Here is a 55,264-nt window from a genome sequence, read left to right as displayed (position 1 = left end):
CCTTAGCAGAACAAATTGATTTGAGTGCTTTTGCTGCGGGAGTCTATACTCTCATTTATCGTGAGAAGTCATCGGATGCCGATCGTCAAGAGCGAATAATTATCCAGTAATCTAGATCTTAATTAAGCCTTATCAGGCGAAAGCCTAAAACTTCAAAAGTTAAGTCCTATGCGCATTCTTTTAATAGTTGTCCTTTTTTCATTTACCAATTCCTCTTCTGCTCAGGTAAATTTTAGTCCTAACTGGAAAGTCGGAGCTGAAAAACTTATTATACGAACCCAAACTCGCACGGATTATGCGAATGAGGAGGTACAAAAAGAAGAGGTAGAAGTAGATAGCCTGTTTATTAAGGTGGTGGATGAAAAGGAAACATATTATGAAGTAGAATATGCCTACGGTGCCGATTTGCTGGAGTTTATTTTGGAAACTCTACCTGATGCGAGTAATGACCTAAAAGAAAAAGCGCAGTTGGATATTCGATATGCTATTTCAAAAGATAATGGCAAAGTGGATATTTTAAATTGGGAGGAGATAGAAGAGTATACCGGTCCAAGGATGGAGGCAATAAAAAGCAAGTTATTGGAGGCCGATTCCGGTGTTGCCTTTTTTATTGGTTTGATATTAAAGCCATTAATGCTTCCTCTGAGCTCCAAAGAAAATGCGATTGCTTTTTTTGAATCTGATTTGGGATTATTACTGCTGCCTTATAAGAGTAGTTACCAACTTGGGGATACACTAACAACAGTTTCGATGGAAAGCAATCCCATGCAAGCAGGGCAAGATTTGGAATGTAAGGCTATAACATGCCTGAAGCAAAATAATGAACAAAAGAAGCAGGCGGTATTCTATCACAGTAAGGCATATGATATGACGGCTTTCCTAGAAATGTTAAAAGGAATGATGACTGATATGATCGAAAGTATGCCCGGTGATAAGGCAAAAAAGACTGAGGAATTGGCCAAGATTGAAGAAATGAAAATGGAGATAAGCAATTCAGAGCTTATTTACTACAATACTGAAACCACCTGGGTTGAAAAAATTGAGATTGATGGATTGGTAAAGGGCTACGATCCCAAACTTCAGGCTGATATGCGTACTGAAATTAAAATCAGCATTGAGGTTAAATAGATATGCCTGATATTCAAGATCAAATTTCGAAACAAGGTATCCTAGATCCGGCTTTTCGGAAAAAGAAATTGCGGATGTATCTCATTCGCACGGCCATTGCCATTGCTTTGTACTGGACTTTTTGGTCGGTAAGCTGGGTACCCTATACCCTGTGGTTTTATGTGCCTATTAATTTACTGGGCCTAGCCATGATTGTAGTTGTTCCCAGGTTTTTGGAATCCAAACTGCGTAAGGCAGAAGCGGCCATGGAAGAAGCCCAGGCCATTGAAGTAGAAGCTGAAATAATCGACGAAGACAAATGAATAAACTAATCAAAGGAACGCTAGGCTTATTGGGTTTGAGCCTAATTCTATTATCATGCACCACTGCACAGGAGGAAGTGCTACCTCAAGGTGCAGTGCGCGTGGGGAATCAGATTTGGATGGATCACAACCTCAATGAAAAAACTTTTCGCAATGGTGATGCCATCGAACTGTGCCAAGACCCAGAATGCTGGATTGAAGCCTTTCGCAATAAAAAGCCAGCCATGCTTTATTATAATTTCGATGAAACGGCCAATGCCCAATACGGTGCCCTTTATAATGTGTGGGCCCTTTTGGACGAGCGTGGATTAGCTCCAGAGGGCTGGCGAGTTCCTTTAAAGGAGGATATTGATAGTTTATTTAAGGATCAGAGCATTCCTTTTTTCTTGCGATCTAAGGGCTCAGTGCACGACGGTAGCGGCTTATGGAAGCATGTTTCCTATACTTTTACGGCACAACAAGATACCTTTGGTTTTAATGCCCAACCAGTCGGAGAAGTACCTGGTTATACTGAAGCTCTCAATGAGGTTAATTTTAATGCCTGGGGGGAGCGAGTTTCCTGGTGGACAGCCAGTCCTCTCGAAAATAATCCTGATGTTTTGAAATTCTGGACCCTGTATCAAGGAAGACATGGTAATTTTCTTGGTCATATGGCAGGAGCCCGTATTGATGCTGCGGCTGGACATTATGTGCGTTGTTTGAAATAAGCTCATTAGCCTCCAATTTGGTATTTGATTATTTTAGGAGGCAATTTTGCTTATGAAGAAACTAATATTCAGTGCCTTCTGCCTCTTGTTCTTAAGCGGGGCGAAGGCACCATCGCAATATCAGGAGGTAAGTATAGGCAGTCAGGTTTGGATGAATAAAAACCTGGTGGTGACTTCCTTTCGCAATGGAGATCCCTTGAAATATTGTTGGAACCAGGAAGAGTGGATTAAGGCTATCGAGAATAAACGCCCAGCTTATACCTATTATAATTTCGATCCCAAAGAAGGGGCCCACTACGGCTGTATCTACAATCAATTTGCAGTAGCCGATCGCAGACCCCTGGCTCCGGAGGGTTGGCGACTTCCGGTTCTTGAAGACTTAAATAAATTACAACAAAGCGACCCTCAACTGGCCTATACCTTGCGCAGTAAGGGCAACCAAAAGGATGGTGATGGCGCCTGGTTGCACAAGCACTATGCATTTACAGAACGGCAGGACCAATATGGATTTAGTGCTTTACCGGCAGGCGAGCTAGTTGTTTTCGGCTCTTCCAATCTGGTGCAATTTGTGGGTGAGGGTACCCTGGCCCGCTGGTGGACCCGCAGTAGCCCCGCTGCAACGCCCAATTTGCAAATCGTTTGGAGCATCAAACAGAATTTTGGCAGCATGCAATTGGACTTGGGTAAAACCAGTCCTAATTATGCTGGGCATTATGTGCGATGCATAAAGGAATAAGGTGAGGTTTCCACTGTCAAATTTTAAACTTCTAGGATTAGCTTGGCTAGTATTGGCGGGCGTTTTGGTCATTCTGTATTTTAATGCTGATACTGCCAGAACATTGGATATAAACTTTCATGAAAGGAGATATTCCTTTGCTGAGGAAAGTATTTGTGCTCTGCTAATTTCAGTTACCCTGTTCTTTAGTTTCTATTACAGCTTTTTTGCTTTTCGTTTAAGCTATATTCTGGGGGTGATTCACTTTTTAAGTTTTTCGACCTTATTAGTTTCAGTATGGCTTCCTTATAAGGGGATGAGTGGACTGCCTGATCGCTATTATGTAAATACTGTTCTGCCTGAATCCAGTTGGTCTTATTGGGCAGGCCTTTTTCTTATAGGACAATGTGCCTGGCTTCTGCATTTACTATTATATCTACTAAGGCGGAGAAAGCTCAATTCTTTATCTCAAAAGCCCTAAATACATAGTTTCGATACCAGTTCCATTCCCGCCAACTTTGGATGGCTTCTTTATATTGGATAGAGCCTTTCATGCGATTCAAGAATTCTCGGGTATAGCGATATTCTTCCGGTCCTTCCGGCATCTTTTGCATATTATCTGGCAGCTGCTTTCAATTTAAAAGAACTTAGTAAATCGACATCGTTTACAGCGTCATAGGAAATCACGTAAACCCTTACAATTTTTGGGCAACATTATACTGGTCTCTAAACAGGATATGGGTATAAAAATAGGCCACATGAAGATTTCTATAGATTAAGCTTGGCAAGCCATGAAAATTCCGAAATTTCCAATAATTATTATGTGTATCAGCTTCACGTGTTTTCTGGTTATGATTTTTTGGGTGCGATTATTAAACCCCTCTAGATCATTGTCTAGTTGGATATATGTTCTTTGCCATGCTTTTTAAATATGATTGGTATTGTGGGAATTAAAATTTTCGGACATATAAAATTTAGGAAAGCAGATCTATTAATAGGTCTGCTTTTGCTATTTAATGTCAGTAATGTGTATTCTCAAATTAACCCTGAAATAAAGGATCGTTTTAAGCTTGGAATAGGGTTAAGCACCTTTTCCCAATTTGAAGATGGTGGTGTTACTTTTTTAGAAAATATAAATTATTTAAATGGACCATCATTTACGCCCACCTTTAGCTTGAAAGTAGATTTTAATCCAAAATATTTTCTTGAATTAAATTTTGAGTATTCTTTCCTATACAGCGTTAATCTGGAGCGAGAACAATGGTTGGATAATTCAAAAACCTTGTTTCAAGTTGGAGTTGGAATGAATTTGGGAGCTTGGCAAATTAAAGTTCTAGGTACCGGAATTAATCATAGTATTTTAAATACTCTTCCCTTGCGCTCTGATGGGCCATTTAATCGAGCAGGGCCAGGATTGGCTGTTGGTTACTCAATCGCAGATTATTCAATTAGTCTCTCAAAAGATATTGTATTCGATTTTGTCCATTATGATATTTCAGATTTCAATAGTTACATTTCATTACGTTTGGTAAAGTTCATAAGAAGGGAAAAGAAAATGGATCCGTTAAATCTTCAAATGCAGCCATTTAAAATTTCGTTTGGAACGGAACTAACGGTAGATCATTATTCTGATGATCGAGTGCTAAGCCCTGGTGTTTATGGACTGGTTGAACTTGGTTGGAAAGAATGGGCAGTTTTTTACAAACGTAGTACTTGGTTAAGATTGAGGGCAGGTTTTACAGAGAGTTCTTATTACAATTTATCTTCGAATTTGGGTTTGATTTATAGTCCAAAGGATAAGCTTCATCAATTTGGGTTATCTTACTTACAGGATGGGGATTTGCTGCAAAGGAAAAGTCATTATAATTTTAATGGTAATCATATTAATAGAATTTATTTTATAAAAGGATTTTCGGCCCATTATTTCTATGCAATCTGTTCAAATATGAAACTATCTATACAATTGGATGCGGTGTTAGGTGGTTTAGCTAATCATGATATAGCTTTTAGTGATGCTCAACTTAGGTTCGGCTTGCAACGTTCGCTCTAGATATTAAGTGATTTAATATAATTAAAGTACCAGTTCCATTCCCGCCAACTTTGAATGGCTGCTTTATACTCTATTGATTCTTTCCTGCGATTCAAAAATTCTCGAGTGTAACGATACTCTTCAGGTCCTTCAGGCATCTTTTGCATATAAGCTTCCAATTCCACTAAATCCGGATGGGCTAAGTTTTGGATATAATAGAGGTCCTTGGCTTGGGCATAGCGAAGATTATAACGGCTAATCCACAAGTCATAGGGGATTAGCGCATAGATCATAATAAGTGCATAGCCTAAAACGCTTAATCGATTAAAGAAATACCAATTGCTGCGAGCATGGTTAATCTTGCGAATCATTAGGGCTAAGCCTAAACTTACCGCTAGTAGACAGGCAAAGACTCCGATACGTTTATAGGTAAGTCCGTAAACTTCTACATAGAGCATATTCTTGTAAGCGGTAATCAGAGCGAGCGCCAAGTTTTGGATTATCCAGAAACGAGCGATTTGTCGAATACGATGAATATGATCATGAAAGTTTAAGGCTCCTCTAAAGAAGATCACCATGAGCCCCAAGGCAAATGCCATGGAGAAGATTAAAGAGTAAAAGCCTTGGTGCACATATTCTGAATAGCTCATGCCACTGGGTAGTTTTCCACTGAAGATCACCACCAAATCAGTAAGGTTCATAATAAGCAGCATTCCTGAGACAATGAGAAGGCTCCATTTGGCAATTGGAAATTCAGGGTTTTCCTTGGAATAGTCTGCGGAGGCTAAGCTGTTTGGCAATTCATTAAGACGCTCAAAAACGCTCACTTTATAAAAACGTAGCAGACCATAAAGTAGGAGGTAAATACCCATGCTGCTCCAGACTAGATCTGCTTCAATTTCGGGCCATTGAATGTCTTCCAGAATATTACTGAAAATAGGATTGCTGAGGGCGTAGAGGAAAGCAAAGGTCACGGCAATAATGCTCACCAACAGAATGGCGGCCCAGCGATTAGTGTTTTGAACCCGCTTGGCTTCTTGTTCTTGCAGGGTCTCGGATTGGGGTGGACTGGGTTTAGGGGCCCAGTGCTTAAAAGGACTGCCTAACATGGAGGCGAGGCCCTGAAAAGGAAGGAGTAGGCTACTGTTAGAAACAGCAGCCATACTCCACATCAGCAGATAGCTCAGGTACCAGAAAAAGACACTAAGTGCTTGCGGGTACAGGCTCAGGTATAATGCGATACATAAATGGGGTAGAAGGGCCAATGCCTTTCTTTTTAAGGGAATTTCAGAGTATAGAAAGAGTAGCGCCAGAACCGAAAGGCTGCTAAAGATGCTGGCATTTAGGCCATAGCTAACATCATCAAAAAGGAGGGCGGCGCTAATGGCCAGGGTCCAGGTGAGGTAGGGGCGAATTTTAGTTTTCATTTTATTTGTTTTAAAAGTACTTTGAAATTCAAAGTGAATGGGTAAAAAAATATCAAGGCTTCAAGAGGCTTTCCAAAGCATTTAAATGTTCGGTAAAGGCTTTGCGGCCGAGGGCAGATACATCATAGGTGGTATGCGACTTTCGATCGAGGAAGGTTTTTTTCATTTCAACGTAATCCAATTTTTCCAAGGCGCGCAAATGGCTGGCTAAATTCCCGTCGGTTACCCCTAATAGTTCTTTAAGCCGATTAAAGCTCACCGCTTCATTTACCATCAAGACCGACATAATGCCCAGGCGCACTCGGTTTTCAAAAGCTTTATTAAGCTGATGGACCCATTCTTTCATGAGCGCTCAAACTTGAAGTACATGAAGAGTCCGTATACAATATGTAATAGCCCAAAACCAATGGCCCAGAATAACAAACCGTGCCCCCAAACGAAGGCTGCTATCAAGCCTAAGAGAATTTCCAGGATTCCAAGCTGGCGAATCATAGGGAAGGTATGGCGACTGGCATTAATTAAGGCTAATCCGTAAAATACTAAAGTGGCAGGTGCTACAAAGCCAATTGCTCCGGCACGTATCAAAGCAATGGCAAAAAGTCCTCCGGTGGCCAGAGGAATACTAAGATTGATGAAAGCTAAGCGAGCGGAATCATCCCAAAGCTTTAAACCCTTTTTACGAGCATTTTTACGGGTAAAGAAAAAGGCAGTACCAATGGCCAGGATTAAACAGCCCAATGCCAATGCCATTAAATAGATCAAAGTACCGCGGGCATCCGTTCTACCGGCACCTGATTCTAATTTCAGGTAGGCCAAATAGGCTGCCGCCAAAGCATAGATACCGGCAAAAATTCCAGACAAACCACTTAAGGAGAGAAAGCGCACTGAGCGCTGCATCATCTGACGGATGTCTTTGAGGGCTTCAATATGTTCTTTCTGATCCATAGGAAAGTACTTTGCGTTACAAAGTTGAATAAACTTTTGGAATACACAAGCAAGGATTTCAAAATTTTGAATTTGAAGTCAGATTGTCAATAGCCTTGTACTAGAAGACTCTAAATCATCGTTCAATAAACTCACCAATTAACAATTAATGATTTCATCTAAAAACCTATTTCGCTATTCGCTCTTAATGGTTTTGGCAGCATGTCAAAATGGACCGCAATCAGAAGAACCATCAATATCTCAAAAAACAGGGATAGCCAAGGACTCAGTCCCAGAGCAAAAGGAATTAGCTTTAATTATTGAAAAGCCTTTCCCAAATGTTGCTGTTCCTGCCAAGAGGCAAGCATTTAAAGCTGAGACCGGAGCTACTCTTAAATTTGAAAGTGGAACCCGCATTATTATTCCGGCCAATGCCATTCAAGATTCAAATGGCCAATTAATTCAAGGGGAGGTAGAAATTAGACTTCGCGAGTATAAAGATCCTATCGACTATTTCATTGCAGGCATTAATATGGCCTACGATTCAGCTGGAACTCAATATAGCTTGGAGTCTGCAGGAATGTGTGAAGTACGTGCTTTTCAAAATGGGAAGGAACTGTTCCTGACTGAGGGGGGAAGTATGACCATCGAATTGGTTTCTACAGCTGAGGGGAATAATTACAATTTATATGTTTATGACACAGTAAGTCAAGATTGGACCTATCTAAAGGATAAGCTTGTTCTTATAAAGCCGGATTTGGGTACTAGTTCATTAAATAAGCCTGAGCCTTTTAATAATCCTGATAATAGACCTATTGAGCCACCCAAGCCTAAAAAGCCTACACCGGGAAATGACATCATTGAAGTGGTAATTCCGGAATCACAACTCCTAGAAGAATTGAAAGTCTTTAAGAATGCCAAATTTGAAGTAGTTGATTTGGATACTGCTTATAAACCGGAATATGCTCAAGTGGAGTGGGATTGGGTTCAGCTAATTAATAGTCCATTTGATGGAAAGTATTTCCTTAAGTTTTCCCGATTCAAAGAAGAACGTTCCTTTTTGGTGCGACCAGTTTTTACTGGGGAAGACTTTAATGAAGCGATGCAAGTTTATGAGGATATACAAGCACAGAAGGAAAAGGCCAGGCAAGAATGGCGTCGCAAACAGGAACGGGCAGCTAAAATTGCTGAAAAACGAAGTAAATTAATGCGAAGCTTTCGAATCCAAAATTTTGGAGTCTATAATTGTGATCGAATTTTGAATGCCCCTTTTATTAGAGTTGAGCCTATTATGATCAATGCTGCTAATAGTGGGGATACTTTAGAATCAGGCAGCTTTGTGATGATGCAAAGCAATTCAATGATTAATTATAATGGTTTCGGTCCAGTACCTCTTCCAAAGGATCAACCATTTTTTGTTTTTTCCCTTGATGAGAATCATTTTTACTACTTGAAAAGTACTGGTGTTAAGGAGTTAAAATTTCAGGGAGCTAAGGCCGATATGATCCTCAAACAATATAGTGGTGGCTTTCCAGAAAGCTATGCTGAAGTTCGACAGTTATTAGAGATATAGCGATCCGGTTTTATACGAAACAAAAAAGCCGCTTCAATTAAGAAGCGGCTTTTTCTTATTTGGTAACGCCCATGCGTTCAAACTTCGCCATTCGCTTGGCGATGAGTTTGTCGGGCTCCGTATTCTTTAATTTGGCAATATGGCCTAGTAGTTCTTCCTTCAAAATTCCGAACATCTCCGTTGGATTCGTATGAGCTCCACCCATAGGTTCTTTAATGATCCCATCGATAAGCTTATTGCCTAACATATCCTTTGCTGTCAATTTTAAGGCTTCGGCAGCTTGCTCCTTATAATCCCAGGAACGCCAAAGAATAGTGGAACAGTTTTCCGGAGAAATCACCGAATACCAGGTGTTTTCTAACATCAATACCTGATCACCTACGCCAATACCTAAGGCTCCACCAGAAGCACCCTCACCGATAATTACACAGATAATGGGCACCTTAAGTTTCGACATCTCATAGATATTGCGAGCAATCGCTTCTCCTTGTCCGCGTTCCTCCGCTTCCAATCCTGGAAAGGCTCCGGGGGTGTCAATTAAGGTTACTACCGGGCGGTTAAATTTCTCCGCCATTTTCATCAGGCGTAAAGCCTTACGATAACCTTCGGGATTGGCCATACCGAAATTGCGATACTGACGCATTTTGGTGTTTACCCCTTTTTGTTGACCGATAAACATTACCGGCTCTTCACCGAGTAATCCCCAGCCACCCACCATGGCTTTGTCGTCTTTTACATTACGATCGCCGTGTAGTTCAATAAACTGTCCTTCGGTCATCCCTTGGATATAGGCCAGAGTATAAGGCCTTTGGGGGTGACGAGACAATTGTACTACCTGCCAGGCAGTGAGGTTTTTATAAATATCCTTGCGGCTTTTATCGAGTTTCTTTTCGAGTTCCTTGATCTTATCAGACATATCTACTTCAGACTCGCTTTCTAAGGCGCGGACCTTTTCGATTTGATCGAGGATATCTTTTATAGGCTTTTCAAAGTCCAAATAATCCATATGTACTCCCTCTTAATGAAGATGCAAAGATGAAGAAAAAAGAGACTGAGCCAAAGCTTTCCTATCTCTGCCCCCAATTTAAAAGGGCTATAGAAAAAGTGGTGTCTCCTAAAGCCATGTGGCTAAGGCTTTTACTTGGGTGCGATGTAATAGAGATAGGCGGCAATCCCCGCAAATAATATGTTGGGGGTCCACACGGCTAGGAGTGGACTCATGCTTCCAACCGTCGCAAAAGTGGTGGAAATCTGCATAAAGAAGATATAGGTTACGCAGAGCACCAAGCCGATGGCTACATTTAATCCTAAGCCTCCTCTGGTTTTTCTTGATGAGATACTTACTCCAATAAGTACCAGGATATAAGTAGCAAAGGGCCAAGAGGTTCGCTGGTATTTTTGGATGAGGTAGTGATTGATATTTTCGGAACCACGAATGCGCTCCGCTTCTATAAATTCATTGAGCTCTGGAGTATTCATCATTTCCACGGTATAAAGTCGCGGAACTATGTCCATGGCTTCAAAGTCAAAGGCTCGCTGCAATTTCCGACCCTGTTCTAAATGCTCTTTGCCTTCTTCATCAATGGTGCGCAAATCGTAATTGTCGAGCACCCATTCATTGGTGGCCGTATCCAATCGGATAAAATCGGCTTTTAGCTTCGAAACCAATTTGCCCTCTTCGATAATTTCATAGGTAAAGTGATAGCCCGAGAAGCGCTTGGTATTGTAATTTTCGAAGTAAATAATGTGACCAGGCTTAATCTGCCGATGGATATTCTTAAAGCGTTCATCTTCCTTCTTATCGATATAAGAATGCTGAAATTCCAAGCGACTCACATTGGTATAAGGAATCACAAAATGGGAGAGGAAGAAACTAATAAGGGCAATAATGGTGGCGGATACAAAGTAGGGGAACATCATCCGCCTAAAACTTACGCCACCAGTTAAAATGGCTACAATCTCCGTATTGGAGGTCATCCTTGAGGTAAAGAAAATCGTAGCGATAAAGACAATCATCGATGAAAAGAGATTGCCATAGAACACTACGAAGTTCAAATAATAATCGATGATGATTTCGCGGGTACTTGCCCCCCTTGTAATGAAGTCATCAATCTTTTCGGAAATATCAAAAACAATGGCAATCGCTAAAATCAGGGCAATGGTTAAAAAGAAGGTACCCAGGAACTTCCCAATGATATAGCGATCTATGATTTTAAAAATCTTCACAAGCGACGTTGCAGTTTTTCGACCATGATGTTTTTCCAGCTGGCAAAGGTACCGGCCTCGATTTGTTTTCGGGCTTCACCAGTTAACCATAAATAGAAGCCTAAATTGTGTACGCTGGCAATTTGTCGACCTAAATATTCATTGGCGGCAAAGAGATGGCGCAAATAAGCTTTGGAGTACTGGCTATCTACAAAAGTGGGGCCATTAGGATCCAGAGGCCCGAAATCGTCTTCCCACTTTTTATTCTTGATATTGATAATACCCTCGCTGGTAAAGATCATCCCATTACGACCATTGCGGGTGGGCATCACACAATCGAACATATCCACACCTAAGGCAATATTCTCGAGGATGTTTGCCGGAGTACCAACGCCCATTAAATATCGGGGCTTGTCATGAGGTAACACATCACATACTATTTCGCTCATGGCATACATTTCTTCTGCAGGCTCACCTACAGAGAGACCTCCAATAGCATTTCCGTCCGCACCAAATTCGGCAATGGTCTCGGCACTTTTAACCCTGAAATCTTTGTAGGTACTGCCCTGTACAATCGGGAAGAGGCTTTGCCCGAAACCATAAAGCGGATCATTTTCTTTGAGCCATTCACCGCAGCGTTGGAGCCAGCGATGGGTCATGTCCATAGATTCCCGCGCGTATTGATAAGTGCTGGGATAAGGCGGACATTCATCAAATGCCATGATAATGTCGGCCCCAATATGTCTTTGGATTTCCATGGATTTCTCCGGACTGAAGAAATGCTTGGATCCGTCGATATGTGATTTGAAGGCAACACCTTCTTCAGTAATCTTGCGATTATTAGCCAGGCTGTAAACCTGATAACCACCACTATCTGTAAGGATGGGTTTTTGCCAGTTCATAAACTGGTGTAAGCCGCCTGCCCGATTCAGGATATCTGTACCCGGGCGTAAATACAAATGGTAGGTATTCCCCAAGATGATTTGGGCCTTAATATCCTCGGCTAATTCTCTTTGATGCACAGCTTTAACCGATGCTACGGTGCCCACTGGCATAAATATGGGAGTTTGAATTTCTCCATGCGCGGTTTGGATGGTCCCGCTACGCGCTTTTGATCCGGGATCCTGATGTTCCAAGCGAAATTGCATCCGGCAAAAATACGTTAATTAGCAGGCTTAAGGATAGCCGAATTTGAATTCTGAAACCTGCTGAAAATCATTAATTTGCTCTGTCATGAAATTGCTTCTTAATGTGCTTTCCTACACTTGGCTGCTTGCTGCCCTGGTACTTTGGCTATGGCATGGGCTGAGGTTTCACCGCTTGCGGAAGTACCTCAATCAAAAAGAAGCTATTCCGCTGGAGCCCGATCTGCCACCTATCAGTTTGATTATTTGCTTTCATAATGAAGCTTCAAATTTGAAGCATCTCTTGTCGGAATGGTGCGAACAAGATTATTCGGATTTTGAGGTAATAATGGTGGATGACCACAGTACCGATAATGGGGCGGCTTTGGTACAAGAGGCTCAAAAAAGCTATCCTTTTCTAAAATTAGTGAATGCCAGTGAGGGCAGTGCTTCTGGAAAAAAGGCAGCCTTACAAAGAGGAATCATCGCCGCTCAAAACGATGCCCTGGCTTTTTGTGATGCAGATTGTGCACCGGCTAGTAAACATTGGCTGAAGGAAATAGGCTTAAGGCTTAAGAAGAATGATGTGGTTTTGGGTTATGGCCCACTCCAAGGCGAAGGTTTTACCGCTTGGCTTAGTGATTATGAAACAGTGAATACTGCCCTCCGCTACTGGTCTTATGCCTCCATGGGTAAGGCATATATGGGAGTAGGTAGAAATTTGGCCTATCGCAAATCATCCATGCAAGCGGTTCAGGCCCTTAATAAGCATCAGGATCTCCTTTCGGGTGATGATGATCTTACCCTGCGTGAAATGGCCGATGGTCTCAAGGTAATTTGCATGAGTCCCGAGCGCTCTTTTACCTATTCGCCGGCTCCCTTAAATTTAAAACAGTGGTGGCGTCAAAAAGGCCGACATTATTCAACTGCCTGGCGCTATGAGAGAGGGGTGCGGTTTAGCTTGGGCCTTGAAGGTTTTTTACAATTGCTCTTCGCCCTATTACTGCCTTTTGCTTTTTGGCAATTGGATATTCGATTGGTATTATTAGTGTTTATCGGACGATGGTTCATTTCGGCTTATCCTAGGAAGAGTCAGCGGGATTTGATCCAACATAAAAGGCAGGCCTGGCTTTGGCCATTTTTTGAAATGTTTTGGGCAGTAGCCACCACTTTGTTGCACCTTCGCAACTTGATTTGGGGTGCCCCTAGCAAATGGTAATATGGAATTGATTCGCAAGTATTTTCCCGCTTTAAGCGAAGAACAGTATCAGCAGTTTGAACAACTGCAAGCACTTTATGATGATTGGAATGCCAAGATTAATGTGATTTCTCGCAAGGACACCGATCAATTTTATGAAAGGCATGTATTGCACTCTTTGGGTATTGCTAAAATCTGTCGCTTTAAAGAAGGAGCTCAGATTTTGGATATCGGCACCGGTGGTGGTTTTCCGGGAATTCCCCTGGCCATTCTTTATCCCCAAGCCCAATTCCATTTAGTAGATAGTATTGCCAAAAAAATCAAAGTGGTAGATGAGGTGATCCTGGCTCTGGGCCTTAAGAATGTAAAGGCTGAACAAGCCAGAGCAGAGAAAGTAAAAGGGACTTACGACTTTATAATTTCCAGGGCTGTAACTCAAATGCCTCGCTTTATGGCCTGGACCCGAGGTAAGCTCCGGAAGGGTAATGAAGCGGGCTCCATGTCCAATGGTATCCTTTATCTTAAAGGTGGAGACCTCAGCGAAGAATTGGCAGATTATCCTCGTGCCAAGCAATATCCTTTAGCCAAGCATTTTGAGGAGGATTTTTTCGAAACTAAAAAGGTGGTTTACCTAAAAGCCTAAGCTCTTTACTGAATATGGGGATTGCTAAAAGTAGTATCCTCAAGGAACTCATAATCAGTAAGAGTACGCAGGAAGGCTGCCAGGGCTTGCTTTTGTCCTAGGCTCCAGTTTCTGCCGATACCAGCTGCTTTCATATTCGGATCGACGTTCACATGCTTGTGTCCGCCGAAGTTGTAGAAGCCAATCAGGCTATCCAAATTAGGAATGCTGCCATCATGCATATAGGGGAAGGAGAATTCCACATTACGAACACTCGGTACTTTAAATTTACCTACATCGGCAGGATCATTGGTTACTTCGGCCCGACCTTCATCCGTGTAAACCGCTTTTAAACCATTATTCACAAATTGCAGATCCCTGCCAAAGGCACCAAATAGATAGCGGGTTTCTCGCTCGCCATGACAGTGAAAGCAGTCACCACCAAAACCCCCATTGGGATCAAAATCGGAAGTGAAGAGTTCATAACCTCTTTGCTCGAGTTCGGTAAATTGCTCTCCTGTTTTCAATCGAATTACCCGATCAAATTTTGAATTGGCTGAAATCAGGGTACGCTCAAATTGGGCTATGGATTTTGCGATGCGATCTTCGGTGATTTTCTCACTGCCATAGGCCGCCTTAAACATCGGTGGGTAGATCGGATTAGCACTTAAGCGCTGAATAACAGTGGCGAGATCATTGTCCATCTCAACCGTGTCGCGAATGGGGTGTAAGGATTGTTGCTCTAAGGTTTGTACCCGGCCATCCCAGAAGAAATTGTCATGGAAGGCTAAGTTGAAGAGCGGCATGGCTTTACGGCGACCAAAAATACCGCGGGTACCCACTGAAGTTGGGGTAGCATCGGTGAAAGCCCGTTCTTGCATATGGCATGAGGCACAGGAAATACTTTGATCGTCGGAAAGAGCTTTTTCGTAAAAGAGGAATCGACCTAAACGAATGCCTTCTTCGGTCATAGGATTATCGGCCGGAGTATTCGCTTGAGGAAATCCAGAGGGCACCTCTAAGGTATAGGGTGTGCCATAACTTATGGGTCCACTCGTATCTGGATCGTCTTTACATTGGGAAACCATCAGGATAGCTCCTGTGATTAAAGTTAATGTAATCCACTTGCGGTTCATCCTCTTCATTTTCAACGAAGTTAAGATTAATTACTGGCCTTTAAAGTGACTGTAATTACGCCATTTCTCGACCAATGCTTTCATGTCATCCGGTAACTCCGAATCAAAAGATAAACGCTCTCCGCTCTTGGGATGTTCAAAGCCGAGGGTTTTGGCATGCAATGCCTGACGGGGGCAAATAGTAAAGCAGTTTTCTACAAACTGTTTGTATTTCGTAAAGGTTGTGCCTTTTAGAATTTTGTCGCCGCCGTATTCTTTGTCATTAAACAGAGTATGACCGATATGCTTCATGTGCACTCGGATTTGATGGGTTCTACCCGTCTCCAATTTGCACTCTACTAAGGTAACATATCCTAAGCGTTCCAGTACCCGATAATGAGTAACCGCATGCTTTCCTTGATCTCCTTCCGGATAGACCTGATAAATCTTACGATTCTTAGGGCTGCGGCCGATATTGCCGATAATGGTGCCAGAGTCTTCCTCAACATTGCCCCAGACTACAGCCCAGTAAGTTCTTTCGGTGGTTCTTTCAAAAAATTGATTGGCCAAATGCGCCATGGCATGTTCATTGGCTGCGATTACCATGGTACCGCTGGTGTCGCGATCGAGGCGATGCACCAAACCGGGTCGTTCTTGATTTAAACCGGGTAGGTTCTGGAATTGAAACAAGAGAGCATTAACCAAGGTGCCATCGAAATTGCCATAACCAGGGTGAACCACCATGCCCGGAGGTTTATGCACCACAATTACATCCTTATCCTGATAAACAATAGGAATGGGAATATCTTGAGGTACCAATTCTACTTCGCGGGGCGGGTAACTTAATACCACCTGAACCACGTCTTCGGGCTTAACCTTATAGTTACTCTTAACCTTTAAATCGTTTACCCGAATATTTCCTGCGGCGGCCGCTTGTTGAATTTTGTTTCGAGAGGTATTGGCTAATAAATTGCCTAAAAACTTGTCAACTCTTAAAGGTTTCTGTCCTGCATCGGCTACGATGCGATGATGCTCATAGAGCTCTTCATTCTCCTCTTCGGGAGCCTGATCTTCTTCGCGCATTAGTAAATCTGAATTTTTTGCTGCCAGTTCGATTTTCCCTGGCTATCGGCGAGGCGAATCAGGTAGAGGCCGCTGGGCAGATGCGATAAATCCCAATTAGGAGCTACCGCTTTTTGAGCCAATAATTGGCCTTGTAAATTGTAAAGACTTAATTGATATCCCTCTAAATCATGAAGATCTGCAGGTAATTCAAATTGGAAATCGCCATCACTTGGATTGGGATAGACCTGAAAGCTATCAGTCAAGAATTCTTCTTTTTGGGAAAGATCTCGAGGCGCATATCTAAAGATCGGGCGCATCATAATAGTGCCACCTAAAAAGCTTTGATACATATCATTAAGCTCCCCGTAAAAAGCGGTGGTGCGATTGCGACTATTTTGATCGTATCCCAAGCTCAAGGGATCGCTGTTTTTCTGGCGGATGCCAATAAATACGGTTCCTGTGGTTACCGGACCGGCAATAGCGGTATCGAGCATATAGCTCTGGTAAAAATTGGCATCGGTATATTGTGCCGTGTAAATACTATCGGTCTCGTAGATAATACTGGATGGCAAGCCGGAGGTGTTGCTTAATAAAAGGATGCTAAACTCCTGATTGTCTAGATCATAAAGCGCAGGTTGGAAATAGATTTGTAATCCTTTCAAAGTATCATTCACCAAAACATCATAGCGCTGTACGATAAAGCCACCGCGGTTGTTGCGAATCTCATAGGCTCTTTCAGCGCTACCATCATCATAGGCATAGTAATTTTTAAAGACTTGTATACGTCGAATAGTATCGTTTTCGGGAATGTCAAAATTCACCCCATTGAATGTATGATAACTTCTAAACTCAAATTCATCTGAATATGGAGGATTAACAAAGTTCAAACGAGGTTCGCCTACTTGCGGAATGGTATATTGAGTTTCTTCGTTTGGAAGATGCCCTTGTTCAAGAGTTGCGGATGTGTTAACTTGTTTTTGCAGCAAATTTCCATTGAGACTAACTTCGTAAAAGCCTAAGTTTAAATTAGGCTTAGAGGCGCTGCTTTGACGATTTCGGCGATAGTATAAATCCACTTCTTTTTTAAAGATGCTTTGAATGTTAAAAGCTTGGTTGATATGCCACCATGGCACGGATTCATAATTTATCAGCAGGGAAGGGTGAGGCCGGGTAAACGCAATGTCGTTGGGAATGGAGTCCTTAAAAGATCTTCTATCATTTAAATAAACATAGTCTATATGCCAAGTGTCTAAAGCTCCATAGTAAGCCCCGTAATTATAAAATCGAAATTTAAAATTAGCTTGATGATAACGATTAGGCACATAAACCATTGCATTTTTAAAATATGTAGTTGGATATGTTTCATTGCTCCATACCGATTCCCAATTTGAATTTTGATCATTCCAGAATTGTAAAATTAAAGAATCTGTTCCTACGGCAGGTTGTTCACCCCATCCACCAGCTTGATAGTAAAAGCTTAGATAAACCGAATCTGTAGGGGAATTTAAATTAATGGATTGTGAAATTAAAATATCGCAAATTGAATCCTTGGGGACAGCACTATAAGGTCGTCCATATCGGTTTAATCCATCGAAACTGGCTACTCCCAAACTAATAGGGCTAATGGCCCAGGTTTGATTTACCCAAATGTCCGAAACTTCCCATTTTGAAGGATCCGGAATATTCGAGTTATAAGAAAAGTCATCTACAAAGGGTAAACTTAGAACCGCATTGCTTTTGGCTAAGGGCTGGGCTTGCGTTTCCGGATTGAGGGGAAGCGCACTAATTCCGCTAAGGTATTCCTGACGCTGGGCCTGTAGGGCAAAGCAGAGAATACTTAAGGCAAAAAGAGGGAGTAATTTAAGGTGTTGGCGTTGTGTCATTCCTAAGAGAATCCTGGAGGTGAAGGTTTTGAAACTCTAACGAGTCGTTCACAATTTTAGTGTAGTCGTTTGTAAGCCAGATGTCAATTTCACGTCCCATACGAATGCTTGGTTCTTTACTTGGAGCTGGATTTTGGCGATACACTAATGCGGTAGCCGAATCCGTGATTTCTTCATCATAAATCACCGAACCTAAATTGAAGGAACGCAATTGTAAATAATCCTCGGCTTCAGCCAGGCTTTTCCAACGTAGGTAAGGAGAGCGTACTAAATCATCACTAAGGCCCATCCCTAAAACCAAGTCTACTGTAGTGCCTTTTTTCAATTTGGTGCCAGGCATTAAACTGCGTTCATCAATTAATACATCAATCACTACATCTTTTCCGATATAAGGGCGATACTTCAATTCACCTACTTTAAAGCCTTTGGACTCTAGGTCGTAAATAGCGCGACGTTTGGTCTTTTCAATCAAATCCGGTAGTTCCACTTTACGTGGGAAAAAAGGATTGATGGTCAATTTTAATTCCCTTCCGGTTTTAACCTGATTTCCTGCATCGGGATACTGACTAATCACAGAGCCACGAGGAAAACTGGGATCGTATTCCGCAGAATCGATAATTGCAAAACTGAGTTTCTTTTCGCTAAGGGTAGTCTCCACCTCGGTTAAGGCCATGCCACTTAAATCGGGCACCTGTACACTAATTCCGTGTTCGGTATAACGATCGAGGCTGTAATTGAGTAACCAAATCAGGCCGGCAGATACCAGGGCCATTATGATGAGGTTTACAAAAAAAGTCTTGCTTACTAAGAAACGCAGGAGCTTCATACGTGGATTGATGTGAGGGTCACAAAGGTAATTTTTTTCTAAAGGCTCCGAAGGAAGGCCAAGCTGTCGACATTATCAGCATAATCCCATAATTTGGGTTTCTGGCTTTCGCCGAAAGACACTGAATTTGGGAAGGCTTCCAACTCGGTAACTATGCATTGAATATTTTCCGCATCGGCCTCGATCTTAGTTTTCAAATCCTCCACCTTGTCATAGCGCTCATAGTGCAGAACGGAAACCGGAGCATGAAGGCTTTCATTTTCCTTAATAATGAAGAATCCATTTTCTAGAAAGTCATGATGCTCCATTAAATAGATCGCCCGATTGTAATCGTAATTATTGGCGTATTTATTATTGTCGCATACCGCCTGGAACTTGTAGAAGGCTTCGAATAATTTTTGCAATTCAAAATCTTGAGGTACGTAAACCTTAGAAACATTGCGACAGCCCAAACCAAAGTAGCGGAAGATATCTTCCCCTAAAAGCTCGAGTTGCTCTTTAGTTTCTTCTCCACTCAGAATGGCGAGAGAGGAGCGGTTTTTCCGAATTATATTGGGGTATTTCCCAAAATAAGATTCGAAATAACGAGATGAATTATTACTGCCAGTGGCGATTACCGCGTCAAAATCTTTCATCTGACCATCAGCAAATTGCAAATAGGCAGCGAACTCTGCATTTATGGCAACCAGAATTTGGCAGAAAAAAGGAATCAATTTTGCGTCGTCGGAGCTGGGCTTAATTAAGGCTTTGTGGCCGGCGATTAAAACTGAAAGCAAATCATGGAAACCTACGAGAGGAATATTTCCCGCCATAATTAAGGCTACGGTTTTGGTTCCACGATCATGTTCAAAGAAGTCGGCTTCGTAGTCAATGGTCCAAGCTTCCAGTTGTTCGCGGCTTAAAGCCTCCGACCAAGATTGTAGGGCGAAATGGAGGTTATCCTCACTAAACCAGTGATTAAAGAGTTCTGCATCCTTAATGCAAACCTGATATTCTTTGAGGAAGTGTTTATTTAGTTTTTGCAGATCTTCATCTTGACGCTCTTCACGGTATTGTGACATAAATCGCCCAAGTCTATCGAAGGCGTCGATCCTTTGCTCTAATGACAGCATTTCGCTATTTAGTAATTAAATTTGTGGCAAAAGTAAGAACAGAATATGGCTATCAAGATAACGGACGAATGTATTAATTGCGGAGCCTGCGAGCCGGAGTGTCCGAACAATGCTATTTATGAGGGCGCACAAGAATGGCGTTTCTCTGATGGTACGGGATTGAGCGGTATGGTGAAGCCGAAAAGTGGTGGCGAATATGATGCCGATGAAGCTCAGGAACCGGTGGATTATGACGTATTTTATATTGTAACCGACAAGTGTACTGAGTGTGTGGGTTTCCATGAAGAACCTCAATGTGCTGAAGTATGTCCGGTAGATTGCTGTGTGCCTGATGAAGACCATGTAGAGTCGCAAGAAGAATTATTGTCGAAGAAAGATTTTCTACACCTCGATTGAAATTAGTCGGCACAAAAGATCGTTTAAGCCCCATGGGAAGAAGCATTCTCTTAGGGCTTTTTTTATTCTTAGGTCAGCTGCAGGCACAGGATAGCCTTAGTTTGGATGATCTGGCTAAGCTGGGGCGAATTACCTTGGAATCGCCCATGTTTGCGGAACGCGATAGTGCCAATCAAAGATTTTTAAAAGGACTACAAGCCTTCTTATCTGTGGAAGGGAATTACTTGACGGCCTTACCACAGATTACTAATATGCTGCGCTTGGAAAGTCCGGATAAGCGCTTTGCTATTTACACCTGGCAACGCCCGGATGCCGATGGCGTATATCAGCGTTTTGGCTTGGTAGCCGGCGAATTTAAAGGTGAAACCAAGGTTACAGTGCTGGAAGATCAATTAGAGCAAATTCCCGAATTACAATTCGATCGATGTAAACCCGAAGAGTGGCCAGGTGCCATTTATTATGCCATTCGACCTATGAAAGGGGAGAAAGAAAAGTACCTACTTTTAGGTTTGGCCATGGGGAAGGAATTGAATCGCAAGGTGATTGAGATTATTGAAGTAGGCAAAAGAGGGAAAGTAAGTTTTGGGTCTCGGAATTTTAAAGTGGATGAGTGGATGGATAAGACCTTACGAAAACCACCGCTGCGTTTGGTTTTAACTTATAATGCTAAATACTCCGCCACGGTACGCTGGAATGAAAATGCAGAGATGATCATTATGGATCATCTGGGGCCGCCCGAACCTAAGATGAAGGGACTCTATCAGATGTATGGACCGGATTTTAGCTACGATGCCCTGTATTGGGAAGATGGTTGGTGGCATCTTAAAAGTGGGGTGAGTTTCAATACCGGTCAGGTGATTGAGATAAAGCCACCCAGTCAACCGACGGATTTACCGAAGCGGGAACAGTAGCTAATAATCAACCTTTGATTTCCAGGCATTCCAATTCTTCGCTATTGATGAAGTCGAAAATTTGACTGCTGTAATATTGAAGTAGCTCGGCTAAAAATGCTGTTCTCTGATTGAATGTTCTAATCCAAATTATTTTTGGAGGAGGTCCCCAAATTATAGAGTAATTGTAAAAATCTACATCAAAGCTCACAATGGTGAATTGATGATATTTTGCGAATTCCCAAATTTCGCGATCTGTAGCATTAGCTAATCCTAATTCGGTAACATGCGCAGAGTTCGGGAAACTTTCCTCCAGAAGCTTTAAAATCTTTCGAGAAATATTTTGATCGAAAAGTAACATTTAGTGTGCCAGACCAATTTGCCCTTCTCTGCTGGCAGCAAAACTCAAGCAGGCCTGAATCATTTCAAGATTTAGTTCAGGAAAGTCAGCTTGAATTTCATCGGTAGTCATTCCCATGCTTAACCACTGAAGAACATCTCCAACGCTTATACGAGTCCCTTTTATAATTGCTTTCCCAAATCGTTTATTGGGGTCTATGGTTATATAATCTTTAAAGGATGACTTCATGGGATTGGAATTGATCTCTGTAAAGTACAAAAATGAACAGAGGAAATTCTAGTTTTGAGGCACTAAAACCAAACGAATGTCTGCTCCAGATCCCCGCCAAAAATTTCCTTTAGCTCATTATGATCGCCTTTGTTTCTTAAACAATGTGATCACCAATCCGAACATCATTGTAGGGGATTTCACCTATTACGATGACTTTGAAGATGTGCGCAATTTTGAGAAGAATGTGAAGTACCACTTCGATTTCATTGGTGATAAACTCATCATTGGGAAATTCTGCCAAATTGCCTCCGGGGTGACCTTCATAATGAATGGAGCTAATCATTTGCAGGATTCTGTATCGACCTATCCTTTTGCCATTATGGGAGGCGATTGGGCCGGTGCCATGGAAGGCAAGACTTATCCTTATAAAGGCGATACCCTTATTGGGAATGATGTGTGGATCGGCTATGATGTTACCATAATGCCTGGGGTGAAGATTGGCGATGGAGCGATAATCGGATCCAAATCGGTGGTGACCAAAGATGTGGCGCCCTACAGCATAGTAGGCGGAAACCCGGCTAAAGAAATTCGCAAGCGTTTTGAAGCTTCGCAAATTGAGTATTTACTGAACTTACGGTGGTGGGATTGGCCCTTGGAAAAGATCACTGAAAATCTGGAAATGCTCACCCATCCGCCGAAAGGCGTGTAAGCATAGAAGCCAATAAAAATGGGAGGGTAAGAAGACATTTTATCGATCTCCATAAAATTAACCGGTACTTAAAAAGGGCTTAGGCTAATAGTGCTACTTTTGCGGCGATAACGAATCAAATCGCTCTCAATGAAGAAGCACAATTTTTCTGCCGGGCCCTGTATTCTTCCTTCTGAAGTATTACAAGAAGCCGCTAATTCAGTTCTCAATTTTGACAATCTCGACCTCTCTCTGATCGAAATCAGTCACCGTAGCAAAAACGTGGTGGCCGTGATGGATGAGGCCGTAGCTTTGGTTAAAGAATTGCTCGGAGTTCCCGAAGGTTATTCGGTAATCTTCGTGCAAGGTGGAGCCTCTTTACAATTTGTAATGACCCCTTTTAACCTGATGAAGGCTGAAGGTGGAAAAGCCGCGTATCTAAACACCGGAACCTGGAGCTCTAAAGCCCTAAAAGAGGCTAAGCGCTTGGGAAATGCCATTGAGGTTGCTTCTTCCAAAGACAAGAATTTCAACTACATCCCTAAGGGTTTTGAAATTCCTAGTGATGTTGACTATTTCCACACTACTTCTAATAATACCATTTTCGGAACCCAGATAAAGGATTTCCCGAAAGCAGAAGGATTGAATGTATGTGATATGTCATCCGATATTTTCAGTCGTCAAATTAATGTGGCTGATTTTGATATGATTTACGCCGGAGCCCAAAAGAATATGGGACCTGCCGGAGCTACTGTAGTAATCGTAAAAGACGAAATCTTAGGTAAAACCGGTCGCGATATTCCTGCATACTTGGATTATCAAATTCATATCGACAAAGAATCGATGTTTAATACGCCACCGGTATTTTCCGTGTATGTGTCTATGCTAACCTTGCGTTGGTTAAAGGGTATTGGCGGTGTAGCAGAAATGGAAAAAATCAATCAAGCTAAAGCTGATTTGCTTTACAATGAGATTGACCGTAACTCTAAATTCTATGGAACTGCCGAAAAAGAGGATCGTTCTAATATGAATGCCTGCTTCTTGGCTCATGAGGGAGTAGACACTGCTTTATTTGATGAGATGTGGAAGGCCGCCGGAATTAGCGGAATTAATGGTCACCGTTCTGTAGGTGGATACCGTGCCTCTATGTACAATGCTCTTCCTTTAGAGAGTGTGCAAGCTCTGGTTGACGTAATGCAAGAATTCGAAAAGAAATAAAAGATGGTTAAGATTTTAGCGAACGACGGAATTTCTAAGAGCGGAGAAGAAGCCTTGAAAGCCGCCGGTTTCGATGTAGATACTACTAAAGTTGCTCAAGAGCGCTTGGCAGAGCATATCAACGAAAATGGCGTGAATGTACTTTTAGTGCGTTCGGCCACTAAAGTGCGTAAAGACCTTATTGATGCTACCAAAGGCAATTTGAAGTTTATTGGTCGTGGTGGTGTAGGTATGGATAATATTGATGTGGATTATGCACGTGAACAAGGCATGATCGTACAAAATACTCCTGCTGCCAGTACTCGTTCAGTAGCCGAATTGGTATTTGCTCACTTGAGCGGAATGGTACGTTTCGTATTCGATGCTAACCAGAAAATGCCATTGGAAGGTGAGACCAACTTCAAGGTTTTGAAGAAAAATTACGGTGCCGGCACTGAATTACAAGGTAAGACCTTAGGGATTATCGGATTTGGCCGTATTGGTCAAGAGGTAGCCAAAATCGCCTTGGGATATGGAATGGAAGTTAAAGCGGTAGACCCTTTTGTGGAGTCGGCCGATATTAAATTGGAATTCTTTGATGGACAGTCTTTGAACTTCACCATTAAGCCTGAGAGCATGGATGTGGTATTAGCGAGCTCCGACTTTATCACCTTGCATATTGCTGGTGCCGGTAAGGCGGTAATCGGTAAGGCTGAAATCGAAAAGATGAAGGATAATGCCGGAATCATCAATACCGCCCGTGGTGGTGTGGTTGATGAGGAAGCCTTATTGGAAGCTTTGGAAAGCGGCAAATTGAAATATGCTGGTTTGGATGTGTTTGTAAACGAACCTACTCCCGCCATGGCTGTTTTAATGAGCCCTTATACTTCTTTAACTCCCCATATTGGTGCTGCCACCTTAGAGGCGCAGGACCGTATCGGGACCGAAATGGCTGAACATATTATCGAGGCTGCCAAAGCCTGGTAAGCAGAATTATAACTACAGAAAAGGCTGCCTTCGGGTGGCCTTTTTTTATGAATTAAAGTTTTGGATCGAATTGCAAATTCGATCCAGTAATTAATAAACTGGCTTGAATTTGCAATTCAAGTCAAACTTCATCTACCCATTTCCCCCATTCACCGCCTTTCTACCTACTTCAGGGCTTTAGGCCTTTCGGCGGATGCGACTTTCATTCTACTTTAGTACCACTAAAACATAAGAACGAAAACAACAATTTAAAGAAGCTATCATGTCACGACACAATCGAAACAAATCTATTTACGTCGGAGTCGCCATTCTGGTGATTGGCGTAATCATGTTCCTCCGGAAAATGAACATCTATATTCCGGAATGGATCTGGAGCTTTGAAATGCTATTGATCGGTATTGGTGTGGCTGTGGGTATCGACAATAAATTCCGCAATCCCTCCTCCTACATTTTGATTGGCCTGGGAGGCCTGCTATTATTGGATGATATCTTCTACTTCGATTTTAATATCTGGTATTATTTCTGGCCCCTCTTGGTGATTAGCATTGGCTTGATCATCATCTTTCAATCGCGATTCCGCGCTGCTAAGGTGGATAACTTTAGTGGCAATGAAGCGGATAAGCTCGATTCGGTAGCCATATTTAATGGGGTAAAACGCAGTGTTAATAGCAAGTCTTTTGCCGGGGGTGAAGTGGTAACCATATTTGGGGGTACGGAACTCAATTTGATGAATGCCGATTTTGAAGGAACGGCTAATTTAGAAATGACCGTGCTCTTTGGTGGCGCCAAGCTTTTCGTTCCTAAGAACTGGGAAGTGCGCCCGGAGGTAACCAGTATTTTTGGTGGAGTAGATGACAAGCGCCATTCAGCTATCGAGGTAATGCCCGATAATAAGGTGCTCTACCTTACTGGTACCGTAGTCTTTGGTGGTCTGGAGATCGTAAATTACTAAGATCCGTATCTTGTAGCAATGGCGCGGAACCCACTGCTCAAATCGCATAATTACCTGTACTTTCTCGGAGTCTTGTTGCTCTTGATGGGGGTACAGGTTTCTTTTATGGTATGGGCTAAAGATCTCGCCTTGGAGATCGCTCTAATGGATGCCTTTATTCACTGGGCTTTATTGGGCCTTATTGGCTTTAGCCTGATTAATACTTTCAGCTTCTACCAACCTCCGAATTATCAGTTTCTAATCATCTTTTTCCTGCCCCTTGTTTTGGTAGCTTTTTGGGTAGAATTGGGCGATTGGCTTTTTATGCATCTGGTAGGTTTGGATTATCAGGATTGGATGCTCGAAACTTTCCCTTTCCGGATAACGGTAGCCTACCTTTTATTGGCGGCGGCCATAGGCTTTTCATTCCTTTGGTATCGCTTGGATGAGCGCAATGCGCAAGAGATGCGTAAGCAAGAAATTGAACGAATGTCTAAGGAAGCGGAGCTCTTTAAACTTCGCCAACAAATACAGCCTCACTTCTTATTTAATGCCTTAAACTCAATTAACTCCTTAATTGGCTCGCGACCCAAGGATGCTCGACATATGACGCAAAAGCTGAGCGAGTTTTTAAGAGGGACCTTAAAAAGGGAGGATACCGATTTAATGAGTTTGGAAGAGGAGATTAGTCACCTCAGCTTATACCTCGATCTGGAACAGGTACGATTTGGACATCGATTAAAAGTTGAGCGAAGTATTCAGGAAGAATGTTTGGAAGCCAATTTACCATCCTTATTAATTCAGCCTTTAATTGAAAATGCCATCAAATATGGATTGTATGGCACTACCGATGATTTAGTGATTAGTCTTTCTTGTGAGCTAAAAGGTAAAAACCTCCACATCGAAGTGCGTAATCCTTTTGAGGAGGGAAGCTCGGCTCTGGGCGGAACAGGCTTTGGCTTAGCTTCAATACAGCGCAGATTATACCTTATTTACGGAAGAACCGATTTATTGGAAACCCAGCGGGAGAATGGCCTTTACATTGCCCGTCTTAGCATACCTCAAAGCCATGTACAAAGTACTGATAGTTGACGATGAGCCCCTGGCGGCAGATTTGGTCCAGGAATATTTAGAAGCCTTTCCGGATTTTGTGGTGCAAGAGCGCTGCCTGGATGGATTTGCTGCCATGAAGCATATTCAACAGGAAAAACCGGATTTGATCTTTTTGGATATTCAAATGCCGAAACTAACGGGCTTCGAATTATTAGAATTGCTGGAAGATCCTCCCGCGATTATCTTCACTACCGCCTTTGATCAATATGCCATTAAAGCCTTTGAGGCCAATGCGGTGGACTATCTCCTAAAGCCTTTTTCGGAAGAGCGCTTTGCACAAGCCATTGCGAAGTTTCTAGCGCAGCCAAAGCATATGCAAGAAGCCATCGCTGCTTTGCAAAAGGACCGCGATCATGGTCCACGAGATCGCTTGGTGGTGAAGGATGGTGCTCGTATTCGGATTATCCCTTATCCTGATTTAATTCGCATCGAGGCCGATGGTGATTATGTTCAGATCATTTCTGAAAAAGGGACCTATGCTAAAAAGAAAACCCTGAGCCATTACGAGAAGCTTTTGCCCCAGCCTTTATTTATGCGGGTGCATCGCTCTCATATGGTAAATGTGGAGAAAATCGATCGCTTGGATCCCTATGGCAAGAATGATCATCTGGCCTTGTTGAAGGATGGGTCTCGCATACCGGTAAGTCGCAATGGTTTTTCGGAATTGAAGGACATCTTAGGCTTAAGCTGATTCTTTCTTGAACCAAAAGCTGCTTGGAGAGTTTAACATCAAAACTCTAAGATGTTCGGGATTTTTAAGAAAAAGACGGAAAAAGAGAAGCTTCAGGAGCAGTATCGTAAAATGCTGAAAGAGTCCCATCGACTATCGACAATTAACAGAGCGGAGAGTGATAAGCTGAGGGCCGAGGCGGAAGCTCTTGCGGATCGTATCGAGGCCTTGTAATTAGACTATCAAATTTTCTAGTCTTTAAAATCTTGACTAAGTGGGATATTCAAGTCATGAATAATTTCCATCAGGATAAGTGAAGGCTTCTGCTTCAGTTCGAATCCAAATTTCTGCTGTTTGTAACACTTATAAACAGGCTGTGAAAAAAAACCATTACCGGTATATTAAACTTTTATAAAACTTTCCCGTTATTTAAGAAAAAGATATAGGGATGGAAGGATTGTTTAACAAAAAATCAGAGCTCGAGCTACTGCAGCGTCAGTACGGTAAGCTCAAGAAGGAGGCCTACAGCCTTTTTTTCGTGGATCGCGCTAAAAGCGCAATGAAATCGGCTGAAGCTGAGGCGATTGCCAGTAGATTGGAATCTCTGGTTATTTCTTAGTTTCACCTTGTAACCAGGCTTTAAAGCGAGCGCTGCGTTCAGCGCTCACTATTCCTTCTTCGGGAAGCGCTGGCTTCATAATTACTTTTAAACGGGATTTGGAATAGCTAAGTAGCTCATCCAGATATTCTAAATGAATAATATACTGACGGTTGATTTGAAAAAACTGCTCGGGATTCAATTGTTCCAGTAAGTCTTTTAAATTTTGATCCACGAGGTATTCATGACCCTCAGCATCAACTAAAAAGCAATGTTTGCCACTGGCATGAAAGTAGGCAATATCAGCACAGTTTACAGTTTTCAGTTTTTCACCATGGGCTACTAAGAAGCGCTCTTTGTAGCTGGGTTTTAACTCTTTCAAGATTTGAGACCAATCCAAGTTCTGGGGATTATCCAGGCTTTGCGATTCGAACTTTTGGATGGCCTTTTTTAAATCATCAATATGGATGGGCTTTAGTAAATAATCAATACTATTCAGTTTGAAAGCTCGGATGGCATATTGATCGTAGGCCGTGGTGAAAATCAAAGGCATTTTAATATCCAGACTTTCTAGAGCTTTAAAGGACGAACCATCACCCAAGTGGATGTCTACAAAAGCGATGTCTGCTTCGGCCTGAGCCAAATTTTCTTGCAATTCTTTTAGGGTGCCATATATGGCCAGACAGTTCCAATCGGGTTTTAATTCTTGAATTTTCTCCTGCAGGCGCTCGGCAGCCAAGCTTTCATCTTCAATAATCAGGTACTTCATTCTTCAATTTCTAGTAGTGCCAGGCGGGCGATAAACTGTCCGTTTTTCCGACTAAACTCGGGTTCTTTTTGCTGTAATAGGCGATAGCGTTCCCGGATGTTTTCTAATCCCAATCCGGTACTAGCACTTTGATCACTGCGCAAATTGTAGTTATTGCGAACCTCTAAATATTTAGGGCCAACTTCAATGTCTAGATTTAAGGGTTGACTCTCATGCACCACATTGTGCTTGATGGCATTGCTGATTAACTCTTGTAAGGATAGTGGTGGCAGGTAGCTGTCGACATGCATCCCATCCAAATTCCAATTTACGACTAAGCCTTCCTTAAAGCGTATTTGCTGCAAGTTTAGATATTGCCTGGCAAAGTCTAATTCTTCTTCTAAGGGCACCACCATCCGGTTGTTTACTTCCAGCATATGACGGTAAACGCGAGCAAAATCTTCCACAAAGGTTTCCGCTTTCTTCGGGTCTTGACGAATTAATCCGGTAAGTACATTTAAACTATTAAAGAGGAAATGGGGATCGAGCTGAGCGCGAAGATTGGCTAACTGGCTTTCCGCATTTTCTTTCATTAGGCGCTCAGTAGCCAAAACTGTTTCACGCCAATTGCGGAAGAAATAAATCCCTTCCATCAATATCACAACAATTATAGTAATGGCATTACTAAAGAGAATGTTCTCTACATAATCCTTAAACTCCAAACCAGTTTTTATAAATAGCAGGGGCGTGCCATCTAAAAGGTAGAGTATTAAACCTTGAGCCGTACTGCTAAAAGACAGGATAAAAATGATCTCAAGGAATATTCTCTTTTGGACATTCCCTTTCCATGGTAAAACCTGATTTAAAAGATGGATTATTGCCGCCGATCCATAAAAGAGAGTCGCTGTTACGATGTAAGAATAAATAAAGCCAATCCCGAAATCCACCATTTGATAACCTTCCGGGATAGGATCTAATCCGCTAAAGGCCCTAATGGTTCCTATGATGGGAGGGAAAAACCCGACCACCACAATGGCGATCAGGTTTTCTTTGTTAAATACTTTTCGGGCGACTAGCGACCAATCTATTTTTAGGGACATTTTCCGAAATTAAGCTTCCTTTTTCAGAGTGTAATCGTTCCAGGGCATATTCACGATTTACATAAGTTTCTGTTTCCCAACCGGTGGTAATTCCATGCCCCATTTTGGCACTGGCTTTCATCGCTTTAAGATGAGCACCCGAATTCCGAAAGCGAATCATATCTTCTTTACTTTCCCAATGGGTAAGGGTACTGTAAACCTTGCGAAAAGGTGAGAAGGTTTCTGTTTTCAGGATGCCTTTCGACTTGCGGGCCTGCATAAAGGATGTCATGGCGTGCATTTGAAAGAGCAGGTTTGCCCAGGGACTTTTTACTAGGAATGAAGTTACGCTAACATACATGACTAGAAGGTAATACGGTACAAGAACATGGGGAATAACCCCAATTGATTGGTGGTTTCAATAGTGCCGGTAGCGGCATTGAAATCCTGTCCGAATGGATTATCCTGATTGGTCACATTCTGCACATCAATGGCCCATTCCTGGGTAAAGCGAGAACCGGCAATTTTATATCCGATACGAATATCTGCCCGGAAATAAGGGTCGTATTGTTCTCCGAAGGCGCGACTATTATCATAAACCGCTTCCCCATCGGCGATAGAAGCCACTAAATCGATCGGGGTATAGCGCTGGCCTCCGGCTAAGGTTACTTTCGCATCCACCGTAAGGGTCTTACGACTTTTAGCTTGTGGCTTGCTAAGAACGAATTCTTTACCACCCACCAGGTTCCAAACAAAGTTTCCATTAAAGGCGGTGTTGCGCCAAACCTGATCATTGCCTCGGTATTTAGATTCGAAGATGGAAATGGTGTTAAGCATATAGAATCCACGATCCATAAACTTTTCGAGGGTAAGGTCGAGGCCATAATTATAGGCTAAGCCCGCATTTTGTGCTGTATCCGGGATGCGGAAATCGAAGGAGCCACTATTCACGCTGGAGTAGGAGTTGGGCAATACGCTTACAATTGCATCATAAATGTGCTGATAATAGGTTTCGGCCTTGAAGTTCCAATTTCCACCGAGGTTTTGTTGGTAGCCTAAAACAAAGTGATGGCTCTTAACTAAATCCAGATTTTCATTGGGGCGTACGCTACTGCCATCCTGAAGCACTTCTTCGCGGTACAAGAGCAGCTCATTGGCTTGCTGACTGTGTAATCCGTAGCCAATATTAAAGCTACTTTTGGCGGTGGGCCGATATGACATGCCCCAGCGTGGCTCTATGCTATGGTGTTTCTCCGTAATAACCGTGTGAATTCCGGTATTCATTTCCCACTCATCATTAAAACGATATTGCCAGTTGGCATAGGGCTGGTACATCATGGTAGATCCCTGGAGGTCGCGGAGGTTTACGAAACGATCCCAGTCATAGCGATAGGCAGAATCGTTTAAGTCATATTGACTACGAGTGATATAAGCACCTACACGCACAACATGCTTCACATTAAACTTGTGGTTAAGTAAGGCATTTACCTGAAAATTACTGCGAACAAAATTTTGGCGGTATTGCGCGGAGCTTAGGGTGCCATCCACATTGAAGGTGTCAATACTGGTTTTATTCTGAATGCCACTGTAGGCAAGGCTTACTTTGCTATAAGTTTTAGGACTGTAGAAATACTGATGAGAAGCACCAATAACACCGCTGTTCACACGATTGCGAAGATCTTCATCATCACTGTAAAAACCGCCGTCTTCATCTTCATCATTTTCACTGTCTAAGAAATCAATCGCAGATACTCCACCCAGGGCAAAAACCTGAATAGTACCTAATTTACGACTGGGGAAATTCAGTTTAAGGTTGAGGTCTTGGTATTGAGGTATAGCCGTTCCGGTACCGAAGTCAATGCCCAAAGCAGAAAAAACACCTAGGGTTGAGTAGCGGTAATTAAGGAGGTAGGAAGACTTACGCTCTTTATTAATGGGGCCTTCAGCACCGAATTCAAAGCCATTAAAACCAATTTGCCCTAGAAATTCATGCTTTTCATAGTTGCCATTGCGCATGCGTAGATCGAATACGCCAGAAATACCATCGCCATAGTCGGAAGGAAATGCTGAGGTGATAAAGTCGCTATTGGCCAGAACGTTATTGTTGAGCATGCTTACGGGTCCGCCGGTAGCGCCAATTCCACCAAAGTGATTGGGATTGGGAATATCCATGCCTTCGAGGCGCCATATTAAACCGAAAGGTGAATTACCCCGAATAACTATATCGTTGGTAGCGTCATTGGCCCTTTGCACCCCGGCAAAGTTGGCCGCCATACGTGATACATCATTATTGGCACCGGCAAAACGTTGGCTTTCCTCAATGCTAAAGGTGCGGCCCGATACATTTACTCTTTCATTTTGAGTGCGGGTTTTTTCAGTTTTGGCGGATACCACAATCTCATCAAGGGTCTCAGTGCTTTCACGCATACTAACATTCAAGATCAATTCTTTGGATCCTAAAAGCTCGATATTATTCATGGTGATATTCTGGTAGCCAATAAAGCTGAACTGGATATTAATCCGGCCGGTGGGTACCGATTCTACTTTATAATAGCCATCGAAATCCGTGCTGGCGCCATAGGTTTGGCCTTTAATTTCAACAAGCACATTAACCCCTGGGAGCGGCATTTGACTTTGCTGATCGAGCACCCGGCCTTTAATGTTTTGGCTGATGTCTTCGCGAGCATCATACCCCAGCATGAGCGTGCTGAAGCTGAGGCTTAGGATGAGACTTAAGATTGATTTCATTTTTATGTTTTAGTTGAATTCGGGGCCAAAGGAAGATTAAGATAGGGAAGTCGACAAGCAAAAGGGAGTGAAGCGGGGAAAAAGGGAGTTGAACCGGGAAAAAAGAGAGAAGAGTGATAATTGTTAGCTTCCGGTTCCTCGAATTTGCGTTCATTTGTGCACCTCTCAAAATGATGAATATGGATCCTAAAAAGATGCACCCCGAAAGTCTAATGATGTCTTACGGGTACAAGGCACACTTATCTGAGGGCGCTGTAAAATGCCCCATTTTTCAAACTTCCACCTTTGCTTTTAAAACCGCCGAAGAGGGTAAGGCTTTCTTCGAGATTGCCTATGGTTTAAGAGAAAAAGGAGCGGATGAAGAATTAGGCTTAATCTACAGCCGTTTGAATAATCCAGATTTGGAAATTCTGGAAAATCGTTTGACCCTTTGGGATAAGGCGGATGATGCCGCAGTATTTGAAAGTGGCATGAGTGCCATTACTACCGTGCTCTTAGAATTTTTGAAGCCTGGAGATTTGATTCTCTTCTCGAATCCGGTTTATGGTGGTACGGATCACTTTATCAATCACTTCTTACCCAAATTAGGAATACATGTCCAAGGCTTTACTCCCATGGACACGCCTGAGGATATTGAAGCGATGATTGAGGCGCATCCCGCCAAGGATCGTTTGGCCATGATTTATGTGGAAACCCCTGCCAATCCAACTCTAGACTTATTTGATATTGAGGCCTGCGTGCGCTTGGCTAAGAAATATTCTCGCTCTGCAGAAGATCGAGTTTATGTGGCGGTAGACAATACTTATATGGGACCCCTTTGGCAGCATCCCTTGCAGTTTGGTGCCGATTTCGTGATTTACTCAGCTACCAAATACATCGGTGGTCATTCGGATGTGATTGCGGGAGCCGTATTAGGATCTTCAGAAGTAATGCCGCGGGTAAAAGAGCTGCGTACCTTCTTGGGTAATATGGCCGGACCACATACTGGTTGGCTATTAATGCGAAGCCTCGAAACTCTGAAAGTGCGCATGGAGCGTCAGGCGATAAATGCCGAGGCTGTGGCCCAGTGGTTGGCTGAACATCCTAAGGTGGAGAAGGTGTATTATTTAGGCATGATTGACGATAAGGATGAGCGTCATCAGGATATATACCGTCGCCAATACGAATGTGCCGGAGCTATGCTTTCTTTCGATGTGAAAGGAGGAGAGAAGGAAGCCTTCCGTTTCTTGAATGCATTGAAATTGGTAAAGTTGGCGGTAAGCTTAGGTTCTACGGAATCTTTGGCAGAGCACCCAGCCACCATGACTCATGCTGGAGTGGATTTGGATTTACGAAATCAATTGAATATCACCGGAAAAATGGTGCGTCTTTCCGTTGGGGTAGAGCATCCCGATGATTTGATTGCTGATTTGAGTCAAGCCTTGGATCAGGTATAGATTTTAACGAAAGACAAAAAGCCCGGATTTGATTCGGGCTTTTTTTTTTGTCTGAATTGCAAATCATAAGGCATCTAAGCTGAATTTGCATCTAAGCTGAATTTGCAATTCAGCTTTATATACTAGGCTTTACCGGCATTGTGTTTCATTTCCTTACATTAGAAGATGAGATCTATTGAAACAAAACCTGAATGAAAATCCTGAGAAAATTCGCTATTCTGCTTTTGCTTTTCACTTTGGCTATCCAAGCCTGCAAGCCTTCCTATGAAATAGGCTATGAGCAAATCGAGAAGGCCGAAAGAAAGTACTCAGAAGGAGATTATAAATCGGCATTAAAGCATCTGAAAAGGGCGGAAAAGGCGAACTATGGATTTTGCGGAAATGCATGGATTGGTGCCCATAACTCTATTCACGAACTTAGAGCGAGAATCTTTTTCGATCAAGAGGAGTATGCTCAAGCACGTGAAAGCTTAAGTACATGTTCACAAGGCCTGGCGATGAATAGAGTGGACACCTTCTTTATTCGCTGCTATCAAATGGAATTTGGCAAAGATTCTCTGCGATCCATGTTGGATACGACTTTAGCGAATGTGCAGATTAACCATCAAAACTATCCCTTTACGGCGCGAATTCCCTTAAGCAATGGCGATACGCTGAATTTTGTAATGGATTTAATTAGAGATAAGGATATCATTCAATCGAATTTGGAAGAAGAAAGAGTCGCTTTATGGGCCAGTCGTTTTAAAGCTACGGATATGTATGCCATGTTAATTGGGAAGCTTTAAGCAGATGGATAAAGAGTTTTTCTTGCTATAAAGAGCTTTAACAAGGTTTCGATGAGGATTTGGATTATAGCGTTTATGCTGTATTGTATGCCCTGGAAGGATTATGTTCCAGTACCTATTAGCTCCACTTGCCAGTTTGAATTTCCAGCAAAAGAAGGAAGCTATGCTTTACAGGAAGTGGATAGCCTTTTTTTTCGCAGGTCATTCTTGGGTCAAGAGAATATGGAAGGTCAGGAATGGGAAAATTATCTCAATCGTAATCCAGATCTAATTGCATTGCCCGATAAATCGGGGCCAGATTCGTTTTTTAGAGGTCTATGTCGAAAAGGCTACATTGTTGACGATCTAAAATTAAATCTTGAAAAAATAGAAATACTTCCAGATGAATTTAGTTGGGAGCCTTTTCCTGGTAGAATCGTTCAGGTTAAAACCAGATTGATTCAAGATCCAAAGCTTAATTCTGAGCCTTTCGTTGAGTTTGTTTTTAAGGAAGATGGAAAACGAATAGGGATTGACTCGGTTGAATTTGAATGGCCTCCGGATTATTGTTTTTTCAAAGAAGATTTGAATGATGATGGTATTGAGGAGTTGATTTCTGTTTACCAATACTATATTGTTAATGGAGATAATTTCAATGTGAAAGTTTATCAGCTTAAAGATCAGGGTTTTGAGGGATATTGATGAGGTTTTTAAAAAGATGCTTCCGCCATCAGATTATTTTCATCGCAATGGATTTAGTAATGCCGCTATAATTGAGTCCTTAAATGACTCGGAAAGGCTTGAATTGGAAATGCGTCTAATTAAAATGTTAGAGGGAAGTTCCGATGGCTTGATTGGTGAAACTATGTATTAGGCAAAGCTGGAGTCGATTTTAAATCAAATTGAGATCCATGAGAGAAATAGCTAACGAGACAATTTTTTAAAGATTCGAACCTGTCAATAACTAAATCATCCTAATTTCCCTTTAGCTATTTATGAAAACCGGCCAACCTTTAATTGCTTTGCTAATCCTGATATTGGGCAGCATCTCCTGCAGTCCCATATGGTTGCGTTTCTCTGGTGTTTTAGAGGAAGAACCGGAACTGAAAGTCCTAAGCAATGCGGAGAAGGAAGTACTTTTTCTTCCCATCCATCATATTGGTCGGGAGAGCTATTATCGCGCGGTAAAACGCATTAGTGATTCTTTAGATCAGCAAGCTTATACCATTTTATATGAGCAAGTAAGCACAGATCTAAGAGAGGTGGAGGACTTTGTAGTGATGGCCAAAAAGTTCAGGAAGCTCACCGGTAGTTTTGATGCGGGTACCGGCTATCTGGATACGGTGAATCACAAAATTGGCAGTATGCATTACAATCCCAAATACCAATTAATGAACCAACCGGATTTAGTTGGTTTGGGAATTGATACGGCCACCGCTATCAAGGCAGACCTTCTTTTGGAAGATCTTATCCTCGCCTTCGAAAAGAAGAATGGCACTATTCAATTGGATAGCTGCGATTTGGACACGGATTTGGAGTCCGACTATTTATGTTCAGCTTCCAATGCTGATTGGCAAAAGGATTTTCGGAAGAATTTTATTCTGGGACTGCGCAATGAGAATCTGGCCAGGCATATTGATCAATCTGAGTCTGAAAAGATCTTTGTGATTTATGGCGCCAGTCATTTTAAGGGTTTAAAGAAGGAATTGTCCCATTTAAATTTGGAGTGGACTGAGCTTAAATAATTTAGCCTGGTTAATTTGGCAATAAAGGAAATTAGCTCAAAAGCTTGATGACATGAATCGAATAGACCGATTAATGGGCGTTTTAACCACCTTACAGTCCAAGCGGTATGTAAGTTTGGACCATCTCGCTAATAAATATGAGGTAAGTACACGCACAGTTTACCGCGATTTAAAAGCATTGGGCGAAATTGGGGTGCCGATTGACTTTGATGATCAAAAAGGCTATTCCATTTTACAAGGCTTTTTTCTGCCCCCCGTTTCATTAAGCACGGAAGAAGCGAATGCCATTATTTTAGTAGCCTCTTTATCCGAACGTTTTACTGATAGTGGTACTCAGAAGCATATCGAGAATGCATTAAATAAAATCAAAGCGGTATTGCGATCTTCTGAAAGGCTCAAGATAGATCAATTGCAATCCCAAATCAGAATTTATAATAGGTCGGAAGAGCAATTACCATCGGGCTATTTAAGCCCAATTCAAAAGGCGATTAGCGAGAAGGAAATTTTGCAAATTGAATACTGCAATAACAAGGGGGAAATCAGTCAAAGGGAAATTGAAGCCATAGGGCTCACTTTTTATTCCAATCAATGGCATTTAATTGCCTGGTGCTGGAAACGCAAGGAATATCGAGATTTTAAGGTGAAGCAAATTTCCAAACTCAGTAGTCAGCAAGAGGTTTTTAGAAAGCCGGAACATTATGATATGAATGACTACTTAAAATCTTTGCATTGATTTTTATATTCACTGACATAGGGTTGTCAGTGGTCCATTTCACCTTTGTCGAAAATTAGAATATGAGCGAAGTTTATAAAAATTGTCAGAGCTGTGGAATGCCTTTAAAGAATTCACCCAATGATGGTGGCAGCGAAAAGGACGGTGGAATAAGTACCATGTATTGTTCCTATTGTTATCAGAATGGGGAATTCACTCGGCCCGATTTTACGGTTTCTCAAATGCAGGAATTGGTGAAAGCTAAGATGAAAGAAATGCCTTTTCCTTTACGCTTGTTTTCGGGCATCTTTGTGAAGAAGATTCCACAACTAAAACGCTGGTCGAAATGAAAGTACTGGAACAACTAGCCTCGGCATTGGATCGTCGGGATGAAGTGCCCAACCAGGAATTGGCCCGAAAAATAGCGCACACCAAAGATACGGAGGCCGTAAAAATCCTGATCCAAAACCTAAGCCATAAAGACAAAGCTATTCAGAGCGATTGCATCAAAGTCCTCCATGAGATCGCGGAAATAGACCCTCAATTAGTGGCCAATTATGCACAGGTTTTCATCGATTTTTTGAAGCATAAAAACAATCGTTTGCAATGGGGTGCCATGACCGCCCTCAATGCAATCTGCCTCGAAAATCCTAGCTTTATTTATAAGGCCTTGCCCCAAATTGTGGAGGCTGGAGAAAAGGGCTCGGTGATTAGCAAAGATAATTTGGTGAAGCTCTTGGTTAAGATGGCTTCCTTAGCAGAATATGCCGATGATGCCTTCGACTTGCTATGCGAACAGGTATTACGCAGTCCGACTAATCAATTGCCCATGTATGCCGAATTGGCCTTGCCCATTATCAGCAATCCAAACAAGAAGAAGTTCAGCGAAATTTTGCAATCACGTTTGAATGAGGTGGAGAAGGAATCCAAGCGCAAGCGGCTGGAGAAGGTGATTAAGAAATTGACTTAGATTCGAATCTGATGCCTTATCAATATGGATACCGGAAGCCTCATTTCTCATTTAGTTCCGCTTGTAGTAATCATCGCAGCTAGTGTTTATAAACTTCACCAAAGAAAGAAGTCCAAAGAAAACGTGGCGAATGAAGAAGCTAAGACGAAGCCTACCCAAGAAGCAGTGGAAAATGATAAGGTCCTATTCATTCAAGGTTTAAAAAGAGAGGACTTAGAACGGATGATCGAAGATTTTCGCTCCATGTATGAACTTGCAGATTTTTGTCGCTATCAAATCCTGCCTAATTCCTTCTCCCAAAAGTTTGTGCTTTACTTTCCCTACGATTTAGACTTTGAAACCCTCTGTTATCTGGTCAATTACCTGCATTATCCCATTGGCTTTTCAATTCAGCCTGAAGTACGCGCTTGGACCACAGCAAAGGCGGAGGGGAAATGGCTTAAGCCTGAACTTATAGGCAGGCGATTGATGCTTTATATACCAGAGGATGATAAGGACTATACTCAGGTGCATGTGACTTCCGAGGATGGTATCAATTATACAATAAACATCGCCAGTCACTTTTCAAATTTAAAATCGAACTCTAGCTTTGAGCCCTATCAAAGGCCCATCGCTTTACGTGCGGCGATGGAGAATTAGCCTGTTCACCTTGAAAGCGAGTATGAAGGAAATTGAGATTAATGGCAATCACTTTTCTAGCTTAAATGGCTTTTATGATGAGCTAGAAGCAAAATTGACGCAAGGTTTGAATTGGAAAATAGGTCGCAATTTCGATGCTTTAAATGATCTGTTAAAAGGTGGCTTTGGTGTATTTGACTATGAAGAAAAGATTCGTTTGACCTGGATTAACTCAAAGAAGAGTGAAAAGGAATTGGGTACGGAGGCCACTTTGGCTTATCTTAAGGCTAATCTAGAAAGCTGTAATCCCTCAATGAGAACTTCTGTGAAGGCCGAGATTGAGATACTTGAACAAGGGGGTGCTAAGACATTGTTCAATCTAATTGTTGAACTGATTGAGGAGCATGATCATATTGTATTTAGTAGAGCTTGATTAAAAAGGGAAGCATGTCGTTCAGGTTTTTAGTTTTTTCACTCCTGTTTTGTAGTGCCTGTAGTAGGCAACAGAGGCGGATATCTGATATTACTTTAGTTCCTGAGCTGGACTTTGAAGAAGTGGTAATGGCTCCAAAAGACTCCCTTAGTCTTGTTTTTAATGTGTCAGAATTAGAGCCATTTAACTTCTGCCTTATATCGTCAAATTATCACTTGTACAGTCTGAAGCACAAGCCAATGGACAGTCTGTTACTAATTTCAGATTCTTTATTGGTGCAAAGAGACATGGACAATGCTCAACTCGGTCCTTTCCTTAAAGGAAATGCCTTCACAATGATTCTAGGGAATAATGGAATTGGGGATTCATCTGAATTAGGTCTGGAGGGTCAATTCGGGATTAATGTAGTCATAGCTAAAGCACCTTAAATTGGTCCGGCAATTTTCAGGATTCGTACTAAATGATGAAGCCAAACTTTAAGAACCTAATCGAATTTAAACGACCCCTATCGGAGTTCCCTTTGCAGTGGCGTTTTAAGGACCCGGATTTTGATCAATTAGCTCCGGATTTGCTGGCGCAATTGATTCCCTTGGAGGAGGAGGCAGCTCTCTTCTTATGGTCAGAAATTAATCAGTTTCAGTTCTATAAAGGACGATCACTTGATCCCCAATTATTTAAGGAATATGATCAGTTACAGGCTACTGATTCGAAGGCCCAGGAAATTCAAATGTGGTTGGATAAAAGGAGGATTCCCGGAAATCAGTTAATTGCTTTGTCTTGGGAAGCTACTGAAGCCATGCTCTTGCCTTGGGCAATTTTTGTAGAGCACTATGCTTGTTTCTGGTATCCAAGCTCAGATGATTTAACCATATTTGACCTGAAATTAAGCTGGGTTTTAGATTGGAGCCATTTTGGACTGCTCAGCTTCGGGAGGAAATAGTGAAGCATGACCGATTTGCAGGAAAAATGGAAAATGAAATGACGGATCTACAAGTGGAACTACGTAAACTAATCACCAGCTTTCCCTTTCTAAAAGCGGAGGAGGTAGATATCATTGTTGAGAAAACCAATTTAAAAGCATTTAAGAAAGGGCATGTTTTATTGAGTGAAGGTGAGATTGCCAAAGAGTGCTATGCGGTTATAAAAGGCTGTGTTCGGGAGTACCGTTTAAAAGATGGGCAAGAGAAAACCACGGCATTTTTCACGGAAGGTCAAGCGGTGAATTCATTTTCCAGTTATACAAATCACTTGGCCTCTAAGCACTACCTGGTCTGTGCAGAGGATTGCGTGCTGACCGTCGGGACACAATCCTTAATTGATCAAATGTGCGAGCGCCTTCCACGGCTTAAAGAGTTCTTGAGTCAGGAAGTAGAAAAAGAAGCCGGAGCTTTACAAGAAAGAATGGCCTTTTTTATGAGCTCGAGCCCTGAAGAGCGTTTCAAAGATTTAATGGAGAACAATCCCCAACTAATGAATCGGGTGCCCCAGCATCAAATCGCCAGCTATTTGGGGATCACCCCGGAATCGATGAGCCGCATTAAGAAAAGGGCTTATCAGAAGAAGTAGAGCAGTCTTCCCATGTTTTCCTCAAGCACGATTTAGGGCTGGTAGCTGTCTCTGACCAAAGATTCGATTTTCGAATTATCATTTCTGTTTTGGACATGCTTCGAATTTTCAAGTAGATAAGCCTCCTTGAGGGAGGGGAAAATTTGACGAGCCCTTTTAATCATTTTTGGCCCTGGAAACATAAGGTCATTTTCTGCAGCAAATAGGGTAATAGGTGTGGTGATTGCTTGAGCAGCTGCTTTGGAAATCCTGGGAACGGGACTGAAATCCATTTTGAAATGCAAGAAGACCTGAGCTAAAAACTTAAGCGCAAATTCATTTGGTTCGGAGAATACATCCGATAGAAATTGTTTCAGGTATTTGATGTCTTTCGACTTCATGTACTTTTTCATCGGTCTGAAAATCGTCCATAAGTTGCGCAAAGGATTGCCATTTACGATATAAGCCGGCGCTGCTAAAAACACCTGATCGATTTTACTACTAGAATACTCCAGACTTTTTAAGATAACCAGACCACCAAAGGAGAAGCCCAGCAGGCTTACTTTTTCCAATTGCAATTCATCTATTACATCATGCATCCATTGTCCGTAAGATTTATCCTTCATGCTTAGTCGGGTGCCCGCACTCTTATTAGGTTGAGAGAGAACATCTACCGCATAAACTCTGAAATTCAGATGGAGCTTAGGATAAGTTTCCAAGGCAATTGGAGCACAACCATTAGAGCCGTGGACGATAATGAGCGGAGGCAAATGAATGTTCCCGGCCGCAATTATATGCGTCTCACCAAAACTGGTTTTAAGAGTGATGGAATCGTAGTCGATATTAAGCTCTTGAAGCTTCTGATCATAGAGATTTAATATTTTCTCCTGACCAGCTTGAGATTTGAAGTAGGGATTCAATGGAATCAGATTTAAGGTTGAGCTTTAACAGGCTCCTGAATAGTGTAGCCTTTGATTAGTAGCCAGAAGGCAAACCAGAATTCGGAGATAACAGCCAGAATAAGCAAGAGGCTAAAACTTTGTTGCAAAAGGCCCGCGGGAATGATAAGCAAGTGCAAAATGCTATCACCAGCATAAGCTATACCGCCTATGAGCATGACTGAACCCAAAAATTTTGGAGTGTCTGGGGAACGGTGAATTACATATCCCAGACAAAATAGATGAATAGCAAAAAATATTTGCCAAGCGAATTCTCCAAATTTATGGGCCTTAAGGAAGATGAGGTTTAAGCTTTCCAGTTGAGCGCTGTTAAATGCGCTGCCAAGCTCAGGTTCCAAAATCAATAAGGCGGGTATCAGATAATTGATCAAATTCATTCCCATTATGATGGCCATAGCCAAGCGTGAATAGCTGGCAATCAGCATGCTGGTTTGATGGCTGGATTTGAATAATTGATAAAGCAATACCGTGAGGAAGGTCTCGAAAAGTAAAACGGCAATATCACCGGCAATAGCTAATTGAAAGAGATTCCAATGTTCCTTCAAGTTTTGAAAGCTTAAAGCGGCATTGTCATAAACCACTAATTCTTCAGGAATATATTCAATACTTAATCCGCCTATAATGGCAATTACCAAATAAAGCAAGCCGGCAACTTTAGCAGAACTAAATCGAGATTGAGGCTTCTTTAGTTTAGACATCTTCTTTGGCTTGTTTTTTAATACCTGTGCCGATTGCAGCGCCAATGGTCAAGCCGAGACAAATCCACAAACCAATATTATCAGTAAGCAGCCCAATGAGGCTTCCGGGTACCAGTCCGAGTATCAAGCCTTTTAAAAGGTGTTTTTCGTTTTTCATTTTTATGTTTTAGGATAGTCCTTAGTTTCTTGAGGCAAAGATTCCCCATAAGGAATTGCCCTGCATTGACTTAAGTCAAGATTTTAAGTGGCTCATTCATGAGAATTTTTCACCGATTTGTGATAGTTTTAGCAAGGCAGGTTTTAATCTAAATCAAAGAATATGAGTAGCTATATCGATGCTTTTCTATTTCCTATAGCAGAGGAACATCTTCAGGAATACCAAAAGGTCGCTGAGGCGGTAGCAGCGATTTGGATGGAATACGGGGTGCAAGCTTACTACGAATTTGTAGGTGATGATCTAAGTCTGCCCGGTACAAAATCCTTTGTGGAGGCAGCGGGTCTTAAGGAGAATGAGCTAGTAATATTTGGTTGGGCTCTTTTCCCTTCCAAGGATATTCGGGAAGATGCGAATAAGAAAGTGCCGCAAGATCCACGCATGTCCAAATTAGTAGGTCCATTAATGCAGCCTGAGTCTAAGGTTTTTGATGCCGGCAGGATGCTGTTTGGAGGCTTTAAATTTTTAACTGGTTTAACTGAATAGGAAGAGCCATCTTTGAAGTTTTCTGGATTCAGTTAATAGCAATTGAATAAACCAAACCTATGATCGGCTTCAATTTATTAGTTCTGTTTCTTTTGATTTTCAGCTTTGGCCGCGACTTCAAAAAAGATCTCGGGAAGAATCGAAAAGCTAAGTTTTTCCAAATTCTACTTTTGGGATTATTTATCCTGAATTACGCCAGTTATTTACTTGAGCTTGCAGAAGCAGTTCGAAATTTTGATTGGACTATTTCAACATACAACCAGAGTATTGGCTTTTTACCGGGCCCATTTTATGTGGCGCTTTATTTTGCCCAGCTTTTTCTGGTCCTTTTTTTAGTCCAATTTGCTTTACGGATGATCAATCGAAGTATTGGCGCTAAACGATGGTTTCTTAGGTTGATACCTTGGTTTGCAATACTGAGCGTTTTTACTATTTATCGCAGTTGGTGGGTTTTAAGAAATGAAGACTTTGGGAATGATTTATTGATTTACGGGACAGAGGCATTGCTTGTTGTTGTCTTTAGCCTAAGTTGTCTCAAGGTGTATTCTACCACTTGGATGCGCGCCTATTTTGGAGAACCTATCACTCATTCAAAAATTGAAAGCCAAAGAGATAATTCCGATTAAAAGCTTTGGGTGCAAGCCATGTCAGATGAGAAGCATTAACACCTATTCCACTTTTTAGAAATCATGAAGTTAGTCATCACAGTTTATCTATTGTTTTTCATTAGTGCCTGTTCTAATCCTGAATTAAATTCAGAGAACCAGGGAGGTAATGAGCCAATTGCGGGTGATTCTCCCTCACAAATGAAAGCTTTGGATTTGGAATTGGATATGAAAGAGGATAGTAGCTACTGCCATATTCAAAATGCTTTTGAAAGGGATGGTGAAATCTATGTGGTGGTAGACTTTATTCAATATTACACCTTCGACCAAGCAATTGAAGAAGCTCGGAAAAGAGGTCAAGCGGAGCTCGAGATTTTAGATAATGGGGATACAAACTATTTCGTGTTCAATGATTATTTCATCGCAAATGATAATCCAAGACTTCGGGCCTATCGTCTTAATGAAGCCACACGAATAGAATCAGTTCCGGGTCTAAATGGACTTGATTCATTGTATTTTGGGAATTTTCAAGATGAATTTGAAGCACGAGGGAATCCCTTCTTTATCTGGGTGGAAAATGGTTGGGTTTCAAGGATGAAGGAGATTTTTATTCCTTAGTAAATAGAGATACTGGAAGGGGCTCAATTTCCGTCTAAAGAAAAACCTAATGTGATTTCAGCTAATAGCAATTGAATAAACCAAAGTCATGGTCCGCTTCATACACCCAATTCAGTTACTTATGATTTTTAGCTTCCTTAGTTTTCCATACTTCGGTCAAGCTCAACTTGCAAATGATACTATTTCCCACTGGCATTTATCAATTGGAGATAAATTGTTTCGAGATTATAATCAGTACTCTGAAAATAAAACACTCTATCTGAGAATGGAGGATTTTAAGCTTTCTGATAGTTTGAGTCTTCTATATTTTGATGATACTCCTTGCTCAGAATGCAAATCTGAATTTTGGATTGAGTTCATAAAAGGAAAGGAAGCTTATTTAATGAAGAGAGGGGCTCAGAATTCAGGACTAAAGGAGGAGTTGGGGACACTTGTTTCCGTAGCTTTTCAATTGGATAGGTCGAACCTTAGATTTTACTTTCGGGAAAGTGAGGAGTCTAAGCCTGTTTATTTGCTTGAATTGGTTTTAAAGAATTTAGCATCCCGTGATGAATAATACAATGGATGGGAATTTTAATTTTTGATTTAATAATGCGGTGAGATGTTCTTTTTATTTGAGCTTAGCTCTATTTCTAATCAATATAAGTCCTGATCTGTTTGGGCAAGCCATGCCAGCTGAAACCTTCGTTTTTCAATCTGCTTTTGGTGGATTGCAATTGGAATTAAAGACGGATTCGACCTTTAGCCTGCGTAGCCAGTCTTGTAATACTTGGCTAATCTTTTCAGGGGAGTATAAATATCATGAGGACACTTTACTTTTAGATGCCTCAGCATGGATGTGGGAGCAAGAGCCGCTTATATTGCAGGAGCTAGATGGAGAAAGGCAAGAGCCAGATGTCCAATTCGAATTTCATAAGTTTATCCGCAAAGGAAATCGCTTGTTTATAATTATTGATGATGAATTAGTAGAGACCAATTTCCTGGAGAAAAACTGAGCTGATCCAATACCTGGAGTTCCTTTGAAAAAAGATCTTTTTCCTTATAAAACCTAAACCTTAGCATGATAACACATTATTCAAAAGAATGGCTTGTCTCGAGCATCGAGAATGGGACCCTATTTAAATACCTCTATTTCTGGGGACATACTTCTAGGGCAGGCGAAACAGTAGGGAGCTTTTGCTTTAGTCAGTGGTTTGAGAGCCCTTTTAGCATTAATGGATACAGCTATAAAACTTCTGAGAATTGGATGATGGCACAAAAGGCCCGCTTATTCGATAATCATGAAATAGCTGAAAGGATTATAGCCAGTAAAAAGCCTGCTGAAGCCAAGGATTTGGGTCGCCAGGTTTTAAACTTTGATCAGGATATTTGGCTTCAAAAGCGATTTGAGATTGTTCGCTTAGGGAATATTCACAAGTTTAATCAGAATCCTGATTTAATGGATTTTTTACTGAATACCCATAATCGTGTTTTAGTGGAGGCCAGTCCGCTAGATAGTATTTGGGGTATTGGTATGGCAAAAGATCATCCCGAAATTCAGAATGTTAAGGCATGGCCTGGATTAAACTTACTTGGTTTTGCCCTTATGGAAGCTCGGGATTTTCTGGCTGAATTTGGACATTTTACCGCATTGGAAAAGGACTTAGTCGCGGCTTGGGATAGGTCAGCCAATGAAAAAGAACAGAAAGACTTTGCCACAGAATATAAAGCTTTAAGTGAACGAGAACAGCAGGTATACAAACTTTATAATCCTGAGCCTTTGGGATGGGAGGGTTTTTACCAGAAGCTTTAGCTAGTCTATTCCTCCATGCAAAGTACCCGTGCGCATTTTCTCTGCCATTTCAAGGGCACGCTTAATGCGGGATTCTTCGCCTTTTGGCTGACTTACATAATGCAATACCCCTCTTTGCCGACCGGGTTTTAGTCTCTCAAAAACCTCTGCCGCTTCCGGATCTTGCTCTAAAACAATTTTGAACTCCTCTGGGAAACTCATGCCGAATTCAGAAGTGTCGGGCTCCACCTTAATTTGTACCAGATCACCCACTTCCAATTTCCAGCTTTTTAAAATGGCCTTGCTTAAGGCAATCAATGCATAGCCATCTTTGCGCAGCTGCAAGGCCCGATGTATGGCCTTTTGATCCGGACCATAGATCAATACTCGCTTGGAATGCTGCTCAATAAATTTGAGTGCAGCATCATAATCACATATCACAAAAGGAATGCCTCCAGTATTCTTGATATAGGCTTCAAAATTCATGTTCCGAATTTAATCAAGAACTAATCTATGCCCCACATTTTGATTGCTCATTTTAAAAATCGGAAGAGGCTATTTGGGTACTTATTCCGTGCATGACTAAATGCCGGACCCTTATCCTGATTCAGGAATTAATCTCCTGATCTCGGTCGAGCTTTCCTTGGGGGAGTGTAGCTAAAAGCTTCTTTGTCAGGACATTTGAAATGAATCAAAAGCCAATTTAGATCATGAATACTACCCCCAATCTTAAATCGCCGCTAAGCATTGCTTTCAGAGTTTTTAGTATTGCTCTTCTTTTAATGCTCAACTTCAGCCTCCTGGCCAATAATCTAAGCATAAGTGCGGTGCGAATTGCATCCAAAGATCCAGTGAATGATTATGCCATGGTCGAATTCGACATTAGCTGGGAGAACTCCTGGCGTTTAAGCAGTAGTCCATCCAACTGGGATGCGGCCTGGATATTTATTAAGTACCGGGTCAACCGAGGCGACTGGGCCCACGCAAGTTTGAATACTAGCGGCGGAAATCATAGCATTCCAAGTGGGGCAAGTATGGATTTGCCGGCTGATGGCAAGGGGATTTTTCTGTATCGAAATGCAAATGGTACCGGTACCTTTACCGTGAATAATGTTCAATTGCGTTGGGAATACGGTACTGATGGGCTTGGCGATTCCGATACCATCGATATTAAAGTTTTCGGTATCGAAATGGTCTATGTCTCTAGCGGCTCCTATTACTTAAGTGCAGGAGGCAGTGGGGTTTCCAATGAGTTTTTCTCAGGAGGGATAGCGGGCTCTTCCTTTCAAGTAAATATTGAAGCAGCCATTACCGTTTCCAATACTTCCGGAAATCTTTATTATGCCGCAGATAATGCGAATGGCGGAGATCGATTGGGCCCCATTCCAGCGGCCTTCCCCAAGGGTTATCAGGCATTTTATTGCATGAAATACGAGCTCACCCAAGAACAATGGATCGATTTCTTTAATACGCTAACCAGCACTCAGAAACCAGCACGAGATATTACTGCAGGCACCTATGAAGTAACCGGCAAGGCTTCAGATGCTCTCTTAAAGGGCAATAATATCAATTGGCCCGGTACTGGAGATGCTTACTTAAATGGGGGAACATATGCTGCTGTTGCCTGTGGCTTTCTGAGTTGGATGGATGTTTGTGCCTATGCAGATTGGGCTGCCTTACGACCGATGACCGATTTGGAATATGAAAAGGCTTGCCGAGGACCTAATAGTGCAACCATCTATGAATACGCATGGGGAACCAACTTGGCGGCAACATCGGTGTACGGCGTAATTAATCAAGGAAATAGTGGTGAGGCGATAAATTTGAATTTCGCCACAGGCTCGACTACGGGCAATGTAGCTTACCGCAGCACTACCAATGGTTCTTTTCCCTTCCGAGTAGGCATATTCGCTACTCACCCCAGTAGCAATGGTCGGGTTAATGCCGGAGCCAGTTATTGGGGCATTATGGAATTGAGTGGCAGCATGTGGGAGCGCATTGTTAGTATGGGCAACAGTACAGGAAGGGCCTTTACTGGTTTACATGGAGATGGTGTATTAAGCACCGCAGGCCATGCCAATGTTAGCTATTGGCCGGGATTAGCGTCTGGTGAAGTTACAACTGCGGTGGGGGCCGGCTTTCGCGGAGGCGCCTTTAATGCTGCTGCTTTGTCTTTGCTCTGTGTAGCCGATCGAAATTATGCAGCGCTGGTCAACGATCGTCGCGGCGCAGACTATGGATTTAGAGTAGTAAGAACCGCTCCCTAATTCCATTTCAAATCCTCATTTCAAACAAAATTTATCGAAGATGACTAAAGTATTTACCCCTATGCTCCTAAGCTTCTTGCTAACTGTTTCTCTTTCGGCACAATATGTCGGTGGATATGGTGGTGGTGGCGCCAGCGGATCTTATTTGAATTACTATTTCGATGGAACTAGCTGGAGCCCCGAAAATCCGGATGGTATTAATAATGGTGTAAAGTCCATCAATACCCTATATCTGGAAACAGGATCCGTAATCCTTGCGGGTCCCCTTGCTGCCTCTCAAGTGGAAATAAGACCCGGGGCAGCCTTGGAAATATTAATTGGATTAAGCGTCTCGGATTCTTTGATTCTTTACGCTAATAGCACCGACTATGCCATGTACAAAGGACCAGCAATGAAAGTCAAAATTCAACAGTATTTGAGTGGTATTGGCTGGCATAGTATGGCCATGCCCGTAGATGCCAATCTTGATCAATTCGGGAAGGTAAATACGGCTGTGGCATCCGGAGTAGAGAATATCTATTCTTGGGATGAAACCAATGGAGTTTTTGTCGCAGAAGCCAGTGGCACTGATGGATCCAGTTCAGCTAATCAGGCCGGACAAGGTTATGTAGTTTACGTAGGTCCTTATGGAGTGGCGGATAACAATTCGGTTTTAAGTATGTATGGGACCATGTATAGCTTTGTGAATCCAACTTTAAGCAATGCAGGAACCAGCGGGGATAGTGATAAAGATGGCTGGAACCTAATAGCCAATCCTTTCACTTGTGCCTTGGATTATACTCAGCTTACGAAAACTGATGTGCTTAATTCTTTCAGTATTTATGATGCAGAAGCCGGACTCTATCACGATTGGTCGGGCCTTGCTGATGATATTAGCTCTTCATTAATTGCTCCCATGCAATCCTTTTGGGTGAAAGCTTCTGGTGCTTCTCCAAGTTTAGGATCCTTGGTTTTAAATAGCTCTCATACCACCATAAGCGAGGCGCCCACTTTTTACAAGCAACAGAATGTCCCTGCAGATCGCTTTTGGCTTTCGCTGTATGAAGATCAATTGCCGGAAAATCGAGATGAGATTTTAATCGGTTTAATACCGGGCACTCAGGATCAATTGGATACACTTTGGGATGCGCCCTTCTTTCCAAACTCTAGCCCCAAACCCAATTTAATGACCTATTTCAATGCGGAGGCTTTGAGTCATAATGCGATTGATTTTTCACCAGCGGACAGCAGAACGAAGGTCATTCCCCTAAAAATAGAATCCGATCAAATTGGTAAAAACTTTAAAATTCAATTAGAAGACAGCCTGCTCTCCAATAGCTATCATATTGTTCTGGAAGATCGTCAATTGGCGGTGCTGCATGATTTGAATAATGGGGCTTATAGCTTTATTCTGGAAGCAGGAAATGAAGAGCGTTTTCAAATTTTGCTGTCCTCAGCCAGCTTAAGTGTTAAAGAGCAGCTCGGAAGTGATGACGGACTGAGCTATTTGGTGAAAGATGGATTTTTAGAACTTCAGACAAAGAGCCAAAAGGACTTAAGCGGAAAGATCTTCGATTTAAACGGAATGCCAGTTTTAGATTTTGAATATCCAGCTTTTGCAGATCGGTCTCAAGTGGATTTAAGAGGCTTAAGTTCCGGGATTTATCTAATGCAAGTGGGAAATCATTCGACCGAGAAAATATTGATACCCTAAAAGAATCTCCTCCCTTATCTCCGATCCAGGGTTCTGAAGAAATTCAAAGCCCTGGATTTTTATTTGCGGCAAGGAAGTTTTTAAAGGAAGATTAAATGGCGTGACGGCCTAAGCCAAAGCTGGCTTCCATTTTTTGGACTTTTTCCTCTAATAGAAGTACATATTTAACCAATAGGGTATCCTGATTTAAAGAGGGTTTTAAATGATGAACCACTTCCTCTTTTGGGCTTTCTTCCTTGGAATTCAAAATCTGATCCGGATTCAAATTTAAAATCTGATCCACTTCGGTTTCTAAAACAATACTGATTTGATAAAGCTTGCTCAATGTGAGCTCCACTTCCCCGCGTTCGATTTTTCCATAACCGCTGGGGGATAGATTTAATTCGGCGGCCAGGTGATCCCGGGTCCAACCCTTTAATTCACGGATTTTACGAATGTTCTCGCAAATAGTCTCCGCTTTCTTCCGATAATCTTGCATTTCAAATGAACTTACGTTTAACTCCCTTAAATCTCCAACGTAAGTCCTCTCTCCAGAAATTGCATTTCAAATGTAAGCTAAAAGTCAGATTAAATACAAGTCTGAATAGGAATATCGACTAAAAACCTATACTTGAAGGTCATTCTAAGTAGTTGAAAAAGCGACTTTTGTATGTGAATGACCTGTTTTTGGATTTAATTTTTGATATCCTATTTTCAGCTTTCGAAGCTACAAATTAGGCTTTGCAAGAATATCTACAGGATGGGTTTGAGTACTTCAAAAGCATCGTGAACACTGAGCACATCCTGGAAGCTCAAATACAATTTAGCATTGCGTTCTTTAAGCTGAGCTTGCGGAGCCGACTTCAAATACAAGAGTACTTTTTGGAAGCGATCCGATTGGAAGTAGGGTGATTCCTGATCCGAGGTGAAATAACAAAGCAAGCGTTCTTGCTTCAGAACCACTTTCTCAAATCCGATTTTCTGTCCAAGTCGACGTAAGCGAATTGAGTCGAAAAGCTCGTCCACCTCCCGAGGGATAGGTCCAAAGCGATCGGCTAAATCGCGGGCATAGGTTTCAATTTCGGCTTCCGTGCGCAATTGATCCAATTCCTGATAAAGCTTCAAGCGCTCATCTACCTTATTCACATATTGATCGGGGATCAATATCTCCAGGTCAGTATCCAATAGGGTATCGCTGATGCTTTCCTTGTTCTTTAATTCTTCGGCATAGAGATCTTTAAACTCAGTTTCCTTGAGTTCTTCTATTGCTTCAGCAAGGATTTTTTGGAAGGTATCAAAGCCAATATCATTGATAAAGCCACTTTGTTCAGCACCCAATAAATCCCCGGCTCCCCGGATTTCTAAATCGCGCATGGCAATATGGAAGCCGCTTCCCAAATCACTGAATTTTTCGATGGCCTGCATTCTTTTGCGGGCTTCATCGCTCATCGCCGAAAGGGGAGGAGTAATTAATTTACAGAAGGCCTTTTTATTGCTTCGACCCACGCGACCTCGCATTTGATGCAGATCGCTCAGGCCTATATTTTGTGCATTATTAATGATGATGGTATTCGCATTAGGTACATCCAAACCATTTTCAATAATTGAGGTAGCCACCAGAATATCGAATTCACCATCAATAAATTGCAACATTAACTGCTCTAATTTTTTGCCTTCCATCTGGCCATGACCAATACCCATTTTCGCATCTGGTATTAGCCTTTGCAGCATACCCGCCACTTCTTTAATATTCTCCACTCGGTTGTGGATGAAGAAAACCTGTCCACCTCTGCTTAATTCATAGCGCAAGCTGTCGCGGATGATTTCCTCATTAAAGGGAATCAATTGGGTTTCAATGGGGTGGCGGTTGGGTGGCGGAGTAGTCATTACACTCAGGTCTCGCGCCTGCATCAGTGAAAACTGCAAGGTTCGCGGAATGGGTGTGGCCGTTAGGGTAAGGGTATCCACATTCACCTTTAGGTTCTTGAGCTTGTCCTTAACGCTTACGCCAAATTTTTGCTCCTCATCAATAACCAGCAGTCCTAAGTCTTTAAACTTGATGTCCTTACCCACCAGGCGATGGGTGCCAATAATGATATCAACCTTGCCATCTTCTAAATCTTTCAGGATTTCGGTTTGCTCTTTCCTACTGCGAAATCTGTTTATATACTCAACTCGGCATGGGAAATCGGCCAATCGTTTGCTAAAGGTTTTATGATGTTGAAAGGCGAGAATAGTTGTAGGCACCAAAACCGCCACTTGCTTGCTATCGCATACCGCCTTAAAGGCTGCTCGTACCGCCAATTCTGTTTTTCCGAAGCCAACATCTCCACAAATAAGACGGTCCATTGGGGTTTGCGCTTCCATGTCCTGCTTAATGGCCTGAGTAGCCGATTCTTGATCGGGCGTATCCTCATAAATAAAGGAAGCCTCTAATTCGTGCTGTAAATAATTGTCTGGTGAAAACTGAAAACCATGCGTAGCCTTACGTTTAGCATAAAGCTTTATAAGGTCGAAGGCCACCTTTTTAACGCGAGTCTTAGCCTTGGACTTAGTTTTTTGCCAAACTCCTGATCCCAGTTTATGCACCGAGGGCACCGTGCCTTCTTTGCCATTATAGCGGCTGATCTTATGCAAAGAGTGAATGCTCACATAGAGCACATCGCCTCCGCTGTAAATCAGTTTAATTGCTTCTTGATGCTTGCCGTTGACCTCAATTTTTTGCAGTCCACCGAACTCCCCAATACCATGGTCAATGTGGGTGATATAATCCCCAACCTGCAAAGCGGTGAGCTCCTTAAGGCTTACCGCCTGACGCTTTTCGTAGCCGGTTCTTAAACGGAATTTCTGATAACGCTCGAAAATTTGATGGTCGGTATAAACCAGGGTTTTGGCTTCCTGGTCAATAAAGCCCTCATGCAGAGTGTGTACAATAGGTTGAAACTTAACCTCCTTGCCAATGTCTTCGAAAATGGCATCGAAACGTTCTACCTGGGTTTGATTGAGGCAAAGCAGGAAATTGTCATAATCTTCTTCGCTATGCTTGCGCAGATCATCTACGAGGAGCTCAAACTTCTTATTGAAGCTGGGTTGAGGTTTAGAGTTGAATTCGATTTTTAAATTGGCCTCAAAGCCAGCATCCGCCTGCCACTCCAGTTGATGGAAGTTCTTTAAGTGCTGATGAAATAATTCCTTGTTTATATAGAGTTCCGCCGGTTCACTGCGACTGATATCGGAGTTGATCTCCCGAAAAAGTTCCAGGGCCTTTTCATAAAGATCTTGAAGTTTGCTCCCAATCAGATTTGAATTTTGGGTCCAAACGATGGTTTTGGGACCTATGTACTCCAGAAAACTTTCCCGACTTTCCATCAGTACCTTGTTTTCTACATTCGGTACTAATTGAATACGCTTCACCTGATCAATACTCAGTTGGCTTTCGATATCGAAGGTTCGAATGCTTTCAATTTCATCATCGAAAAACTCAATCCGGAAAGGCTGATCATGGGAGAAGGAATACACATCCACTATACCACCTCGAACGGAAAACTGTCCAGGCTCAATTACGAAGTCCACTCTTTCAAATTGATATTCGAAGAGGGTTTCATTCAGGAAATCAATGCTAAGCTCATCGCCGGTTCTAATGCTAAAGGTGTGGGCACTAAGGCTTTTGCGCGTCACTACCTTTTCGAAAAGCGCATCGGCATAGCTAACCAGAATGGCGGGTTTCTTCCGGCTGTTCAAGCGGTTTAATACCTCTGCTCGTAAAAGGACATTGGCATTGTCTGTTTCTTCGGTGTCATAAGGTCGACGATAGGAAGCGGGATAGAAAAGCACATCTTTCTCACCAATCAAACCTTCCAAATCATTGAGAAAATAGGCCGCTTGCTCCTTATCATTTAGGATTATCAGATGCGGTATTTCACTTTGTTGAAAGCTTTGGGCCAGGGCAATGGCGCCAAGCGATCCTGAGATACCTCTAATTTCAAGCTTTTGAGGATCTGCTTTAGACCACTGATCAAGAATGAGTTTAATGCGCTGATCATCCGAATAGCGCTCCAGAAAATTACTTGCCTTGTAGGCCATGCCCTAAACCATTAAACCATCCACTCTTAATTGAGGGATGGTGTGAGCGCGCAAAGGTAAGAGTTGAGGCTTTGAGCCGGAACCCGAAAATTGAGATTTAAAATTTGATAATGCCAGGTTCATCTAACTGTTAAGTAGTGGATTAGCTTCTAAACCCCTTGCTGGGTCTGGCTTTCGGGCATATTTTTATCCAGATTCGGCTTGCCTTAGTGTAATAATGAAACTATATTGCCCTCGAGGGGATTGTCAAAATCGAAGGAAGATGAAGAGAATATTGGGGGCAGTATTGGGGCTTCTCGTGACTTATGGTGCTTATGCTCAGGGAGAAAAGGAGAAATGGGTAGAAGCATCTTTACAGGATATTCGAAATCCTAAGGTTCTGGATTCAATCGCTCAGGGCCTATTGCAATACACGGATGATTCAGTTGCCTTGGGGCGGGCTTATTTCTTAAAAGGCCTGGCCGGAACATTTTCAGCCAATCCTACCGAAGCCGCCAAAAATTTTAAAAAATCACTCAGTCATTTAAAAGAGGGCGAACACTACGATGATCGCTTTAATTATGAGGTTGTACTCAAGAATTTGGGAATATCCTATTATCGGATTCGCCAATTTGAAAGTGGTGATTCCAGTTTTCATATTCTACGCCGCTTGGCGATGGAGGACCAAGATAGCCTGCAGTATGCGGTGGCCATTAAAAATATGGCGAATGCGCTAATGATGCGCGAGTCCTATGATTCCGCTGTAGTGCTGATGAAGGAGACCGCCTTGATCCAGCAAAGGATCGATTATCAGGGTATTGCTCTTACTTATCTTAGTTTGGGTTCATTATATGGTAGGATTCATCAGGAAGAAGAAGCATTGCGCTGGTTTCAAAAGGCGCTAAAAAACAGCAATAAAGTTCCGGATCGCAATATCGAAGCTCGCTCCTATAATAATATCGCGGTAGCTCATCGGGCCTTGGGCAATTTTGATTCAGCCATTTATTATTTACATAAGGCCTTGACCATTCATCAGGAAATGGGTTCATTATTCGATCAGGTGGAGGTTTTGGCAAATCTGTCTCGGAACTACAGCAAACTGGCAGCATGGGATACGG

General features: G+C 42.2%; 65 protein-coding genes (2 of these 65 running past the window's edge). 41 read left to right on the top strand and 24 right to left on the bottom strand.

The features are described 5' to 3' along the window. The 5 genes in view from H4K34_RS04290 to H4K34_RS04270 are tightly spaced (at most 58 nt apart) and all read left to right on the top strand, a layout consistent with a single transcriptional unit that may run on beyond the window. Window positions 1-110 carry the final stretch of an endonuclease gene (locus tag H4K34_RS04290; RefSeq protein ID WP_210759599.1) on the top strand. The gene continues 1,495 nt to the left of window position 1, outside the view, so 110 of the gene's 1,605 nt are visible here — the last part of the coding sequence; its start codon lies off the left edge, out of view; it ends in the stop codon at window positions 108-110. A gap of 58 nt (window positions 111-168) precedes the next feature. Further along, window positions 169-1,128: a hypothetical protein gene (locus H4K34_RS04285; protein ID WP_210759598.1), complete on the top strand. Its 960-nt coding sequence runs from the start codon at window positions 169-171 to the stop codon at window positions 1,126-1,128. Between the two features lie 2 nt (window positions 1,129-1,130). Continuing rightward, complete coding sequence (locus tag H4K34_RS04280; protein WP_210759597.1) at window positions 1,131-1,430, top strand: hypothetical protein; 300 nt, start codon at window positions 1,131-1,133, stop codon at window positions 1,428-1,430. After that, window positions 1,427-2,137 (top strand): FISUMP domain-containing protein, encoded by a 711-nt coding sequence (locus tag H4K34_RS04275; RefSeq protein WP_210759596.1) that lies wholly within the window; start codon window positions 1,427-1,429, stop codon window positions 2,135-2,137. The genes H4K34_RS04280 and H4K34_RS04275 overlap by 4 nt, the downstream gene beginning before the upstream one ends. Window positions 2,138-2,189: 52 nt before the next feature. Beyond that, the gene (locus tag H4K34_RS04270; RefSeq protein WP_210759595.1) at window positions 2,190-2,873 is read left to right on the top strand and encodes an FISUMP domain-containing protein; all 684 of its coding nucleotides are present in this window, start codon (window positions 2,190-2,192) and stop codon (window positions 2,871-2,873) included. Between the two features lie 434 nt (window positions 2,874-3,307). Here the strand turns inward: H4K34_RS04270 and H4K34_RS04265 are convergent, their stop codons facing one another. Beyond that, complete coding sequence (locus H4K34_RS04265) at window positions 3,308-3,457, bottom strand: hypothetical protein (RefSeq protein ID WP_210759594.1); 150 nt, start codon at window positions 3,455-3,457, stop codon at window positions 3,308-3,310. A gap of 326 nt (window positions 3,458-3,783) precedes the next feature. Between H4K34_RS04265 and H4K34_RS04260 the strand changes: the two genes are divergently transcribed. Then, complete coding sequence (locus H4K34_RS04260) at window positions 3,784-4,902, top strand: hypothetical protein (protein ID WP_210759593.1); 1,119 nt, start codon at window positions 3,784-3,786, stop codon at window positions 4,900-4,902. Here the strand turns inward: H4K34_RS04260 and H4K34_RS04255 are convergent. Genes H4K34_RS04255 through H4K34_RS04245 form a run of 3 tightly spaced genes read right to left on the bottom strand, consistent with a single transcriptional unit; the run spans window position 4,899 to window position 7,253 of the window. Further along, on the bottom strand, window positions 4,899-6,308 hold the full coding sequence (locus H4K34_RS04255; RefSeq protein ID WP_210759592.1) for a DUF4153 domain-containing protein: 1,410 nt from the start codon (window positions 6,306-6,308) through the stop codon (window positions 4,899-4,901). The genes H4K34_RS04260 and H4K34_RS04255 overlap by 4 nt on opposite strands. 52 nt (window positions 6,309-6,360) lie before the next feature. After that, window positions 6,361-6,654, bottom strand: a complete 294-nt coding sequence (locus H4K34_RS04250; protein ID WP_210759591.1) for a winged helix-turn-helix domain-containing protein — start codon at window positions 6,652-6,654, stop codon at window positions 6,361-6,363. Beyond that, window positions 6,651-7,253 (bottom strand): hypothetical protein, encoded by a 603-nt coding sequence (locus tag H4K34_RS04245; protein ID WP_210759590.1) that lies wholly within the window; start codon window positions 7,251-7,253, stop codon window positions 6,651-6,653. The genes H4K34_RS04250 and H4K34_RS04245 overlap by 4 nt, the downstream gene beginning before the upstream one ends. A gap of 148 nt (window positions 7,254-7,401) precedes the next feature. On the opposite strand from H4K34_RS04245, the gene H4K34_RS04240 reads away from it, so the two are divergent. After that, complete coding sequence (locus H4K34_RS04240; protein WP_210759589.1) at window positions 7,402-8,805, top strand: hypothetical protein; 1,404 nt, start codon at window positions 7,402-7,404, stop codon at window positions 8,803-8,805. 55 nt (window positions 8,806-8,860) lie between these two features. Here H4K34_RS04240 and H4K34_RS04235 read toward each other — a convergent pair whose 3' ends face one another. From H4K34_RS04235 to tgt, 3 genes are all read right to left on the bottom strand, one after another. Continuing rightward, window positions 8,861-9,811 carry an acetyl-CoA carboxylase carboxyltransferase subunit alpha gene (locus H4K34_RS04235; RefSeq protein WP_210759588.1) on the bottom strand — a complete coding sequence of 317 codons (951 nt, stop codon included), beginning with the start codon at window positions 9,809-9,811 and terminating at the stop codon, window positions 8,861-8,863. A gap of 131 nt (window positions 9,812-9,942) precedes the next feature. Continuing rightward, window positions 9,943-11,031 (bottom strand): LptF/LptG family permease, encoded by a 1,089-nt coding sequence (locus H4K34_RS04230; RefSeq protein ID WP_246452195.1) that lies wholly within the window; start codon window positions 11,029-11,031, stop codon window positions 9,943-9,945. After that, window positions 11,028-12,158, bottom strand: coding sequence for a tRNA guanosine(34) transglycosylase Tgt (gene tgt, locus H4K34_RS04225; RefSeq protein ID WP_210759587.1), 1,131 nt, complete (start codon window positions 12,156-12,158; stop codon window positions 11,028-11,030). The genes H4K34_RS04230 and tgt overlap by 4 nt, the downstream gene beginning before the upstream one ends. Window positions 12,159-12,243: 85 nt before the next feature. Between tgt and H4K34_RS04220 the strand changes: the two genes are divergently transcribed. Then, on the top strand, window positions 12,244-13,353 hold the full coding sequence (locus tag H4K34_RS04220) for a glycosyltransferase (RefSeq protein WP_210759586.1): 1,110 nt from the start codon (window positions 12,244-12,246) through the stop codon (window positions 13,351-13,353). Between the two features lies 1 nt (window position 13,354). Next, window positions 13,355-13,975 carry a 16S rRNA (guanine(527)-N(7))-methyltransferase RsmG gene (gene rsmG / locus H4K34_RS04215; RefSeq protein WP_210759585.1) on the top strand — a complete coding sequence of 207 codons (621 nt, stop codon included), beginning with the start codon at window positions 13,355-13,357 and terminating at the stop codon, window positions 13,973-13,975. A gap of 5 nt (window positions 13,976-13,980) precedes the next feature. Here the strand turns inward: rsmG and H4K34_RS04210 are convergent, their stop codons facing one another. The 5 genes from H4K34_RS04210 to H4K34_RS04190 are packed head-to-tail and all read right to left on the bottom strand — an operon-like array spanning window position 13,981 to window position 19,955. Continuing rightward, window positions 13,981-15,090 (bottom strand): cytochrome-c peroxidase, encoded by a 1,110-nt coding sequence (locus tag H4K34_RS04210; RefSeq protein WP_210759584.1) that lies wholly within the window; start codon window positions 15,088-15,090, stop codon window positions 13,981-13,983. Window positions 15,091-15,120: 30 nt separating this feature from the next. Then, window positions 15,121-16,152 (bottom strand): RluA family pseudouridine synthase, encoded by a 1,032-nt coding sequence (locus H4K34_RS04205; protein ID WP_210759583.1) that lies wholly within the window; start codon window positions 16,150-16,152, stop codon window positions 15,121-15,123. Beyond that, window positions 16,152-18,017, bottom strand: a complete 1,866-nt coding sequence (locus tag H4K34_RS04200) for a T9SS type A sorting domain-containing protein (protein WP_210759582.1) — start codon at window positions 18,015-18,017, stop codon at window positions 16,152-16,154. Before H4K34_RS04200 ends, H4K34_RS04205 begins: the two co-directional genes overlap by 1 nt. Beyond that, entirely contained in the window at window positions 17,995-18,843 is an 849-nt protein-coding gene (locus H4K34_RS04195; RefSeq protein WP_210759581.1) for a PASTA domain-containing protein, read from the bottom strand. Before H4K34_RS04195 ends, H4K34_RS04200 begins: the two co-directional genes overlap by 23 nt. Before the next feature lie 38 nt (window positions 18,844-18,881). Then, entirely contained in the window at window positions 18,882-19,955 is a 1,074-nt protein-coding gene (locus H4K34_RS04190; RefSeq protein ID WP_210759580.1) for an acyl-CoA reductase, read from the bottom strand. A gap of 45 nt (window positions 19,956-20,000) precedes the next feature. Here H4K34_RS04190 and H4K34_RS04185 point away from each other — a divergent pair, with 45 nt between their 5' ends. Together H4K34_RS04185 and H4K34_RS04180 are read left to right on the top strand one after the other, a co-directional pair. Next, window positions 20,001-20,351: a 4Fe-4S binding protein gene (locus H4K34_RS04185; RefSeq protein ID WP_210759579.1), complete on the top strand. Its 351-nt coding sequence runs from the start codon at window positions 20,001-20,003 to the stop codon at window positions 20,349-20,351. A 32-nt stretch (window positions 20,352-20,383) separates the two neighbouring features. Next, window positions 20,384-21,262, top strand: coding sequence for a hypothetical protein (locus H4K34_RS04180; RefSeq protein WP_210759578.1), 879 nt, complete (start codon window positions 20,384-20,386; stop codon window positions 21,260-21,262). A gap of 7 nt (window positions 21,263-21,269) precedes the next feature. Here the strand turns inward: H4K34_RS04180 and H4K34_RS04175 are convergent, their stop codons facing one another. Then, the gene (locus H4K34_RS04175; RefSeq protein WP_210759577.1) at window positions 21,270-21,602 is read right to left on the bottom strand and encodes a DUF5615 family PIN-like protein; all 333 of its coding nucleotides are present in this window, start codon (window positions 21,600-21,602) and stop codon (window positions 21,270-21,272) included. Further along, on the bottom strand, window positions 21,603-21,830 hold the full coding sequence (locus H4K34_RS04170; RefSeq protein ID WP_210759576.1) for a DUF433 domain-containing protein: 228 nt from the start codon (window positions 21,828-21,830) through the stop codon (window positions 21,603-21,605). Between the two features lie 76 nt (window positions 21,831-21,906). On the opposite strand from H4K34_RS04170, the gene H4K34_RS04165 reads away from it, so the two are divergent. The 8 genes from H4K34_RS04165 to H4K34_RS04130 all read left to right on the top strand — a co-directional run bounded on the left by H4K34_RS04165 (window position 21,907) and on the right by H4K34_RS04130 (window position 28,017). Beyond that, the gene (locus H4K34_RS04165) at window positions 21,907-22,521 is read left to right on the top strand and encodes a Vat family streptogramin A O-acetyltransferase (RefSeq protein WP_210759575.1); all 615 of its coding nucleotides are present in this window, start codon (window positions 21,907-21,909) and stop codon (window positions 22,519-22,521) included. 129 nt (window positions 22,522-22,650) lie between these two features. After that, window positions 22,651-23,718: a 3-phosphoserine/phosphohydroxythreonine transaminase gene (gene serC / locus H4K34_RS04160; RefSeq protein WP_210759574.1), complete on the top strand. Its 1,068-nt coding sequence runs from the start codon at window positions 22,651-22,653 to the stop codon at window positions 23,716-23,718. 3 nt (window positions 23,719-23,721) lie between these two features. Beyond that, complete coding sequence (locus H4K34_RS04155; RefSeq protein ID WP_210759573.1) at window positions 23,722-24,684, top strand: D-2-hydroxyacid dehydrogenase; 963 nt, start codon at window positions 23,722-23,724, stop codon at window positions 24,682-24,684. Between the two features lie 262 nt (window positions 24,685-24,946). Further along, the gene (locus H4K34_RS04150) at window positions 24,947-25,636 is read left to right on the top strand and encodes a LiaF transmembrane domain-containing protein (protein ID WP_210759572.1); all 690 of its coding nucleotides are present in this window, start codon (window positions 24,947-24,949) and stop codon (window positions 25,634-25,636) included. An 18-nt stretch (window positions 25,637-25,654) separates the two neighbouring features. Beyond that, on the top strand, window positions 25,655-26,707 hold the full coding sequence (locus tag H4K34_RS04145) for a sensor histidine kinase (RefSeq protein ID WP_210759571.1): 1,053 nt from the start codon (window positions 25,655-25,657) through the stop codon (window positions 26,705-26,707). After that, window positions 26,685-27,419 (top strand): LytR/AlgR family response regulator transcription factor, encoded by a 735-nt coding sequence (locus H4K34_RS04140; protein WP_210759570.1) that lies wholly within the window; start codon window positions 26,685-26,687, stop codon window positions 27,417-27,419. The genes H4K34_RS04145 and H4K34_RS04140 overlap by 23 nt, the downstream gene beginning before the upstream one ends. Before the next feature lie 51 nt (window positions 27,420-27,470). Beyond that, a complete protein-coding gene (locus tag H4K34_RS04135) occupies window positions 27,471-27,632 on the top strand; it encodes a Lacal_2735 family protein (RefSeq protein WP_210759569.1) in 162 nt (53 codons plus the stop codon). Between the two features lie 214 nt (window positions 27,633-27,846). Next, window positions 27,847-28,017, top strand: a complete 171-nt coding sequence (locus H4K34_RS04130) for a Lacal_2735 family protein (protein WP_210759568.1) — start codon at window positions 27,847-27,849, stop codon at window positions 28,015-28,017. Here the strand turns inward: H4K34_RS04130 and H4K34_RS04125 are convergent. Genes H4K34_RS04125 through H4K34_RS04110 form a run of 4 tightly spaced genes read right to left on the bottom strand, consistent with a single transcriptional unit; the run spans window position 28,007 to window position 32,571 of the window. Continuing rightward, window positions 28,007-28,765, bottom strand: a complete 759-nt coding sequence (locus H4K34_RS04125; protein WP_210759567.1) for a LytR/AlgR family response regulator transcription factor — start codon at window positions 28,763-28,765, stop codon at window positions 28,007-28,009. The genes H4K34_RS04130 and H4K34_RS04125 overlap by 11 nt on opposite strands. Then, window positions 28,762-29,844: a sensor histidine kinase gene (locus H4K34_RS04120; protein WP_210759566.1), complete on the bottom strand. Its 1,083-nt coding sequence runs from the start codon at window positions 29,842-29,844 to the stop codon at window positions 28,762-28,764. Before H4K34_RS04120 ends, H4K34_RS04125 begins: the two co-directional genes overlap by 4 nt. Continuing rightward, the gene (locus tag H4K34_RS04115) at window positions 29,798-30,184 is read right to left on the bottom strand and encodes a monooxygenase family protein (RefSeq protein ID WP_210759565.1); all 387 of its coding nucleotides are present in this window, start codon (window positions 30,182-30,184) and stop codon (window positions 29,798-29,800) included. The genes H4K34_RS04120 and H4K34_RS04115 overlap by 47 nt, the downstream gene beginning before the upstream one ends. 2 nt (window positions 30,185-30,186) lie before the next feature. Then, the gene (locus H4K34_RS04110) at window positions 30,187-32,571 is read right to left on the bottom strand and encodes a TonB-dependent receptor (protein WP_210759564.1); all 2,385 of its coding nucleotides are present in this window, start codon (window positions 32,569-32,571) and stop codon (window positions 30,187-30,189) included. A gap of 179 nt (window positions 32,572-32,750) precedes the next feature. Between H4K34_RS04110 and H4K34_RS04105 the strand changes: the two genes are divergently transcribed. From H4K34_RS04105 to H4K34_RS04045, 13 genes are all read left to right on the top strand, one after another. After that, window positions 32,751-34,007, top strand: a complete 1,257-nt coding sequence (locus H4K34_RS04105; protein ID WP_210759563.1) for a cystathionine gamma-synthase family protein — start codon at window positions 32,751-32,753, stop codon at window positions 34,005-34,007. A gap of 191 nt (window positions 34,008-34,198) precedes the next feature. Continuing rightward, entirely contained in the window at window positions 34,199-34,792 is a 594-nt protein-coding gene (locus H4K34_RS04100) for a hypothetical protein (protein WP_210759562.1), read from the top strand. A 222-nt stretch (window positions 34,793-35,014) separates the two neighbouring features. Beyond that, window positions 35,015-35,473 carry a hypothetical protein gene (locus H4K34_RS04095; RefSeq protein WP_210759561.1) on the top strand — a complete coding sequence of 153 codons (459 nt, stop codon included), beginning with the start codon at window positions 35,015-35,017 and terminating at the stop codon, window positions 35,471-35,473. Between the two features lie 16 nt (window positions 35,474-35,489). After that, on the top strand, window positions 35,490-35,645 hold the full coding sequence (locus H4K34_RS04090; RefSeq protein WP_210759560.1) for a hypothetical protein: 156 nt from the start codon (window positions 35,490-35,492) through the stop codon (window positions 35,643-35,645). A gap of 121 nt (window positions 35,646-35,766) precedes the next feature. Continuing rightward, window positions 35,767-36,516 (top strand): hypothetical protein, encoded by a 750-nt coding sequence (locus tag H4K34_RS04085; protein WP_210759559.1) that lies wholly within the window; start codon window positions 35,767-35,769, stop codon window positions 36,514-36,516. Window positions 36,517-36,568: 52 nt separating this feature from the next. Next, window positions 36,569-37,249 carry a helix-turn-helix transcriptional regulator gene (locus H4K34_RS04080; protein WP_210759558.1) on the top strand — a complete coding sequence of 227 codons (681 nt, stop codon included), beginning with the start codon at window positions 36,569-36,571 and terminating at the stop codon, window positions 37,247-37,249. Between the two features lie 62 nt (window positions 37,250-37,311). Beyond that, a complete protein-coding gene (locus H4K34_RS04075; RefSeq protein WP_210759557.1) occupies window positions 37,312-37,578 on the top strand; it encodes a zinc ribbon domain-containing protein in 267 nt (88 codons plus the stop codon). After that, window positions 37,575-38,198 (top strand): HEAT repeat domain-containing protein, encoded by a 624-nt coding sequence (locus H4K34_RS04070; RefSeq protein WP_210759556.1) that lies wholly within the window; start codon window positions 37,575-37,577, stop codon window positions 38,196-38,198. The genes H4K34_RS04075 and H4K34_RS04070 overlap by 4 nt, the downstream gene beginning before the upstream one ends. 24 nt (window positions 38,199-38,222) lie before the next feature. Continuing rightward, window positions 38,223-38,837 (top strand): hypothetical protein, encoded by a 615-nt coding sequence (locus H4K34_RS04065; RefSeq protein ID WP_210759555.1) that lies wholly within the window; start codon window positions 38,223-38,225, stop codon window positions 38,835-38,837. A gap of 22 nt (window positions 38,838-38,859) precedes the next feature. Beyond that, entirely contained in the window at window positions 38,860-39,249 is a 390-nt protein-coding gene (locus H4K34_RS04060) for a barstar family protein (RefSeq protein ID WP_210759554.1), read from the top strand. A 239-nt stretch (window positions 39,250-39,488) separates the two neighbouring features. Then, window positions 39,489-39,677, top strand: a complete 189-nt coding sequence (locus tag H4K34_RS04055; protein ID WP_210759553.1) for a hypothetical protein — start codon at window positions 39,489-39,491, stop codon at window positions 39,675-39,677. Between the two features lie 32 nt (window positions 39,678-39,709). Continuing rightward, window positions 39,710-40,189, top strand: coding sequence for a hypothetical protein (locus H4K34_RS04050; protein WP_210759552.1), 480 nt, complete (start codon window positions 39,710-39,712; stop codon window positions 40,187-40,189). A 38-nt stretch (window positions 40,190-40,227) separates the two neighbouring features. Further along, window positions 40,228-40,815: a Crp/Fnr family transcriptional regulator gene (locus H4K34_RS04045; protein WP_210759551.1), complete on the top strand. Its 588-nt coding sequence runs from the start codon at window positions 40,228-40,230 to the stop codon at window positions 40,813-40,815. 32 nt (window positions 40,816-40,847) lie between these two features. Here H4K34_RS04045 and H4K34_RS04040 read toward each other — a convergent pair whose 3' ends face one another. Genes H4K34_RS04040 through H4K34_RS04030 form a run of 3 tightly spaced genes read right to left on the bottom strand, consistent with a single transcriptional unit; the run spans window position 40,848 to window position 42,608 of the window. Next, on the bottom strand, window positions 40,848-41,714 hold the full coding sequence (locus tag H4K34_RS04040; RefSeq protein WP_246452194.1) for an alpha/beta fold hydrolase: 867 nt from the start codon (window positions 41,712-41,714) through the stop codon (window positions 40,848-40,850). Between the two features lie 11 nt (window positions 41,715-41,725). Then, window positions 41,726-42,451 carry a DUF4386 domain-containing protein gene (locus tag H4K34_RS04035; RefSeq protein ID WP_210759550.1) on the bottom strand — a complete coding sequence of 242 codons (726 nt, stop codon included), beginning with the start codon at window positions 42,449-42,451 and terminating at the stop codon, window positions 41,726-41,728. Further along, the gene (locus H4K34_RS04030; RefSeq protein ID WP_210759549.1) at window positions 42,444-42,608 is read right to left on the bottom strand and encodes a hypothetical protein; all 165 of its coding nucleotides are present in this window, start codon (window positions 42,606-42,608) and stop codon (window positions 42,444-42,446) included. Before H4K34_RS04030 ends, H4K34_RS04035 begins: the two co-directional genes overlap by 8 nt. A 162-nt stretch (window positions 42,609-42,770) precedes the next feature. Between H4K34_RS04030 and H4K34_RS04025 the strand changes: the two genes are divergently transcribed. The 6 genes from H4K34_RS04025 (at window position 42,771) to H4K34_RS04000 (ending at window position 46,166) form a co-directional block, all read left to right on the top strand. Further along, window positions 42,771-43,151: a DUF1428 domain-containing protein gene (locus tag H4K34_RS04025; protein ID WP_210759548.1), complete on the top strand. Its 381-nt coding sequence runs from the start codon at window positions 42,771-42,773 to the stop codon at window positions 43,149-43,151. A 170-nt stretch (window positions 43,152-43,321) separates the two neighbouring features. Next, window positions 43,322-43,777 (top strand): hypothetical protein, encoded by a 456-nt coding sequence (locus tag H4K34_RS04020; protein ID WP_210759547.1) that lies wholly within the window; start codon window positions 43,322-43,324, stop codon window positions 43,775-43,777. A gap of 63 nt (window positions 43,778-43,840) precedes the next feature. Continuing rightward, window positions 43,841-44,374: a hypothetical protein gene (locus H4K34_RS04015; protein ID WP_210759546.1), complete on the top strand. Its 534-nt coding sequence runs from the start codon at window positions 43,841-43,843 to the stop codon at window positions 44,372-44,374. Window positions 44,375-44,495: 121 nt separating this feature from the next. After that, on the top strand, window positions 44,496-44,930 hold the full coding sequence (locus tag H4K34_RS04010; protein WP_210759545.1) for a hypothetical protein: 435 nt from the start codon (window positions 44,496-44,498) through the stop codon (window positions 44,928-44,930). 112 nt (window positions 44,931-45,042) lie between these two features. Continuing rightward, window positions 45,043-45,369: a hypothetical protein gene (locus tag H4K34_RS04005; RefSeq protein ID WP_210759544.1), complete on the top strand. Its 327-nt coding sequence runs from the start codon at window positions 45,043-45,045 to the stop codon at window positions 45,367-45,369. A 65-nt stretch (window positions 45,370-45,434) separates the two neighbouring features. Further along, window positions 45,435-46,166, top strand: a complete 732-nt coding sequence (locus H4K34_RS04000) for an NADAR family protein (protein WP_210759543.1) — start codon at window positions 45,435-45,437, stop codon at window positions 46,164-46,166. Here H4K34_RS04000 and H4K34_RS03995 read toward each other — a convergent pair whose 3' ends face one another. Beyond that, window positions 46,167-46,631: a YdeI/OmpD-associated family protein gene (locus H4K34_RS03995; protein ID WP_210759542.1), complete on the bottom strand. Its 465-nt coding sequence runs from the start codon at window positions 46,629-46,631 to the stop codon at window positions 46,167-46,169. Window positions 46,632-46,855: 224 nt separating this feature from the next. Between H4K34_RS03995 and H4K34_RS03990 the strand changes: the two genes are divergently transcribed. Both H4K34_RS03990 and H4K34_RS03985 read left to right on the top strand, forming a co-directional pair. Then, window positions 46,856-48,412, top strand: coding sequence for an SUMF1/EgtB/PvdO family nonheme iron enzyme (locus H4K34_RS03990; RefSeq protein ID WP_210759541.1), 1,557 nt, complete (start codon window positions 46,856-46,858; stop codon window positions 48,410-48,412). A 40-nt stretch (window positions 48,413-48,452) separates the two neighbouring features. After that, window positions 48,453-50,105 (top strand): T9SS type A sorting domain-containing protein, encoded by a 1,653-nt coding sequence (locus H4K34_RS03985; RefSeq protein WP_210759540.1) that lies wholly within the window; start codon window positions 48,453-48,455, stop codon window positions 50,103-50,105. Window positions 50,106-50,196: 91 nt separating this feature from the next. On the opposite strand, the gene H4K34_RS03980 is transcribed toward H4K34_RS03985, so the two are convergent. Further along, the gene (locus tag H4K34_RS03980) at window positions 50,197-50,583 is read right to left on the bottom strand and encodes a helix-turn-helix domain-containing protein (protein WP_210759539.1); all 387 of its coding nucleotides are present in this window, start codon (window positions 50,581-50,583) and stop codon (window positions 50,197-50,199) included. Window positions 50,584-50,837: 254 nt separating this feature from the next. Next, window positions 50,838-54,167: a transcription-repair coupling factor gene (mfd, locus tag H4K34_RS03975; RefSeq protein ID WP_210759538.1), complete on the bottom strand. Its 3,330-nt coding sequence runs from the start codon at window positions 54,165-54,167 to the stop codon at window positions 50,838-50,840. A 262-nt stretch (window positions 54,168-54,429) separates the two neighbouring features. Between mfd and H4K34_RS03970 the strand changes: the two genes are divergently transcribed. Next, a protein-coding gene (locus H4K34_RS03970; protein ID WP_210759537.1) for a LytTR family transcriptional regulator crosses the window boundary here: on the top strand, window positions 54,430-55,264 show its 5' end (the start). Its footprint extends 911 nt past the window's final position; only the first 835 of its 1,746 coding nucleotides appear in the window; it begins with the start codon at window positions 54,430-54,432; the stop codon falls past the right edge of the window.

Origin of the sequence: Croceimicrobium hydrocarbonivorans (assembly GCF_014524565.1) — a bacterium.
GTDB lineage: Bacteria > Bacteroidota > Bacteroidia > Flavobacteriales > Schleiferiaceae > Croceimicrobium > Croceimicrobium hydrocarbonivorans.
Note: the sequence above shows the minus strand (reverse complement) of the source record. Positions and strands in the feature narration are given on the sequence as shown.

Coding starts and splice junctions, on each gene's coding strand:
- H4K34_RS04000 (WP_210759543.1), top strand. CDS start 45,435: ATGATAACACATTATTCAAAAGAATGGCTTGTCTCGAGCATCGAGAAT.
- H4K34_RS04090 (WP_210759560.1), top strand. CDS start 35,490: ATGCTTCCGCCATCAGATTATTTTCATCGCAATGGATTTAGTAATGCC.
- H4K34_RS04005 (WP_210759544.1), top strand. CDS start 45,043: ATGCCAGCTGAAACCTTCGTTTTTCAATCTGCTTTTGGTGGATTGCAA.
- H4K34_RS04035 (WP_210759550.1), bottom strand. CDS start 42,451: ATGTCTAAACTAAAGAAGCCTCAATCTCGATTTAGTTCTGCTAAAGTT.
- H4K34_RS04135 (WP_210759569.1), top strand. CDS start 27,471: ATGTTCGGGATTTTTAAGAAAAAGACGGAAAAAGAGAAGCTTCAGGAG.
- H4K34_RS04015 (WP_210759546.1), top strand. CDS start 43,841: ATGAAGTTAGTCATCACAGTTTATCTATTGTTTTTCATTAGTGCCTGT.
- H4K34_RS04130 (WP_210759568.1), top strand. CDS start 27,847: ATGGAAGGATTGTTTAACAAAAAATCAGAGCTCGAGCTACTGCAGCGT.
- H4K34_RS04280 (WP_210759597.1), top strand. CDS start 1,131: ATGCCTGATATTCAAGATCAAATTTCGAAACAAGGTATCCTAGATCCG.
- H4K34_RS04210 (WP_210759584.1), bottom strand. CDS start 15,090: ATGAACCGCAAGTGGATTACATTAACTTTAATCACAGGAGCTATCCTG.
- H4K34_RS04150 (WP_210759572.1), top strand. CDS start 24,947: ATGTCACGACACAATCGAAACAAATCTATTTACGTCGGAGTCGCCATT.
- H4K34_RS03990 (WP_210759541.1), top strand. CDS start 46,856: ATGAATACTACCCCCAATCTTAAATCGCCGCTAAGCATTGCTTTCAGA.
- rsmG (WP_210759585.1), top strand. CDS start 13,355: ATGGAATTGATTCGCAAGTATTTTCCCGCTTTAAGCGAAGAACAGTAT.
- H4K34_RS04190 (WP_210759580.1), bottom strand. CDS start 19,955: ATGCTGTCATTAGAGCAAAGGATCGACGCCTTCGATAGACTTGGGCGA.
- H4K34_RS04110 (WP_210759564.1), bottom strand. CDS start 32,571: ATGAAATCAATCTTAAGTCTCATCCTAAGCCTCAGCTTCAGCACGCTC.
- H4K34_RS04100 (WP_210759562.1), top strand. CDS start 34,199: ATGAAAATCCTGAGAAAATTCGCTATTCTGCTTTTGCTTTTCACTTTG.
- H4K34_RS04025 (WP_210759548.1), top strand. CDS start 42,771: ATGAGTAGCTATATCGATGCTTTTCTATTTCCTATAGCAGAGGAACAT.
- H4K34_RS04145 (WP_210759571.1), top strand. CDS start 25,655: ATGGCGCGGAACCCACTGCTCAAATCGCATAATTACCTGTACTTTCTC.
- H4K34_RS03995 (WP_210759542.1), bottom strand. CDS start 46,631: ATGAATTTTGAAGCCTATATCAAGAATACTGGAGGCATTCCTTTTGTG.
- H4K34_RS04180 (WP_210759578.1), top strand. CDS start 20,384: ATGGGAAGAAGCATTCTCTTAGGGCTTTTTTTATTCTTAGGTCAGCTG.
- H4K34_RS04285 (WP_210759598.1), top strand. CDS start 169: ATGCGCATTCTTTTAATAGTTGTCCTTTTTTCATTTACCAATTCCTCT.
- H4K34_RS04235 (WP_210759588.1), bottom strand. CDS start 9,811: ATGGATTATTTGGACTTTGAAAAGCCTATAAAAGATATCCTCGATCAA.
- H4K34_RS04240 (WP_210759589.1), top strand. CDS start 7,402: ATGATTTCATCTAAAAACCTATTTCGCTATTCGCTCTTAATGGTTTTG.
- H4K34_RS04045 (WP_210759551.1), top strand. CDS start 40,228: ATGACGGATCTACAAGTGGAACTACGTAAACTAATCACCAGCTTTCCC.
- H4K34_RS04195 (WP_210759581.1), bottom strand. CDS start 18,843: ATGAAGCTCCTGCGTTTCTTAGTAAGCAAGACTTTTTTTGTAAACCTC.
- H4K34_RS04120 (WP_210759566.1), bottom strand. CDS start 29,844: ATGTCCCTAAAAATAGATTGGTCGCTAGTCGCCCGAAAAGTATTTAAC.
- H4K34_RS04060 (WP_210759554.1), top strand. CDS start 38,860: ATGAAGGAAATTGAGATTAATGGCAATCACTTTTCTAGCTTAAATGGC.
- H4K34_RS04155 (WP_210759573.1), top strand. CDS start 23,722: ATGGTTAAGATTTTAGCGAACGACGGAATTTCTAAGAGCGGAGAAGAA.
- H4K34_RS04055 (WP_210759553.1), top strand. CDS start 39,489: ATGGACAGTCTGTTACTAATTTCAGATTCTTTATTGGTGCAAAGAGAC.
- tgt (WP_210759587.1), bottom strand. CDS start 12,158: ATGCAATTTCGCTTGGAACATCAGGATCCCGGATCAAAAGCGCGTAGC.
- H4K34_RS04115 (WP_210759565.1), bottom strand. CDS start 30,184: ATGTATGTTAGCGTAACTTCATTCCTAGTAAAAAGTCCCTGGGCAAAC.
- H4K34_RS04205 (WP_210759583.1), bottom strand. CDS start 16,152: ATGCGCGAAGAAGATCAGGCTCCCGAAGAGGAGAATGAAGAGCTCTAT.
- mfd (WP_210759538.1), bottom strand. CDS start 54,167: ATGGCCTACAAGGCAAGTAATTTTCTGGAGCGCTATTCGGATGATCAG.
- H4K34_RS04255 (WP_210759592.1), bottom strand. CDS start 6,308: ATGAAAACTAAAATTCGCCCCTACCTCACCTGGACCCTGGCCATTAGC.
- H4K34_RS04245 (WP_210759590.1), bottom strand. CDS start 7,253: ATGGATCAGAAAGAACATATTGAAGCCCTCAAAGACATCCGTCAGATG.
- H4K34_RS04250 (WP_210759591.1), bottom strand. CDS start 6,654: ATGAAAGAATGGGTCCATCAGCTTAATAAAGCTTTTGAAAACCGAGTG.
- H4K34_RS04260 (WP_210759593.1), top strand. CDS start 3,784: ATGATTGGTATTGTGGGAATTAAAATTTTCGGACATATAAAATTTAGG.
- H4K34_RS04200 (WP_210759582.1), bottom strand. CDS start 18,017: ATGACACAACGCCAACACCTTAAATTACTCCCTCTTTTTGCCTTAAGT.
- H4K34_RS04105 (WP_210759563.1), top strand. CDS start 32,751: ATGGATCCTAAAAAGATGCACCCCGAAAGTCTAATGATGTCTTACGGG.
- H4K34_RS04165 (WP_210759575.1), top strand. CDS start 21,907: ATGTCTGCTCCAGATCCCCGCCAAAAATTTCCTTTAGCTCATTATGAT.
- H4K34_RS04065 (WP_210759555.1), top strand. CDS start 38,223: ATGGATACCGGAAGCCTCATTTCTCATTTAGTTCCGCTTGTAGTAATC.
- H4K34_RS04080 (WP_210759558.1), top strand. CDS start 36,569: ATGAATCGAATAGACCGATTAATGGGCGTTTTAACCACCTTACAGTCC.
- H4K34_RS04095 (WP_210759561.1), top strand. CDS start 35,015: ATGGAAGGTCAGGAATGGGAAAATTATCTCAATCGTAATCCAGATCTA.
- H4K34_RS04075 (WP_210759557.1), top strand. CDS start 37,312: ATGAGCGAAGTTTATAAAAATTGTCAGAGCTGTGGAATGCCTTTAAAG.
- H4K34_RS04070 (WP_210759556.1), top strand. CDS start 37,575: ATGAAAGTACTGGAACAACTAGCCTCGGCATTGGATCGTCGGGATGAA.
- H4K34_RS04275 (WP_210759596.1), top strand. CDS start 1,427: ATGAATAAACTAATCAAAGGAACGCTAGGCTTATTGGGTTTGAGCCTA.
- serC (WP_210759574.1), top strand. CDS start 22,651: ATGAAGAAGCACAATTTTTCTGCCGGGCCCTGTATTCTTCCTTCTGAA.
- H4K34_RS03980 (WP_210759539.1), bottom strand. CDS start 50,583: ATGCAAGATTATCGGAAGAAAGCGGAGACTATTTGCGAGAACATTCGT.
- H4K34_RS04265 (WP_210759594.1), bottom strand. CDS start 3,457: ATGCCGGAAGGACCGGAAGAATATCGCTATACCCGAGAATTCTTGAAT.
- H4K34_RS04175 (WP_210759577.1), bottom strand. CDS start 21,602: ATGTTACTTTTCGATCAAAATATTTCTCGAAAGATTTTAAAGCTTCTG.
- H4K34_RS04085 (WP_210759559.1), top strand. CDS start 35,767: ATGAAAACCGGCCAACCTTTAATTGCTTTGCTAATCCTGATATTGGGC.
- H4K34_RS03985 (WP_210759540.1), top strand. CDS start 48,453: ATGACTAAAGTATTTACCCCTATGCTCCTAAGCTTCTTGCTAACTGTT.
- H4K34_RS04140 (WP_210759570.1), top strand. CDS start 26,685: ATGTACAAAGTACTGATAGTTGACGATGAGCCCCTGGCGGCAGATTTG.
- H4K34_RS04170 (WP_210759576.1), bottom strand. CDS start 21,830: ATGAAGTCATCCTTTAAAGATTATATAACCATAGACCCCAATAAACGA.
- H4K34_RS04125 (WP_210759567.1), bottom strand. CDS start 28,765: ATGAAGTACCTGATTATTGAAGATGAAAGCTTGGCTGCCGAGCGCCTG.
- H4K34_RS04050 (WP_210759552.1), top strand. CDS start 39,710: ATGATGAAGCCAAACTTTAAGAACCTAATCGAATTTAAACGACCCCTA.
- H4K34_RS04185 (WP_210759579.1), top strand. CDS start 20,001: ATGGCTATCAAGATAACGGACGAATGTATTAATTGCGGAGCCTGCGAG.
- H4K34_RS04270 (WP_210759595.1), top strand. CDS start 2,190: ATGAAGAAACTAATATTCAGTGCCTTCTGCCTCTTGTTCTTAAGCGGG.
- H4K34_RS04030 (WP_210759549.1), bottom strand. CDS start 42,608: ATGAAAAACGAAAAACACCTTTTAAAAGGCTTGATACTCGGACTGGTA.
- H4K34_RS04220 (WP_210759586.1), top strand. CDS start 12,244: ATGAAATTGCTTCTTAATGTGCTTTCCTACACTTGGCTGCTTGCTGCC.
- H4K34_RS04010 (WP_210759545.1), top strand. CDS start 44,496: ATGATTTTTAGCTTCCTTAGTTTTCCATACTTCGGTCAAGCTCAACTT.